We start from the raw sequence: 54,808 nt of genomic DNA on the forward strand, positions 1-54,808 counted from the left end.
GAAATAAGCCAGTTAAACGTTAATGAAAATGTAGCTGCGGGGACAGTAATTGGCACATTTACCACCACAGACCCAGATGCAAACGACACATTTACCTACAGCTTAATACCGGGGACTGGCGATACTGATAATGGTGCATTCACCGTTGATGGTAGTCAACTTAAAATCAATAGTTCCCCAGACTTTGAAACTAAATCTAGTTACAACATCCGGGTTCGGACAACTGACGCAACTGGAGCATTCTTTGATAAAGAGTTGGCGATCGCAGTTAATAACCTGGATGATTCCGGTGTTAACGATGTACCAACCCTTACGAGGAATAACGATATCTTTACTATCAAAGGTAGAGGTAACAGTGAAAAAGCAAGCCTCTCAGTCAAGCTCACAGAACAGAGTCCTAATCAAATTTATGAACTGGGAGTATTTGCCGTAGATGATGAACAAGGGAAGATTCAAGGTATTGCCTCTAATGATGCTGGCTACACTGAAGCCGCTTTGAAACGATCCAAGGTGATTATCTCCTCGCTTACCAATTATCCGACTGGATTTAATCCTGATTTAAGCACTTTAGGGGAATTTACTTCTGGTGAACAGCTAAGATTTTTCTTGGTACCCGGTAGCACTACTGATAGTATCTTGGCTGGACAAGCTCCTTTTCAAAACGTACTGGTTTCTGACCCAACCAATCTCAAAATTACAAGCTTGAGTGACAATAACTTCTCCTTGGCTTGGAAAGGTAGTAACAGTAACGAATTCCAGGATCTGGTGCTCAAAATTCAGGCAACAGATGAAGATTTGCTTTTGGGTGCAGCTTCCCAAGGAAAGCAACAAGGAGAACTCCTTGACTTACGTGGTGTGACACAAGCAGTAAAAGCTGATTTTGTCGTTAATAGAGAAGCTGCATACGACAATTTTGTAGGCTTTTATAAAGTTGCTGATGAAAATGGTGGTATTGACACCAACGGCGATGGTACAGCAGATATTCTCGTCGGGCAGGCTGGTTATACCGAAGCTGCTGTGCGTGGACGTGTTCCAGGCATTGACTTGACGGTGAATAACCAAGGCATCGCAACTTCCTCTGGCACTTTCGGGCCTGATTCTCTGTTTGCACCGTTCATTATTGCTAATGGGAAACCCGATGCCATTCTCGATGGCAATGCTAATAACGATCCGAACGCTTACTTCATATTTTTGGGAGCTAACTCAGATAAGACAGATCACATTCGTCTGTTAGGAAACAATACCTTTGGCTTTGAGGATTTAGCAAATGGGGGTGACAAAGATTTCAACGATGTGATTGTGCATGTCAATTTGAACGTTGTTTAGTGGGACTTAGGTAAAAAATACCCCAAAAAGGCGTTGCTGAATCATGGGATGATTTCGCTCAATTTGGAACGAATTATTAATGGTTTCAATTCCCGATTCATCCCGCATTTATGCAACGCCCCCAAAAATAGCCTCAAATCTATATAGAGAAAAACTTTGACATCGATTTGCTTAGTTTCTTGATATATCTGGGTTTGGGCTGTTTTTGATCATTTGGTGTATTTCCCCTACCCTACATAAGTTTGAGGCTTGTTCCTCCCTGACGAATGTATTAAATCCCGTTAATCAAGTCTTTACTTCAAGCGCCTAGACTTGAAGGATCTGAGCGCTTGAATATTAGGTTGCAGAGAAACTTCTGCTAGGTAGAGGAATTATGCAGGCATTATATGCATACTTTTGCAAGATTCTGCACACTTGCGGCAAGCAGCAGCACATTCCATCATTTTCGCGTCATCGCTCATCATCTCACAAGCCATTGCAGTGCGATCGCACATTTTTGTACACAGCATACAAGTGGGTCTCATAAACTCAGAACCCCTTATTTTAACGAACCGCAGAGGGCGCAGAGAGAAGAAATTAGTGTTAGGATGTAGGTTGTAGATTTGATTGGAGTTTGAGTAAGCGATCGCTCGCTGCTTGTAATGTCTCAGGTCTTTTGCTAAAGCAAAATCTGATCAATGAATGTCCTTTTTCTGGTTGACTAAAAAAGCTGGAACCTGGAACTACAGCAACACCGATATCTTTAATCAGATGGTAAGTGAATTTAACATCTGTTTTATAGCCAAATTTAGAAATATCTGCAAGAACGTAATAGGCTCCTTTGGGAACGAAATAGGGAATCCCAACTTGGTCTAGAATTTGTAAAATGCTGTCTCGCTTCTGGTGATAAAGTTTGCCTAGTTCTTCATAATAGGATGGTGGCAATTGCATAGCGGCAACTCCGGCTCGTTGCAATGGTGCAGGTGCGCCAACAGTGAGAAAATCATGGACTTTGCGAATCGCCCCTGTCAATTCGGGGTTTGCCAGAATGTAGCCGACTCGCCAGCCAGTGACGCTATAAGTTTTGGACAAACCGTTAATAGTAACGGTGCGTTCTGCCATTCCGGGAAGGGTCGCTAAGGCAATATGTTGAGTGCCATCATAGAGAATATGTTCATAGATTTCATCAGTGAACGCTAACACATCCCATTTTTGGCAAAGTTCAGCAATTAGGGTGAGTTCTTCACGGCTGAAGACTTTACCCGTAGGATTATGGGGTGTGTTGATAATAATTGCTTTGGTATTGGTATTGAAAGCTTGACGCAACTGTGCTTCATCAAATGTCCAATGGGGAGGATGCAGTGTCACATAGCGGGGTATAGCACCAGCTAAAATCGCATCGGGGCCGTAGTTTTCGTAATATGGCTCAAATACAATTACTTCGTCACCGGGATCGACTGTCGCCAGCATCACAGATGCCATTGCTTCTGTGGAACCGCAGGTAACGGTGATTTGGGTTTCAGGATCGATATCTAAGCCGAGATACCAACGCACTTTATTAGCGATCGCATGACGAAATAGGCGATCGCCCCAAGTAATGGCATACTGATTAACATCTGCTTCTATAGCCTGATATGCTGCCTGTTTCAACTCCAAGGGACAAGCAAAATCAGGGAACCCCTGCGCCAGATTCACTGCGTCATGTTGCAGTGCCACCCTGGTCATTTCTCGAATCACAGACTCTGTAAACTGTTCTGCCTTCGCTGATATCTTTTTTCGCCTAATCTTACTCACCTCTATACCTCCGTTGATCGTTATTGCCGAAATCCTGTGAATTTCTGTAAGTCAGACAAAAGCCATAAAATTGATAGATTTATCGTAGTATACTCAAATTTTAGATCCAGAGGGAATGCAACCTTATAATCTATATACTTAATTATTGAGATTAATAGTCAATTATTGAAGTACCGATCCAGAATCATCATGAAATCTTTGCACCGTCCCGATTTGTATAGCTGGTCTAATTTCAATCCGGCAAGAAATATTGATTTCAATGGGATTGCCTGGATTCGCCCAGATGGCAACATCTTGATTGACCCGGTAGCGCTATCAAACCATGATTGGAATCATCTGAGATCCCTCGGTGGTGTGGTTTGGATTGTGCTGACAAATTCTGAGCACGTCAGGGCAAGTAAAGAAATTGCCGATCAAACTTATGCTAAGATTGCAGGCCCCATAGCAGAAAAAGACACTTTTCCTATACCTTGCGATCGCTGGCTATCTGATGGTGAAGAATTTGTCCCAGGATTGGAGGTGATTGAACTCAATGGTTCTAAAACTCCGGGCGAATTGGCTTTGTTACTAGAAAAGACAACTTTAATTACAGGGGATTTAGTTCGGGCACGCAAAGCAGGTAGCTTAACGATTTTACCAGATGACAAGCTGCTGAATCGAAAGGATGCTGTTGCTTCTGTGCAAAGGTTGGCTCAACTGAGTCGGGTAGAAGCAGTGCTGGTGGGAGATGGTTGGCCCGTCTTCCGCGATGGACGCGATCGCTTAAAGGATCTTGTAGCGACATTGTAAATGGGTAGGGGCGATCGTCGGTTTGAATGTTGGGGGAGTTGAGGCAATACTTTCTGTTTAACACACTGTTACCCAAACTCCTCCAATTCTTTACAGAAGAGCTGCTTTGATTTTGCTACTAAACCGCGTCTACCTTGAAAACCGTAGTTTTTGGAATTAGAGTAAAGTTCATAACTCAAACCACAATTGAATAATATACTTTGCTTAAAAACTCCAGGTTTCAAAATCGACGAGGTTTAATACTGAAATCTGATGGCACTATCGATAATTTGTTACCAATATATTAACAGTTAATAAATTGACCGACTAGCTAAATCAAGAGGGGAAGAATGAACAGTCGCCGCGTTGTTATTGTTGGCGCTGGATTCGGTGGGTTGCAAGCTGCTCAATCTTTAGCTGATTCTGGTGCAGATGTATTGTTAATCGATCGCAACAACTATCACACCTTTGTACCGTTGTTGTATCAGGTTGCGACAGGTCAATTGGAACCTGAATACATTGCTTACCCTATCCGCACAATATTACGGCGATTTTATTTCCTGCGGAATAAGTCTAAGGTTCAGTTTTTGATGGCTGAGGTTGAGCAAATTGATTTTTCAAGGCAAACTGTTGAAACAGATAGTTGTTCAATTACCTATGACTTTCTTGTGCTTGCAACTGGAAGCCAGACCCAGTTTTTGGGAGTTCCTGGAGCTTTAGAATATGCGTTCTCAATGAGAACGCTAGAAGAAGCAATAGCAATCCGAAATCACATTTACTCTTGTTTTGAAAGAGCTATCCAGGAATCTGACTTATCACGACGCCAACAATTGCTGACGTTTACCATCGTTGGCGGCGGACCAACAGGTGTTGAGGTTGCAGGTGCTTTCGTTGAAATGCTTCGAGGTCACTTGCGTCGAGATTATCCAACACTTTTGCAGCAAGTGAAGTTGATTCTCGTGCAATCTGGCGATCGCTTATTAGTCGATCTGCCAAAAAAGTTGGGAGCCTACACCTACAAACGATTACATCAGCTAGGAGTAGAGGTTTATCTGCAAACAAAAGTGACTAGAGTGACTTTTGAATCTTTACATCTGCAAAACGATGAGGTAATTCCAACTGCAACCGTCATTTGGACTGCGGGGTTAGAAGCAAATTATCCCACAACATCACAGGAGGTATCTTCAGGAAATAAGGGAAAGTTACTTGTTCATCCCACCCTACAATTGCTAGAGCAACCCAATATTTACGTAATTGGGGATCTGGCATATATGGAACAAAACGGTAAACCATTAACTGGGGTTGCACCAGAGGCACTTCAGCAGGGTGTTGCTGTAGCCCGAAATATTCAGCGCCAATTCCGAGGTAAATCACCAAAGCATTTTAGCTATTTCAACAAGGGAAGATTAGCGATTATTGGCTGTTATTCAGGTGTGGGAAAAATTGGTGCATTTGCTTTTACAGGATGTTTGGCTTGGCTGATATGGCTAGGAGTTCATTTAGTGTATCTTCCTGGCTATCGTAGTCGTTTTTTAGTATTACTTACTTGGCTTCACACTTACTTATTTGGCGATCGCTCAGTTCGCTTAATTCTGTCTATGAAAGAACGTTAGCTCTCAAAACCGCTAAGAGCTTCCCAATTTCTGAAATTGAAATCAATTACAAAGAAAGGCAGGAGGCAGGAGGTTAGGAGTATCAATTAAAACTTTAGTTCTCGATTTAAAGCCCAGTTTAAACTAATAATTATACCGAGACTGCTTGCAGCGTTAGCGTAGCGGCACGAAGTGCGGTATAAAACGTCAAAGTTTTCAATACCACCTTTTTATGGATGGGTTCCTCCTGCCTTCTGCCTTCTGCCTGCTGAAAATCGGTGTACCATAGTTGGAGTTCAGGCAATGAATGAAAATAGAAACTATATCAGTCTCAAATCAAAGGATGTTGCGATCGCCTATTTGTTACTGCGAATTCTAATCGGTGTGAATTACTTTAATCACGGCTTCACTCGCATTTTCAACATCCCTGGATTCGCTGAAGATACTGTTAAAGAACTAGCAGATTCTTATTTTCCAGAATTTCTAGTGAGAATCAATTCTTACCTAGTGCCCCCTGTAGAGTTAATTGTGGGCATTTTAATCACACTTGGGTTAGCTACCAGAAGCGCTTTGATTGTCACCTTTGTCCTGATGATCATTCTGAAGTTGGGCGTGACATCGATACAAAACTGGAGTGCAGCTACTTCGATGCTTTCTTACGGGATTGTGCTGTTTATTTTACTTGCAGGTAACAGCTTTAATATTTACTCACTTGATCGCTGGAGAAAAAACAGACAAAACCTTGCAAACTCAGGAGCAGATCGCGAACAAGGTAGGGTCAACTTCTTTAAGTTTAAAAATAACTTTTTGGCAAAACGTTGGCTATAGCATCGTTTACCCAATCATAGTATTTTCCGGTGAAAAAGCTTGGTAAGCAAAAGTTGCTACCCAAGGGATGGTTGTTCTGTCTGCGATGGACGCGATCGCTTGCAGAATCTTGTAGAGGCATTGTAAATGATTTGGGTAGCATAGCTAACTGTGCTACCCTACAGGCGATTGTAGTTCAAATAGATCAAAAAGGCTTTCAGAAGAAAATCAAATAACACCGTATCATGGTAGTTAGTAGCATTTATGTCTGAAACTTTCTTTTTTGCCATAAAAAAATATCAGGTAAGTAATATCCTGATTTGCTGACGGCAGAATGCGAAAGCTTTTACTAATTCACCTAGTTGGAGAAGGCTGATGTCGAAAGAAAGAAAAAGTAATAAAGAAGCTAAAAAACCTAAAAAAGATCCCAAAGACAAAAAGGAGAAAAAAGACTCAAATAAATAGGACGATTTAGGTAAATAGTTCTAGCAAAGACCAAGAGTTGCATTTTTTCAAATTGACAATACTTCGTCCAGTAGCACTGAATAGGAAAAGTTATTGTCAAAAATTTATTCACCCTTGGTCAAGCTCCAAAATCTGATGATTTAGGTTGTGTGTACGATGTCACGACAGGCTACGCCTACGCAACTTATCAAGCAGGATCAAACTTCAGCGAAACACCGTTCATGCAGTAGCGCTTACCAGTGGGTGCAGGGCCATCATCAAAAACATGACCCAGATGACCACCACAGCGACTACAATGCACTTCAGTTCTGCTCATGAACAACGACTTGTCTACAGTCGTGGCGATCGCACCTTCAATTGGATTAAAGAAGCTAGGCCAGCCAGTACCACTATTAAATTTGGTATCAGATGTAAACAGTGGTAGTTCGCAGGCGGCACAATAATAAGTGCCTTGTTCGTATTCCTTATCCAATGAGCTGGTGTAAGGGCGTTCAGTTCCATGTTTACGCAAGACATTAAACTGTTCTGGCGTTAGAATCGTGCGCCATTCTGACTCTGGTTTAGTAACTTCAAATCCACTACTAGAAGTTGTCATTGCTTGTGACCCCCAATTAATATACCTTGATAACAACGCTGTGCCGACTATGACTGCACTAGCCTGTAAAAAATAGCGTTTGTTCATATATCTATTATTTTCTATTTTCCGGTTCACTGGCCAATCAATTCCAGTACGGAATTCCCTACATGAATAACTATCCCTCTTGTGTCACTTTCCATCTGCGAGCTTATCGTCCCACTGTATGCTTAAGTGCTTGCCCAAGTCGTCTGATAAAAATTCGCAAAATTAAAGATTGATAACCTGCGAAGGCAGATTTTGCCAATATAGCTGCGACTTCTAGTCACCAGGATCTTTATGAATTATCTTGTATATACACTTTTCTAGTCGGCAAAGGAATTTGAATTCCTGCTTGTTGATAGCGTTTGTGCAATTTTTTGACAAAAAGATGTTTACCCATACGCTGATCGAAGTATTCGCTTACCCGCATATAAAGCGTAAAATCTATACTAAAATCATTAAAAGTATGAAATCTGATATATGGTTCATTTTCTTTTAATTCCGGTGCAATTTCTTGCATGACTTCTTTGGCAACTTCTACAGTCACTTTTTCAACTTGTTCCAGATCGCTATTATAACTGACACCCACATCCATTGTTAAAGTAATTTCTTTGGCAGGTAAATGATAGTTTGTGAAAATTGCAGAAGACAACTTAGAGTTGGGAACAATAACCACATTATTGGAAATTTCTTTAATAGTCGTATTCCGCCAAGAAATATCTATAACATATCCTTCATGGCCAGCATCTAGTTTCACATAGTCTCCAGTTCTAACTTGCTTAGAAATAATTAAGTAAAAACCAGAAAATAAATTGGCTAGTGTGTCTTGAAGTGCCAAACCAACTGCTAAACCACCAATACCTAAAGTCGTGACTATCGGTGTAATTTGCACCCCTACCGTTTGTAAGATGATTAATGTTCCCAAAACTAAAACAGTAGCCTTAGCAAGGTTAGAAATTAGTGATGTAGGAACCCCTTCTGCTCTGCGAATATATAAATTAAGGAAACCAGAAGTCAATTTAGCCAAGACTAAAGTTATTGAATACAAAAATGCTATCGTCAGAATTTTTTGCAGTACGATGGAAACATTTGGCTTGAGGGGAGCGCTCAGAACTGCCCAAAAAAAACCGCCAATGACAAACCAAATAAAAGTCATCCGGTGCAGAGAGTGAAATATAATTTTACTCCCAACAACTCGTTTATTAGTAACGAATGTTTCTAATTTTTTGAAGATAACTTTTTCACCAATTATTCCAGCCACGAAGCCAGCTAAAATAAACACTATCGGCGTAATCCATTCCATCATATCCATATCAATTTTAAATTTGGAGTTTTAGATTTAGGATAATAGCACTGTTGCCGCAATTATGGCTAAATTTTATTTTGTTAGTTGCCGGATTACTTGCTTAAGATTTTCTGGATTATGAACTTGCCAATTATTTACCACCCAGATTACATTGCTCCCCTACCTGAAGGACATCGCTTTCCGATGTCTAAGTTTCGACAACTCTACGAATTGCTGTTAACTGATGGTGTAGCGAATCAAGAACAATTTCACACTCCCGAACGTCCGCCCTTAAAATTGATAGAGTTAGTCCATACTCCAAACTACGTTCAAGCTTACTGTGAAGGAACCTTAGATGCCAAAGCACAGCGACGTATTGGTTTGCCTTGGAGTCCGGCATTAGCAAATCGTACCTGTGTAGCTGTAGGTGGTACAATACTCACTGCAAAATTAGCACTAAGTCAGGGTTTAGCTTGTAATACAGCTGGTGGAACTCATCATGCTTTTCCTAGTTATGGATCTGGTTTTTGTATTTTCAACGATTTAGCGATCGCCTGTCGCGTTTTACAAAAATTCGGACTCGTTCAAAAAATCCTGATTGTCGATTTGGATGTTCATCAAGGAGACGGTACAGCTTTTATTTTCCAAGACGATGACAGCGTTTTTACTTTCTCCATGCACTGCGAAGTGAATTTCCCTGGTACTAAACAAAATAGCGATTTGGATGTTCCTTTACCAGTGGGAATGGAAGATGATGCTTATTTGCAAACCTTGGCGAATTTTCTACCAGATTTATTGTCTAAAGTCAAGCCAGACTTGGTATTTTATGATGCTGGTGTTGACCCTCATATAGGCGATCGCTTAGGTAAATTAGCCCTTACAGATGCTGGCATTTTCCGCCGGGAAATGCAGGTTTTAAGTACCTGTATGAGTAGCGGTTATCCTGTCGCCTGCGTTATTGGCGGCGGTTATGCTGATGATATGAAATCTTTAGTTTGGCGACACTCTCTGCTACATCGCGCCGCTAGTGAAGTTTACCAGCAGTACAAACTATAATTAGTTAATAGGAAATACTACCAAAATCGTAAAGTTTTTAAACGCAGAGGAACGCAAAGTCAACGCAAAGGTACGCAGAGTATTACCTTTAATTTGTAGCGAATGGGATTAAAATAAACTTTGCGCCCCTCTGCGTTTATTAAACCCTATTTTGTCGGCAAAGGTAGTACTGGATGAACAACGGTAAACTCAGAATTTACGAACTAGCAAAAGAATTGAATTTGGATAGCAAGAAGCTATTAGCAATTTGTGACAAACTCAACATTGCAGTCAAAGGTCATACCAGCACCATCTCAGAATCTGATGCAGAACGTATTCGTTCAGTGGCAAATAAACTAACAGCAAAATCCTCGAAAACTAAAATACACTCTGAAGATTGGGGCTATATGTTTATAGCTTCAGCAGTTGATAGCTTTATCCGCCATCTTGAAGGTGAAAGCGTCCTGAAATCATATCCCGAATTTAGAGAGCGGCGCGATCGCGCCAATCAGTTAATGTTGGAATGTGTTGGTAAAAAGCCCTCTCTATTTTATGTGCGTCGCAAAGGTACGGGGAAAGAAGTAAGAGAAGAAATTTGGGATTTAACAATAGCAACAGACTCCAATAATTTTCCATTACCCGCAAGACTTGAGAAGCTGAGAAAAACATTAGGATTTAGAGCGGCTGTACCAAAAGATGGACGCAACGGTATAAAAATACTATCGGCTCAGTTGTTACAACCCTCACGAGGACAGGCTGATAGCTATGCTGTACCTTGTTGCTTACGTTTGCTAGCTAATCATCAGCATCATCTCGACATTTCACCCGCAACATTGAAACGTATAGCAGCTGCACCAGTTTGTGGCGAAAATGTGCCTACAGAAGATCAGCTCAAAGCTTGGAAAGCATTTTTGCAGATTGAGGAAAAAATTGCGAAAGCACGTCAATTTTGCGTGCGTTATATAAGTCACAACTATAACTTCAAAAGACGAATCAGTTTTGAAATTGATGTAGCCTCAGCCACCCTTGATGGCTTTTATCAAAATTCCCTTGATGTAGAAAATTTCTGGGAACGAGCAAGACGCACAAAAAATGAAGATTTAAAGCTTTTTGAAACTGCTCCTGTCGGCAAAAATTGGATTAGCGGTCGTCAATTAGGGACTGTTGAAGAAGTTGACCCCAACCGTTGTATGATCAGCCTTAGATTAGACCGTGATTTAGCTGAATTCATGGCAGCAGAGCGTTATAAATTGCCAGATACAGGATTTTTGTGTTTTGAAGCAATTGGTGATATTCAGCAGATTCAACGCAAGAAAAAGGCTTTAGATGATTTGAATAACGGTTATACTCAAAATCCCTATCTGGGTAAATTTTTATTCGATGCTTCTCAGGCTAGACAAATTAAAACAACTATTGAACTTCAACCACAAGATTTATTATTATCTTCTGCGAATCCTGGTCAGAAAGCAGCAGTAGAAAAAGTACTTGCTGCAAAGGATCTTGTGCTTATCCAAGGTCCACCTGGTACTGGAAAAACTACCGTAATTGCGGAGATTTGCTATCAAATTGCCCTTCGCGGTGGACGCACCTTAATCGCATCTCAAGCCAATTTAGCAGTAGATAACGCCCTAAGTAGATTAGTTCACAACCCTGTTATTCGCGCTGTACGCAAGGGAAGATCCGAGAAAGTTGGGGAAGAAGGACAGCCATTTCTAGAAGACCAAGTGATTGGCAGATGGCTAGAAAATACAGCGAACGACTGTGAAAATAATTTGACTCAACGCCTGGAAAATATTAAAGTTTTCACTCAATTACTGGCATCATCGCAAAGATTCACAGCCTACTTTCAAGCAGAAGAAGAATTTAATCAGCAACAAACCATATTCAATAAAAATAAGTTAAAAATAGAGGTAAACTTTCAAAATAAAGAAAAATTTTACCACGTAACTGTAGAAAAACATAAAGAGGTTGAATCACTAATTACAAAACTAGAAAATATATTAAATACTGCACCAAATATCAACTGGGAAGCTTCAGAAGTTACAGATTTTTTGCCACTTCTTAAGCCCTATACAGAAGGTAACAGTATAGTAGAAGAGTTTTTAGCAAATGTTCGTCAAACCATCAAGTATAGTGATGAACTTGGCTTTGTGCGTCCGGCGCTTGGTGCTTTTGGTTTAGCGGCTTGGCTGCGTGAAACTATAGCAATAGAAATTTCTGGATTTAAAGCTGCTTTGACTTATGCTCAAGAGGCAAGTAAAGCTATCTTAAAAGTTGCAGCATCAGTGGAGGTTGTTAAACAAAATTTCGCCTCGTTAAATCAGTTACAACCAGATTATCAGCAGTACCTTACTAAACTGCAAAACTTACAGCAAACAATCCAGATATGGCAAAACCGCAAACGGGAAATAGATTACATTATTTCAGCAGTTAAAGAATGGAAATCTACAGCGCCCTCTCATCTCTATCAAACTTTAAAAGAATGTCATCAATCAGGTTTACCATTGACAGAAAACTTAGTTGACTTGCCGTTAGGTTTATTGATGTTTGCTAATACATTAAAACTAACAATAGTGCCAACAAATTACAAAATTAATTTACCTGAATGGGAAGTATTAGCAAAGGCGATCGCTTATGAAATAGAAGGAAATTTTAGCGACAGGCGAGGTAAACAGCATAATTTTAGTTATTTTTTACAACAAAATTTTAGTCAGATTCCAATTGTGCTATCAAACAGCGATCGCACTCAATGGCAAGAAACCTATCAACAGTTTAAAAATTATCAGCTACTCAACCCTAAACAGCGAAAATTACTAGTTGAAAATACTCAAGTTTTTTTAATTAGAATGCAACGGACTTATACCGCATCATGGGAATGGAATAACATTGACTCTACTCTTACCTTGATTACACAAGAATTGCTAGATACTATCCTTGCAAATGCGCGTCAATGTGTTTTAAAAGTTAAAACGGAAACAGATCAACAACTTCAATCGCTGCAACGACAACTAAATGAACTTCAGAAAAACGAAGTTAGCCAACAGCAAATATCTATTACTCAAGCTGAGGTAGAAAAAGTACAGCAGGATGCTAACTTCCAACTTGGACAGGTGATTAATATTTTACAAGAACTTAATCAACAAACAAATATGCCTGCTCAATTACGTATTCTAGTTGAAAACTATCTGGCAACACAATCAAATATTTGGGAGCAACCCCAAGAGTTTATAAATCAAGTTAATTATTGGGAAACTTGTATCACTCAGCTTGAAGTCTTAATTTTATCATTAGAACCTTTTGCTGTGCTAGATACAATTAAACATTCTCTAAATGAGCATTTGTTAAAGTTAAAAGAAGAAACAGAAACTTCTCTACGGGAAGTTCAAGCAATACAAATAAATCTATCTGAACTAGAGCAGAGTTCACAACCAAAACCATCAAAAAACTTAAGAGAAGAACGAAGCTGGTGGTTGAGAGAATGGCAAACAATTCCTGATAAATTTAAAATAGGAAATTCTCAAGCCGACTTGTTTAATATAGAGTTTTTACGCAAAATCAATACTCAGTTTGAATATTGGCAGCAACAACTTCAGCAAGACGAAAGTTATCTAAATAAATATCAGAGTTTTATACAAGATTGGATAGGCAAATTAAGACAGCCAACTGAGCGCGATCATGACGATTTAAGGCGCATTTATTTAGATAATGCTAATGTCGTTGGTATTACCTGTGTTCAGGCTGCAAATAGAGGTTTTTCTGAAGAATTCAAATCTTTTGATGTTGTTATTATTGATGAAGTTAGTAAGTGTACTCCACCAGAGTTACTAATCCCAGCTTTGAAAGGCAAAAAGTTAGTCATGGTAGGCGATCATCGGCAATTACCACCCATGCTTGATACTAGCACTTTAGAAGAAGTTGCTCAAACAATAGGCAATACACGAGACGAATTACAATTTTTAGAAGAATCATTATTTAAAAGTCAGTTTGAATCTGCTGATGAAAGCATCAAACAAATGCTAACTACACAGTATCGAATGCATCCATTTATTATGGGAGCAATCAATCAATTTTATGACGGTAAACTAGAATCTGGAATTTTAGAGCCAGACACAAAACGCGCACATCATTTAGCAGACGAAATTATCCAAGAATCTCAGCATCTTATCTGGATAAAAACGCCTATAGAAAATCAGTTTTTAGAGCAACGAAACGGAACTTCTTACTTTAATATTCCAGAAATTGATGCGATTGAACGTCTGTGTCATCAGTTTGAAAAGACTTGGGCTGATAAAGTTGCTAATGGTGAATCAAAAAAAGAAATTGCCGTCATTACATTTTATGGCGCTCAATTAAGAAAAATTGATGAACGTTTGCAATCTGAACTTTTTCCTTCGCTAGAAATTCGTACTGGTACAGTAGACAGATTTCAAGGTATGGAAAGACCTGTTGTAATTGTGAGTATGGTTCGCAACAATAGTAAGAAAGATGTCGGATTTGCTAAAAAGCCAGAACGAGTAAATGTTGCTTTTTCCCGCGCTCAAGAACTACTAATAATTGTGGGTTGTCATAATTTATTTACCCATCAATCAGGTAAAGTCGGAAGTATGTATTCTGAAGTTTCAAATATCGTAAACCTTCATGCAGGTTTCGTTGATGTATCTCGCTTCTTCAGCTAAATCTGTTGATGACAATCTCAAAAATTTAGTAAATGCATAGGCAATTTATTTTTTGGAAGTCTCTTAGCAGAATTTAAACATTTTTGAAGCAACCCATACAAGGCAAGAAAAATACACCAAATACTCAAAAATGCTTGAAATCCAGATACATCAATAAACTAGATAAAACTATATCAAAGTCATTCTGCATATAGATTTGAGGCTTTTTTAGCTACTTTTTGTCTAAGTCCTATTAATTGAGTTTTAAAGAATTTACCGGCACTTCATCCCAAGAATCGACTGTCCGCAATCGCGCTACCCAACCTGCTGCCTTTTGCCTCTCGGTCAAATTATTCTCAAAAGAATCATGACAATCTTTAGCTTGAGATTCATTACAAGTGGCAATGCAGGCATGAATCATCCCAGACGGATCAATTTGCTCATTTACCCAAATAGTCATGGAATATTTCCTCTAAAACTTTAGTGAAAAAAGCTATTTATTATTTTAGAACACTATTAGAGTCGAAAATTGTAGAGCAAAATCGGCAACAAGTAGTGAACTAATCCCAATTACCGATTACCAATTACAGCAATCATCTACGTTGTATAATAAGGTACGAATTCTTAAGGAAGAAATTTCGGCTTGTTCCTAGACGATAGGAGGGTAAATACACTACTTAATTAGCTGTCGTAAATAATCTTCCACAACTCGGAATGCTTCAGGACTTTTACCATTACTCGGATTACTTCTTAAAAATACTTTTTTCTCTTTATTGTCTATACATACTGAAATAGAATAAGGATAGTACCTTTGATTAGTCGCTGCACCATACTCTGCTGCTAAATTCATAAAGCCACTTGATTGAATCAGTTTTTTAAGTTGATTCAACTGATAGTTAGTAAGTTTTTTATTTTTTATATGAGTTGTGACTTGACTAGGTGTTGCAGATATGGGATTTTTGTATGATTCGATTCTCTCACTCCAAATTAGTGACAAATTTTTAACTGTAATTGAAACAGTAGGTGCAGAATATTTGACTACAAAACCTTCGGCTTGGTTCTCACACTCAGTCTCAGGTAAACTTTTGCTAATCATGAAAACAGTGAAAATAGAATCAAAACTTTGCACAACTAATGTCTGTGCTATATAGAAGTAAGAAATGATTGCTAGGGGAAATAAGAAGAATTTCATATCGATAATATAATAAGCAAAAAAGTCCTATATAGAGCGTATTCGCAGCAGTTATAAGCCACGAGATGGAGCAGTTTAACCCTGCATTGCAGTTACAGCAGCTTTTGGGCTATCCTCAGTTTTGCCGATCGCGATCGCGGATTCTGACTAATTTCCTCTTCTTGTGCAATAATTGGCTTTTTTGTCAAGACTTTTAACAAAGGTGAATTTCTTAAACCATGTTTCACCGGGCGGTCTTCCAGACTGTGGAAACTGATAATCGCAATTCTACCGCCAGGGACAAGGGCATTTGGTGCTTTATCCAAAAAGGTTTCTAGCGATTTTAACTCATCGTTGACGACAATTCGCAGAGCTTGAAAAACACGGGTAGCGGGGTGAATTCTGCCATAACGGTATTTCGGAGGTACTGAAGAAGCGATCGCATCAGCTAATTCTGTAGTTGTATGCAACGGTCGCCGTTCTACAATACGTCTAGCAATGCGCCGCGATAATCTTTCTTCACCGTACTTAAAGAAAATATCAGCTAATTCTGCTTCATCCCAATTATTAATCACATCAGCAGCAGTTAGCGATCGCCCCCGATCCATTCGCATATCTAAATTTGCAGGTTGGCGAAAGCTAAAACCCCTTTCTGCACGGTCTAAGTGGTAAGAACTTACCCCCAAATCAGCTAAAATACCATCGAAAGTGTTGGGGGGAAATTCGTAGTCAGCAAAATTGCTATAAATAAATTGTACGCGATCGCCAAACTCAGCTAATTCTTTCCTCGCTGCTGCTAAAGCATCCTCATCTTGGTCAATCGCCGTTACCCGCACATCCGCAGCAGCTTCTAAGATTAAACGACTGTGACCACCACCACCTACCGTTACATCTAAATAATGCCTGCCGGGATGCACCGCTAAACCCTCAATTACCTCCCGACCCAAAACGGGAATGTGAGAAAAATCTTGCACCTCAAGTCCCTGATATCGAGCTTCCATATAATAATTGAAGAAGTGCAACAAAATTAAACATCTAGTAAAATCCCTCTTCTGTCACTCCCTCTCCAACATATCCCTGTATGGGCAATACATTATAAACGTCTAAGGGCAGTTTTCCTAAAAGTATTGCTCCTGCAAGCTTAACTTTGGCTTGGCAGACTAGATAAACTGGTTGGCATCTTGGCGGTTCAATTCAAAATTTTGCCTTCGGCACGCTACACGAACACAACAGGAGAACACGAAATCTATGACCAGACTAGAAACCCGCACTGAACCGATGGTGCTAAATATGGGGCCACACCACCCCTCAATGCACGGGGTTCTGCGGTTAATCATGACTCTGGATGGCGAGGATGTCGTTGACTGTGAACCAGTCATCGGCTATTTACACCGAGGAATGGAAAAAATCGCTGAGAACCGCACTAATGTAATGTACGTTCCCTACGTTAGTCGCTGGGACTACGCTGCGGGAATGTTCAACGAAGCCGTCACTGTTAACGCCCCAGAAAAGCTTGCAGGTGTTGCTGTCCCCAAACGTGCTAGCTACATCCGCGTCATCATGCTGGAGTTGAACCGCATTGCTAACCACTTGCTATGGTTTGGCCCCTTTCTCGCTGACGTAGGCGCACAAACTCCCTTCTTCTACCAGTTCCGGGAACGGGAGATGATTTATGATTTGTGGGAAGCCGCCACAGGTTATCGGATGGTAAATAACAACTACTTCCGCGTTGGTGGAGTAGCAGCCGATTTACCTTACGGTTGGGTAGATAAGTGTCTGGAATTCTGCGACCACTTAATACCCAAAGTTGATGAGTACGAACGCTTAGTAACCGATAATCCCATCTTCCGACGACGTGTTGAGGGTCTTGGGACTATCACCCGTGAAGAAGCAATTAACTGGGGACTTTCTGGCCCAATGTTACGCGCATCTGGCGTGCAATGGGATTTGCGGAAAGTTGACCATTACGAATGTTACGACGATTTCGACTGGGATGTGCAGTGGGAAACTGCTGGTGATTGCTTTGCCCGTTACGTGGTGCGGATGCGGGAAATGCGGGAATCTGTAAAGATTATTCGCCAAGCAATTAAAGGACTTCCTGGCGGCCCTTACGAAAATCTGGAAGCCAAGCGTTTAGCCGCAGGTAAAAAATCCGAGTGGGATGGATTTGATTACCAATTTATCGGTAAAAAGGTGTCTCCCACTTTCAAGATGCCCAAGGGTGAAATCTACTCTCGTGTAGAAAGTGGCAAAGGTGAATTGGGAATTTATTTGGTCGGCGAGGATAATGTCTTCCCTGCACGTTGGAAGATTCGCGCAGCAGATTTTAACAACCTCCAGATTGTCCCCCATTTACTGCGGGGTATGAAGGTTGCAGATATCGTGGTCATTCTCGGTAGCGTTGACGTAATTATGGGATCTGTAGATAGGTAAATAATATCTATCTAAATACTTTTTTAGAGTAGTTGTATTATGCAACTGCTCTATTTTTTTATGATTTTTGAAGACGCGATAAATCGTCATCTCTACAAAAGACCGATTATTGTATAGACGGCGATTTATCGCGTCTCTTGTCTAACACCCTTCACAAATCTGGCTGGAAAAATTTTTTACTCATATAACAGATGTACGAAATATTTATAGAGTTTTAAATAATGCCTCGCATCTTTGACAACATTGATTTACAACTACTACCAGTTTTACGAGAAACTCTTAAAGTCTCTTATCGAGCAGATTTTTGCGTTGGCTACTTCAACCTCAGAGGTTGGCGAAGAATTGATGATTTAATCGAACAGTATGTTGGTAGTGAAAATGCTTGTTGTCGTTTATTAATTGGGATGCAAAGTTTGCCTAGTGATGAAGTTCATGCGGCATTTTCCCTTAGTAGTAGTGATGGACGGATTGACAATAGTAGCATCGTGCGGTTAAAAAAACGCATGGCGGCAGAATTTCGCCAGCAGTTGACTATCGGTGCGCCGACTAATCAAGATGAAGCGGGGTTACGGCGGTTAAGTCATCAGCTAAAAACTCAGAAACTAATTATTAAACTGTTTTTGCGCCATTCTCTTCACGCTAAGTTATATCTTGTGCATCGTCATGACCCTAATACTCCCACAGTGGGATTCTTGGGTAGTAGTAATTTAACCCTTCCCGGACTGGCGAAACAAGGGGAGTTGAATGTTGATATTTTAGACCACGATGCTTGTAATAAACTGCAAAAGTGGTTTAGCGATCGCTGGCAAGATTACGGTTGTGTAGATATTTCCCAGGAACTTGCGGAAATTATCGATCAAAGCTGGGCAAGAGTTGAATTAATCTCACCTTACTACATCTACCTGAAGATAGCTTACCACTTATCCCATGAAGCGATCGCTGGACTTTCAGAATTTCGCATCCCCCGCGAATTTAACAATTTGTTTGATTTCCAAAAAGCCGCCGTGCAGCTAGCAGCACGTCATGTAACAAGACGTGGCGGCGTATTAGTGGGCGATGTGGTCGGTTTGGGCAAAACTTTAGTTGGAACCGCCCTTGCCAAAATATTACAAGAAGATTGCTTTTTAGAAACACTAATTATTTGCCCAAAAAACTTAGTACCAATGTGGCAAGAATATGTAAATAACTATCGGCTACTTGCCGAAGTTATGCCAATTAGTCAAGTACAAAATAAATTACCAAAACTCCGCCGTTACCGAGTTGTATTGATTGATGAAAGTCACAATTTACGTAACCGCGAAGGTAAACGTTATCGAGCAATTACAGAATATATTGCTGCCAATGAAAGTAAATGTATTTTATTATCAGCTACTCCTTACAATAAAAGTTATCTTGACCTTTCTGCTCAACTGCGGCTATTTGTGCCAGAAGACGAAGATTTGGGATTAAGACCAGAAGCTTTAATTAATGAACTTGGTGGCAGTTCTGTAGGAGAATTAGAGTTTATTAGAAAGCATCAGTGTTCTGTCCGTTCTTTAGCGGCTTTTGAGAAAAGCGAACACCCTGATGACTGGCGAGAATTGATGAAGCGTTACATGGTGCGACGCACTCGCTCTTTTATTAAAGATAATTATGCCCAAACTGATGAAACAGGGCGGAAATATTTAGAATTTGCTGATGGGAGACGTTCTTATTTTCCTCAGCGTTTACCTCGTAGTCTCAAGTTTCCTTTAGAAGCTTCTAACACAGACTTTTATGCTCGTCTTTACTCTAAATCGGTAGTAGAAATTATTAATCGACTTAACTTACCTCGCTATGGGCTAGGAAATTACGTTATTACTAAACAAAAACAGCCGCCTACAGACACAGAGCAACGCTTTATTAATAGCTTATTTCGTGGTGGTAGGAGATTAATGGGTTTTTCTCGCACTAATTTATTTAAACGTTTGGAAAGTAGTGGTATTGCTTTTATTCAATCAATTGAGCGCCACATTTTACGTAACTTCATTTATTTATATGCTTTAGAACAGGGGCTTAATATTCCGATTGGAACTCAAGAAGCTGAGTTATTAGATACAAGTAATAATGATGAAGATGCCGATTCTGTCGCAGCAGCTTTGTTTGATACAGAAACAGAAGAAGATGATTCTACTACTACTTTACTGCAAGCTGAGACAGAGGAAGGAGAAGTAACTTATTTTGATAACGAGAATGAGAAGGCATCTCAAACAGAAAAATTTTTTCGTCAAAGAGCAGAATCAATTTACCAAGAATATACAACTCGATATCAACGACGATTTAAATGGCTGCGGTCTACACTTTTTGATGTTAAAAAACTGAAACGAGATTTGTTAGAAGATGCCAAAGCACTGATTATTGTGCTGCAATGTGGCGAGTGGAATCCTCAAAAAGATGAAAAACTTGCTGCTTTAATCAAACTGCTAACGAAAACTCACCCTAATGATAAAGTGCTAATTTTCACACAATTTGCTGATACAGTCCGCTACCTTGAAGATAATTTACAGTCCAGTCATATTACTAATGTAGCTGGAGTGACAGGTCAATCTAAAGACCCAACAGTAATGACGGGAAGATTTAGCCCTGTGAGTAATGGAAAACGACAGCAAATTTCATCATCAGATGAGTTGCGTATTTTAATCGCCACCGATGTTTTGAGTGAAGGTCATAATTTACAAGATTGTGCAATTATCGTCAATTGGGATTTACCTTGGGCAATTATTCGTTTAATTCAACGCGCCGGAAGAGTAGACCGCATTGGACAAAATGCTGATAAAATTCTCTGTTATTCTTTTTTACCAGCCGAAGGAGTAGAACGGATTATTAATTTGCGAGAACGACTCCGTAAACGATTGCAAGAAAATGCGGAAGTGGTGGGAACTGATGAAGCTTTTTTTGAAGATGATGATGCACGGGTAATTCTTGACCTCTACAATGAAAAATCTGGAATTTTAGATGGTGAAGAAGATACAGAAGTTGATTTGACATCAGAAGCATTTCAAATTTGGAAAAAAGCCACTGATGGTAATCCAGGTTTGAAAAAAACGATTGAGGAAATGGAAAATGTAGTTTATTCTACTCGCGCCCATACTCACCAACCTGTGCAACCGGAAGGAGTATTGCTTTATATGAAAACTACCGAGGGAAATGATTCTTTAATTTATGTTGACCGTAATGGAAATAGCGTTACTCAATCACAATTAGCAGTTCTGCGGGTGGCGGCGTGTGAAGAATCTACCGCAGCGATACCCAGAAATAAACAGCATCACGAGTTAGTAAACAAGGGTGCTGAATTGATTGCTGAAGATGAGAAAAATGCAGGGGGTCAATTAGGGCGACCATCAGGTGCAAGGTTCCGCACTTATGAACGACTGAAAAGTTATGTTCAAGAAATGAAGGGAACATTATTTGTTAGCGAAGAACTTTTAAAAGCAATTGATGAGATTTACCGTTATCCATTGCGACAGTCAGCCATTGATACTCTTAACCGTCAACTGAGAAGCGGTATTAATAATCAGCAGTTGGCTGAGTTGGTTGTAGCGTTACGCATGGATGACCGTTTGTGTATTGTGACAGAAGAACTGGAGAAGCGAGAACCTCAGATTATTTGTTCTTTAGGATTATTTGGTAAGAGACGCGATAAATCGCCGTCCTTACAATAATTAGTCCTTTGTAGAGACGGCGATTTATCGCGTCTTTAAAGCTTTGATAATCTTGAGTTCCCCTGCGGAAAGGAAGCTACGTTCCTCAACCTAACCTACGCCTTACGTAAAACACTTAAATGAGAAAGCAAACTGGGGTTTGAATAAGTAAAAGCTCATTTTGCTTGCGTAAAGTACTGAAATAAGAAAGCAAAAGCTGATTTGACTTGTGGAAAATACCAAAATGAGTAAGCAAACTGAAGTTTGAATAAGTAAAAGCTGCTTTGACTTGCGGAAAACACCAAAATGAGTAAGTCAAATAACCTTTTGAGTAAGTCAAATGACTTTTAGAGTAAGTCAAAGGTCATTTTAAGAAAGCATTTCAGTATTTTGAGAAAGTAAACGGGTATTTTTATAAAGCAATTAGGCATTTTGATAAAGTAATCACCAAATTTACCTGATAATTTAAAACTACGGCGGTACAAATCAAGCCAACATTTAGAGAACCTAATAATTTTTCCGTATAATTTCTCAGCCTAATTAAATGTAAGGGATTTATAAAGTATAAAAAGCATAGGTAAAAATTTAACTCGGATAAAGAGGGTTTATTAAAGTCTGTTAGCGCAGATTTAATTTTTATAGCCACAGATTTATTTTCTGAGTGGCAAATTTACCATGCTCTTTTTTTATTCTTCAAGCATGATAAATTATGTCGCTTAATTTTCAACGAACACGTGATTTACTCTCTAAGTTCAAGTTTAGTGATTTGTTTATAGAGGAATTAGGTTGGTCTAGACCCTCAAGACAAAAACCTGAAACCTTAAAGATTGAGAATAAGACATATCAATACCAGAAAATTGCTGAACTTTCAGGTGTTGCAATCTTTGAAGTCACCGCAGCAGATGGGAAAATACCAGAGGCTAAAGTTAGAAATGAGATTTATAAAGAAATTAATAAACTGATAGCTGAAAATCTCCTAATTTTTATTACTGAAGAACGCACGCGTAGTCTTTGGTATTGGGTGAAACGAGAAGGAACTAAAACTTCTGTTCGTGACCATTTATATGTGAAAGGTCAACCAGGAGACTTGTTTTTAAGCAAGCTTGGTTCTTTAGTCATTGATATTACTGAATTAGAACATGGGGAACCGACTGTTGTCGAAATTGCTTATAAGCTACAACGCGGGTTTGATGTTGAGCCAGTAACCAAGAAATTTTATAAGGAATTTCAAGAGCAACATCAGAAGTTTTTGCAGTTTGTGAAAGGAATTGACAATGAAACAGATAGACGTTGGTACACATCGGTAATTCTTAATCGCCTGATGTTTGTTTATTTTCTCCAACGCAAGGGTTTTATTGATAATGAAGATTTAAATTATCTGCAAAATAAACTTGAACAAAGCAAACAAAAAGCTGAAAATCATTTTTATGACGAATTTCTCAAGGCTTTGTTTTTTGAAAGTTTTGCTAAACCTGAGTTTGAACGCGATTCATCTGTACAGCAATTGGTAGGAAAGGTAAAATACCTAAATGGTGGTTTATTTCTCAAGCATCATATTGAAGATAAATATCATATTTCTATAGTTGATGAGGCGTTTGAGCAAGTTCTAAATTTATTTGGACGTTATTCTTGGAATCTCGATGATACGCCGGAAGGTAAAGATGATGAGATAAATCCTGATGTGTTGGGTTATATTTTTGAAAAATATATTAACCAAAAGGCTTTTGGAGCCTATTATACTAGACCGCAAATTACAGAATATCTTTGTGATAGAACTATTCACAAGTTAATTGTAGACCGCGTAAATAACGCGCTGTCTGATAAGTATAAGCCATTTGAGGATATCAACGAACTTCTGATAAAGCTGGATACAAATGTTTGTCGTTCACTAATGGAAGATATTCTTCCTAATTTATCAATCCTTGACCCAGCTTGCGGTTCTGGTGCTTTTCTCGTAGCAGCGATGAAGACGCTAATTCAAGTTTATAGTGCGGTGTTCGGGACGATTAAATTGATGGATGATAGCATTCTTAAAAAAAAGCTTGAAGATATAGAAAATTCCCATCCATCACTACCTTATTTTATCAAAAAGCGGATTGTTTCAGATAACCTCTATGGTATAGACATCATGGAGGAAGCAACAGAAATTGCTAAACTGCGTCTTTTTTTAGCGTTGGTTTCTTCTGCTAATGATGTGGAAGAGTTAGAGCCTTTGCCTAATATTGATTTTAATATTATGGCGGGTAATTCACTGATTGGATTAATTAAAGTAGATGATACTGCTTTTGATGCGGTGGGAAATTCACTACAAGGAAATCTATTACAGTCTTTAGCCGCAGATAATTATAAAAAGATTCTTGAAGCAAAGAATAAGTCTGTTGAATCGTATAAAGAACACGCTTTTATTCCTGGAAAAGAACAACTTCCTGGCGAAATAGAGGGAACTGAACAAAAATCTCGGTTGCAGATGTTACGTACTGACATTGACAAACTCAACAAGAAATCACAAGAAAAGTTAAATATTTTGCTGTTAGATGAATTTAGTAAGCGTTTAGGTATCAAGTATGAAGAGGTTCAGTTAACTGGAAAATCACAGAAGCGTGTTTTGAAGGTTGAGGATATTGCGGCTTTAAAGCCGTTTCACTGGGGTTATCATTTTGACAAGGTTTTAGAACGCGGTGGTTTTGATGCGATTATTACTAATCCACCTTGGGAAATATTTAAGCCACAAGCTAAAGAGTTCTTTGCACAGCATAATGAACTGGTGACGAAGAATAAGATGGATATCAAAGATTTTGAAAAAGAGCAAACTAAACTATTACAAAATCCAATAATTGCCACTACTTGGTTAGAATATCAAAGTCAATATCCTCATGTCAGCGCTTATTATCGTTCATCTGAACAGTATAAAAATCAGATTTCTATTGTGAATGGTAAAAAAGCAGGTACGGATATTAATCTTTATAAACTGTTTACAGAACAGTGTTTTAATCTTCTGCGTTCAGGCGGTGAGTGCGGAATTGTAATTCCTAGCGGGATTTACACAGATTTGGGAACTAAGCAATTGCGGGAGATGTTGTTTAGTCAAACTAAAGTGACTGGGTTATTCTGTCTTGAGAATCGTAAGATAATTTTTGAAGAAGTTGATAGCCGTTTTAAGTTTGTTGTCCTTACCTTTGTAAAAGGTAGTACAACAACAGAATTTCCATCTGCTTTTATGCGTCATGATGTGCAGGAACTTCAAAGGTTTCCTAGTGATGATAGCTTGCAGATTAACATTGAAATGGTTCGTAAAGTCTCACCTGATTCACTATCTGTCATGGAGTTTAAGAATGGGGTAGATATCCACATAGCTGAAAAAATGCTTAAGTTCCCCTTGCTGGGTGAAAAGATTGAGGGTAAGTGGAATTTAGTCTTTTGTAATGAGTTTCACATGACTAATGATAGCCATTTGTTTAAACAACAACCAGGACAAGGGAAGTTGCAATTATATGAAGGTAAAATGATCCATCAGTTTACTCACCTATATACTCAACCTAAATATTGGATTCATGAAAATGAAGCGCGTCAACAGTTACTATTTAAAAAAGAAGATATTAGACAAATATTAAGTTATCAAAAATATAGACTGTCATTTCGTGAAATAGCAGCTAGCACAAATGAACGAACTTTAATTACTGCAATTATTCCAAAAAATGTTTTTGCAAATCATAAATTAATACTCAGTAACTTGAACAAATCAACAATTAATAATCAAGAAATTTTGTACATTTGTGGATTATTTAACTCTTTTGTATTTGATTATATGATTCGCCAGAGAGTCACCACATCTATTTCAATGTTTATTGTCTACCAATTACCCGTCCCACGTTTAACAAAAAACGATCGCAACTTCGACGATATTGTACAACGCGCTGCTAAACTCATCTGCACCACACCAGAATTTGACGAACTCGCGCAAGAAGTCGGTTTAGGTTCCCATCAACAAGGCGTTACCGACGAAACAGAACGCGCCAAACTCCGCGCCGAACTCGATGGGATGGTAGCACACCTTTACGGTTTAACCGAAGATGAATTTAGCTACATCCTCACTACATTTCCGATTGTGAATGCAACCGTAAAAGAAGCAGCATTAGAAGCTTACCGTACCTTTGCCCCAATGTTTGGAGACTTACAAGTAGCATGAATACTAATAACGGAATCAGGAAGCTTTTTAATTATATTGATTGACAAATGTCTGTAACTATGAATGAAAACTGACTTATTACATTAGAGTTTTAAGTATATTTATTGCCTCAAACTCAATAAAAACTAAGAGGATGTCTGAAAAGTTTTTTGTATACACCTAACCCTTGGAGATCCCCCTAAATCCCCCTTAAAAAGGGGGACTTTAAGACTCTTATTTCCCCCCTTTTTAAGGGGGGTTAGGGGGGATCAACCAATATTTGATACTTCTCAGACATCCTCTAAGCATATTAGTAGCACATTATTGCCAAGGGCCTCATGATTGGTTGCCATCAGATATAGAAATGATCCAAACAGGGGCAAAATAGCAACAGATCGTAATATTCTAGAAAGTTAAGTAACTGTGTATTCAAATCGCATACAGTTAAGTAGCAGAGATACTCGCCAGCACTGATTTTTCTAGATAAGGAGAAAGAACTGTGAAATTTGGTTACACGGTCATCTGGGTAGACGATGTAGTTAAAACAGTTGAGTTTTACGAAAAAGCCTTTGGTTTAGTTCGTCGTACTCTCCAGGATAAAGGACAATCTATCTGGGCGGAAATCGAAACCGGAAACACCACACTAGCTTTCTCTTCTAGTAGCGAAGCACAAAAGTTATTTCCTGGAGGCTGCCATCCTAACGACGTTACACAACCACCGCCATTAATCCAGATATCATTTATTACTCCCGATGTTGGCAGCGCTTATATGAGAGCAATTGGAGCAGGTGCAAAAACATTAGATGCCCCTAAATCTCAGCCTGGAGGAAAAACTATTGCTCGTGTCCGCGATCTCAATGGTGTGCTAGTGTCGTTGGTGAATGGTTAGATAGCAAATTGCCTTGGACGCGATTAATTGGACAGTAGATTGCGATCGCACCAAACTGCAAACTTCCCCAGTTTTGTCTGTCAATAAATGCCAGCGCTTATGCCACTGTGGTCGATATCATGAGGTTTGTAGACCATTAGGGAAATAAGAAATTATGAGTTTTGTTTTGCATCATTCATAATTCATTTATTTCTATACTCCCCAATCTCAAATTTTATGGATTCAAATCCAGCATTGTGTGCAGCGATCGCTCATCACATCACCACCAGTCCCCAGCAACGAATTTCTTTCGCCGAATTCATGGACATGGTGTTATACCACCCTGAGTACGGCTACTATTCCAGCGATGCACTCAAAATTGGCTTTAAAGGTGGTGATTTTTTCACCTCTCCTAATCTCTGTTCTGACTTTGGCGAGTTACTAGCAGAACAATTTTTGCAAATGTGGGAGATTTTAGGAAAACCTGTACCCTTTTCTCTGGTAGAAATGGGAGCAGGCCAAGGATTGCTGGCATTGCATATCCTGAAATATCATCAACAGCACTACCCAGATTTTTTTACCGCGCTGGAGTACATCATTGTTGAAAAGTCCCCAACTTTAAGACAAGAACAGCAGCAACGCTTGCAAGATTTCCCGGTGCGTTGGTGCAATTTAGAGGAGATCCCACCAAATGCGATCGCTGGTTGCTTTTTCTCTAACGAGTTAGTTGATGCTTTCCCCGTTCATCAATTCATCCTCGAAACAGGAGAACTCCGAGAAATTTATGTAACCACAGATCAGAATGAAAAAGAAACCAATGCCCCATGTCCATCATTTATAGAAGTCACAGGAGAACCTTCAACGCCCCAACTGACTGAATATTTGGATTCACTAGGAATCGACTTCACCCAAAGTGTATATCCAGATCGCTACCGTAGTGAAATCAATTTAGCTGCTCTAGACTGGTTGAGTATAGTAGCTGACCGCTTGCAACGCGGCTATGTGTTAACAATTGATTATGGCTATCCCGCTAGTCGTTACTATAATCCCAGGCGATCGCAGGGAACGCTACAGTGTTATTACCATCATCGTTTCCATGATAATCCTTATATTAATATTGGGCGACAAGATATCACTGCCCATGTTGACTTTACAGCTTTAGAACGCTGGGGTGAGAAGTGTAACTTAAAGAATGTTGGTTTTATCCAGCAGGGATTATTTCTGATGGCGTTGGGGTTAGGCGATCGGATTGCAGCCCTTTCTGAGCAAAAGCGATCTCTCTCGCAGTTACTACAGTATCGGGACGCACTACACCAACTTATAGATCCCACAGGACTCGGCGGCTTTGGAGTCTTAATTCAGAGCAAAGGTCTGGACAATACAGAAATTTCTCAATCATTAAAAGGATTGACCCTGCCAGAGTAAGCGTAAAGAAAGAAAAGTTAAAACTCTATTTAAGAATGCAGTATCAGTCTTATTTAGACTAGCATAACAGTGATTACTGTAAAGTTAAACACATTACCAAAGTAATAATTATGTCCACTCATGACCTGTTAATGTTAGTAACACTACTTACCCCCGGTATTTTACTTTCAGTGATAATTATGTTGACTTTTGCTGCTGGTGGTTGATTGCCAGAGTTAGGGAATAGGAAAATTGGGATTTAGAATTGTATCTTAAATTTCAAATAACTACTTCCCAACTAAATTTGAATCAAACAATCCGATGTTCATGATGAACTATGACACTCGATAATTCACTCTAAACGTTACCGCAGCCTTTGGTAGAGAAGCTATGCTAAAAGCTTTACGCAACGCTTACGGTGACACTGTATTAAAGGAACGTAAAAAATGAAGGTGGCATTTCTGGGAACTGGACTGATGGGACTACCAATGGCTCAAAGGTTATTAGCCGCAGATATACAGCTAGTTGCCTACAATCGTACCCCAGAAAAATTAGCACCACTACAAGCAGCTGGGGCTGAAATTGCTACACATCCCCGCCACGCCATTAGTGCTGCTGAGTACGTAATTCTCATGTTGACTAATGCCCCAGCCATTTATAATGTCTTGCTTTCAGACACTGCTTCGCAAACTCTCAAGGGGCGCACTATCATCCAAATGGGAACAATTACGCCCACAGAAAGCCAGGAAATTAGAGATACAGTTGTTGCTGGTGGAGGTGAGTATTTAGAAGCACCTGTATTAGGGAGTATTCCAGAAGCAAAAGCTGGTAAGTTGAGTGTTATGGTAGGGGCCGAGCCAGAACAATACGAACGCCACTTGAAGTTACTCCAAAATTTTGGGACAGAACCTTTACTTATTGGGCCTGTGGGATCTGCGGCGGCACTTAAATTGGCACTAAATCAATTAATAGCTTCTTTAACAACTAGCTTTGCTTTGAGTTTAGCTTTTGTCCAGCGTCAAGGTGTCGATGTCGATGTGTTTATGCAAATCTTGCGTGACAGTCCACTTTACGCCTCTACCTTTGACAAAAAGCTACAACGAATGTTAGATGGTAATTATGCCGATCCCAATTTCCCCACAAAACACTTGCTTAAAGATACGGAATTATTTATCTCAGAAGCGAAATCTCGGAGTTTGGATGTCAGCAGTATTAAAGGAGTGCGGCAAATCTTGCAAACAGCCGTAAAAATGTCATTTGCTGATGATGATTACTCATCACTATTTTCTGTAATTAAGGAATGGGGAGAAGCGATCGGAGAATAAATTTTTATCGGGTGTACAAATATGCATTGGTGTCAATAGACCTCTTGCAAAAGTAATTTTTGCAAGAGGCCGGGAAAAGGGGAAAGGTTAAAGGGAAAAGGTTTTTTATTATTCCTTTCCCCTTTCCCCCTTACCCTTTTCCCTACTTTCGCAATAAGTCTATTGGTGTCAACTTAACGTTAAAAGGGCGGTTGATAACCGCCCTTCCTGTAAGTTGACACTTGAAAAATTTTGTAAATTCGGTTCTTCTTACACCCTGGCATTCCTGATATATTTTTGAAAATGCTCAATCAAAAGGTTTTTACTGAATCGTAATCGTTAAAAGGATATTACTGGCGATTAATAGGAGTTGATTGGGGAAATGGCGAAGATTCAGTCTGAGGCTGAGGCACAGACGAAGGCTGAGGTTCAGGTTGAGGATTGAGAAATTCCTGCCAAGCCTTTATTTGCTCTTGCGCTGCACTGTAAGCAGCACTACCGCGTGGAATCGATTTGGCAATGTCAATGCCTCTAGCAATATCAGACTGACCTTGAGTGCGTGCTATTTCTAACAATTGCTGACTCCATTGGTCAATAGCCTGATTAGCATCCATACGTAAGATGCTATTATCTGAAACTCGATTTGCCAGTCGTATTGCTTCAACTAAAGCTTCTGGAGTGCCAGCTGCCCCCACTTCCTGGGCTTTTTTCCAGTTTTCCCTGGTGCGAATTTGCCCTTCCCAGTCATTTATCGCAGCTTGTGCTTCCTGTGAAAGCGCCCTTCCCGATGAGGCAATTTGTTGAGCTGCGCTAATGGCGGCGGTGAGATTTCCACTTTGAGCCAGTTCTTGTGCTTGATCCAAGTAAGGTTGGTCTTGAATTCGCTCAATTTTTCCTACCCAAGTACGAATTTTTTTGCGTGCTTCTGGATATAAAGCACGACCTCTACGAATTTCGCTAGCTTGGGCGATCGCAGCTTGTAATGAGTTAATATCCTCGAACATTGCGATCTGGTCAGCGCGGTCTAAGTAAGGTTGGTCTTCAATTGTCTCCACTTGGGCGTTCCAGCGACTTATCTCTTGTCTAGCTTCTGCGCCTCTAGGGTTATTAGTAGGAATAAGCTGTACTTGGGCGATCGCTGCTGTTAAATTAGGGACTGTTCCCTGGCTAGCCAATATTCTTGCTTTTTCCAGATGGGCAACATCTTCAATTTCCAACTGCCAACGAGCAATTAGTTGCTGTGCCTCGTTATACACTGGTCTAGTAGGATCGATTTGTTGAGCTTGGGCGATCGCTGCCTCTAAACCAGAAACATCACCGATCCAAGCGCTCCTTTTCGCGTCAGCTATGGCTATAAAGTCATCAGTTTCGCCTTGCAGTTTCGCGCTTTCCGGTATTTCCCTAGCAATATTCAGCGCTTCATCCGCATCCTGCTTGTCTAGTTTCGCCTGTGCTAATTCCAGCATTTTGCGTCCAAATGCCGGAATTGCTTCCTGAGCTTTTTGATAAATATAGCTTTCTTGCCCAATGGACTCGGCTAACTTGATCGCTTCTAATATGTTATCGACTACTTTGCTATTTGCTAAACTTTCGGCTTTTCCTAACTTATCGCCATCTTCCCGGGCTGTGGCAATTAGACGATTCAATTGGTCGTATTTAGTACCCGCCCAGTACTGATTGTCTACACGCAGCATTTTAGCGGATAACATGAACGCTGATTGCCAGCGTCGTTCCTTTACTTCAGCGATCGCACCGTTGTATGTGGCTTCAGCCTTTGACCAAATTGACTGCCATTTGTCAACTTGTTTATCGACTAATTTATAAGCTGCTACATCTTCGGGTATCTTACGAGCAGTTGCGATCGCTTCTTCTAAATTCCCTGTTTGGAAACTTTGATCGGCTAGCTTTAAAATATCCCGCGACCATTCTTCGATGAAACGATCGATTTCTCCATGCAACGGGTGATTTTGTGGTAGTTGCTTCACCAGAGCGATCGCTTGTAATAGGTCGTTCACTGTTTGCTTAGAAGCCGCTAACTGAGCGCAATGTAGCCGCACAGAAGCACTAGCTAACGGCCAGAAAATCGAGGGACAATTAGGAGCAGCTGGCAACTTGAACAGCATTGCCATTGCCAAGAATCCTACACTGCCGGGAATTAACATTAGTAGTACTAGCCACAATGTCCAGCTTTTCATCCAGCGTGGCCATTTCCCAAAAGTACTACTGAGTTGAGCAGTTTCTTCTGAATGACTATTTATAGTTAATCCTTCCCTATGGTTTTTTTTTCGCCGCTTTACTGGCTTGGAGGTAGAACCAGTTGCTGGGACATCAAATGGCTGAGTTTCACCGAATTGTTCTGTTCGGGATAATCTTTGGTTTTGATCATCTGGCTTTCTTCCACTGGCTCTTGACCAACTGTCTGGAATATCCCGCTCTGTCATCTCTCACACCAAAATAATTGAATAGCGCTCTGTCTTAAGTTGATAATTCCATTGTTGACATAGTAACTTTCTCGTCATTAAAAAGCAAAGCTACTTTTTTGATTATCTCTCTCTACAGAGTACCATTATCAATCTCAAAAATCAGTGCTTTTTTATACTTTATCTTCAAACAGCAGATTCAGCTTGCAAATCGGCAATTAGTTGAGCTAACTGATCGCTACTTGCTTGGTAGACGTTGCCACAAAAGTCGCAAGTTGCTTCAGCACCATCATCCTTAATAATCATATCTTGCAGTTCAGCTTCTCCCAAAATCTTCAGTGCCCCCAAAACGCGATCAAAAGAGCAACCACAGTGGAAGCGCAACATTTGGCGTTCGGAAAAGATTTCCAACCCCATGTCTCCCAATAAGTCACTAAAGATTTCAGGTAACGTCTTCCCGGCTTGCAACAACGGCGTAAATCCTGCTAGACTGGCAACCCGTGATTCCAACGTTTCTACTAAAGCTTCGTCTCTGGCAGCTTTGGGCAATACTTGTACGAGTAAGCCTCCAGCAGCAGTTACTCCCGCTGGTTCCACGAACACACCTAAAACTAAAGCTGAAGGTGTTTGTTCGGAATTTACCAGATAATGAGCGACATCATCACCAATTTCGCCAGAAACTAGTTCTACCGTACTAGAGTAAGGATAACCACGACCGATATCTCGTACAACGTAGAGGTAGCCGCTACCTACAGCACCACCAACATCTAATTTACCTTTGGCGTTGGGAGGCAATTCTACAGATGGATTTCCAACATATCCGCGTACCGTACCATCTAAGCCTGCATCTACTAATATGCCACCCAAAGGACCATCGCCCTTAATACGGACATTCACCCTCGATCCAGTCCGCTTCATACTAGAAGCCATTAACAAGCCCGCCGTCATAGTCCGGCCCAGTGCTGCCGTTGCCACATAAGAAAGCTTGTGGCGCTGCCGTGCTTCTTCTGTTAAACGTGTGGCGATCGCACCTACGGCACGAATTCCACCTTCAGCTGCTATTGCACGAATTAACTGATCCGCCATGAATAACCTTACATTTCTTAACAAGTTGACTTTTTATATTCTAAGTTCTCTGCTGCGAGAAAAGTCACCTAGTCAAAATCAGTGATTGTATTTGCAATATTAGAAATAGTGATGTCTTATCTTTAGGTAATCCGAGAAAAATGCTGGGTAATTTTCAACAAAGCCAACTGCGCATTGAAATCGAAGCATCAACAGATGCAATTCGTGACAGTCTGCTGCATCCCGCGCAACTAAAAAAATGGCTTTTAGGGCAACGTTTTGCGCCAGGAATGCCAGAAGAACTACTTCCCGGATTCCAGTTTACAACCTGGACTGGGCCAGTCGCGATTCATCATCAAGTAAACTTTGTCAAATCCAACTGCCTTCGCTTAGTACTCAGCGGAGGCATTGACGGGTTCCACGAATGGTACTGGGGAGAAGGTTGGGTACAGTCCCGCTTAGAAGGAGTTTCACTTTTGCCCTTGAATTTGGGTCAAACACTCAGCTTGTTGAGCTTGCGTCAGTTTTTAGCAACTCAAGAACGTTGAATTGACTGAACGTAGAAAAGGGATTTTCCTTGTCTCTATAGCTAACCCTTTTAACGTAACTTGAAAAATCCTTTTTTCTTTATGCGCCACGGACACTTTGTTCAAGTAGGGAAACCCACTCATGCAAGTGTCCTTCTCTGTGGCAGTGCAGTTTAAAAGTAATTTAGCTAACGACTATAAACGCAGACAACACGGAATTGCATAGGTAAAAATTATTAAACCCTTGTGCACCATGTTGTCTACTACTTTCTAGACTATGGGAATTAGTTTTCCTTTGACTAATTTATAGCAGCTATCAGTGCCATGATCGTATTTTAGGTATTCTTCAAAGGCTAGTTTTGGTATTGCTTCCCCTTGTAAATCTTTACCTTGGTTTTACGACCAACACTGAACAATTAGCCTCTTCTACAACTTGACTGCTAACAGAACCCTGAACAATTCGTTTCATCCCCATCAAACCTCTACTGCCAATTACGATCAAGTCAGTTTTGTAAATATTGGCAAGACGAATAATCTCTTCAGCAGGATCGCCAGTTACTAGCTCTAACTCACTTCTGACTGATAAATTTTCCTGATATAATTGCAGTTGCTTTTCAATATGAAAATAAGAAAACGTTGGAGACTCTGGCTGAGGGCGATCGGCAGGTAGTTCCATTTCTGACTCTGGTGTGAGAAACACATGACAGAGAATAACCTTGGCATTTTTTGAAAACACCAAATTATCTAAAGCTTGAATTACTCGTTCTGAAATATCCGAACCGTCCAGAGCTACCAAAACATTATTTAGCACTGCTCTCGTCTCCTAAAGAGTAGACTCCTTACATACATAAGTATCTAGCAAAATTAGTCGGCAGCGTCACTAAACTAATTTTTTATTTGACAACTTAGTTTATATATAGAACTTTGATTTTATTTGTGAAAATATACTGAGACTGAAAAGCCAGTTTAATCAGGGTTTTATCTGAAATCTTGTTCATAAATCAGATATAACACCATTGGTCAGCTAGTTTTACGCCACTTTCACGCGAACAGGTTGCAGTGACTTTTCTAAAGAAACTTCTCACAAGTTTCTGGAAAAGGAAAACCCTCTCCCAAAAACTACCGTCGGCAATGCTCAACTTGTGGACGCTTAAAGGGTGGCTGAAGGCAGGATAGCAAATAGTGTGCGTTAGAGTCACTTACCGTAGGTATCGCTATCCAAACTTTAATTTATAAGAAAAAATTAAGCTTTCCAAATCACTCTTCTTGCTGAACTCGGCGTCGGACTGAATCAGCATGGGAAGGTAAACCTTCTGCTGTTGCTAGCACATCAATAGCACCAGCCACATTTTGTAATGCGGTTTGGGAGTATTGAATAATACTAGAGTGTTTAAGGAAAGTTTCAACACCCAATGCCGAAGCATAGCGGGCAGCACCAGAAGTTGGCAAGGTATGATTAGGGCCTGCCAGATAGTCTCCTACAGCTTCTGGTGTTGAGTAACCCAAAAAGATTGCCCCAGCGTGGCGAATCAGTGGTAAGAGTGCCCAAGGATCTTTAACTTCTAATTCCAAGTGTTCGGGAGCAAATTCATTTGAGAGTTCTGCTGCTGCTTCGAGCGATTCTACAAGAATAATCAAGCCATAATGAGCGATCGCTTTTTCTGTGTCTATTCGGCGTGGATGATCTACTAGCTGTCTTTCCAAAGCTAATTGGACGTTTTTCGCTAAAGCAGCATCTGTAGTCAGTAAAATCGCTGCCGCCATTGGATCGTGTTCGGCTTGGGCCAGCAAGTCAGCAGCTACATGTACTGGATTTGCGGTTTCATCGGCAATCACCAGCACTTCGCTGGGACCTGCCAAAGAATCAATACCGACGGTGCCATAGACAAGTTTTTTCGCTAGGGTGACATAAATATTACCAGGCCCAGTAATTACATTTACTTTCGGAATCGTTTCTGTACCATAAGCTAAAGCGGCGATCGCTTGTGCGCCCCCAATGCGATAAATTTCTTGCACCCCTGCTTCTTGGGCAGCTACCAAGACTGCTGGGTTAATAACACCTCCTGGGCCTGGTGGTGTTACCATCACTACGTGGGGTACAGCAGCAACATGAGCTGGAATTGCATTCATTAGCACTGTACTGGGATAGGCGGCACGGCCACCAGGCACATACAACCCAGCTCGGTCTACAGGAGTGTAGCGTTTGCCCAGTACTACTTCATCGTCACCAAAGTGTACCCAGCTTTTTGGTACTCGCTGACGATGAAACGCTTCAATTTGACGGCAAGCTAGCCGAACTGCGCCCAGTAACTCCTTTGATACCTGCTGATAGGCTGCATCCAGTTCTGAGCCTGTAACTCGGAGTTCTCCTGCTTTGAGCGCTTGTTTGTCAAATTCGTCTGTGTAATGCAATACAGCTTTGTCGCCTTGGCGCTTCACTGCTTGCAAAATTTCCCGCACCGTTGCTTCTTTGTGAAGTACCTGTTCGTCATGGGTGCGATCGCAGATCCGTTGTAGTTCTGCTCTAACGTCTGCCTGCTGAGTAATAATTCGCAGCATGGAGTAAGGACAATGCCAAAATTATAATATTGCCACCTGAGATTTAGTATTGCTCTTGACCCACTGGGGTGTGCAAGCTGACTCTAATTCTCTTCTCTAGCTTAACCTGGATTTTTTTGATACTCTCAAGGCTACCAGCGTATAGTTTGCTCAAGAAGGCGACTTAATTGCTCGAGCCGACATGCCTTGACTGGCTAGCGGCAGGAAGCAGGTGTGCCATTTCCCACTTCCCTTACACCCTTTTTCTCAATTCTTGTGGGATGTAGATGGTATGTTTACACATCCAATACCCTGAATTTACAGTGGTTAGAGTCTGAGTATAATTTTTACTGATTTCCCTAACTTTTACTAGTTAATGTGTGTACAGGCACGATATTTCGATTCTATACTTGAAAATCCCTGAGATTTAGCTCTTTACAGTTTTTGCCTTTAAATAATACATCTGGTTTACGGGCAAATTTATATTTATGGGCAATCACATTGCTTAATCAGGTTGTGATGAGTTAGGGTGACACTTATTTAGATGTATTCTATTTTAACGCATTTCCTCAATTGACGAAATACTGAATCGGCGAGTTAAAGAGTATGCAACTAATACTAATATTGATCTTCATTCATGCCCAATACGTAATCCGATAATTTTTTTTAGGAAATTATAACATTGGTAATTTGGATGCTATATTAGTAAGTCTAGTAGTGTGTGTACATGATTAATAATCAATCTTTTTGGAATTGACTGTGGCGAATACAAAGTCTTCTCTCAAACGTGCCCAAATCGCAGAACGTAATCGACTGCGTAATAAATCTTACAAATCAGCAGTCAAGACGCTGATGAAGAAATATTTGAATACTGTAGCTGCTTATACAGCTAATCCTACCCCAGAATTAAAACAAGAAGTGCAGGCTAGGTTATCTGAGGCTTACGGCAAAATTGATAAGGCGATCAAACGAGGTGTTCTTCATCCAAACAATGGGGCAAGGAAAAAGTCAAGATTGGCTCACAGATTAAAACCCCTCGCACAAACAGCTGAGTAGTCATTGGTCATTTGTCCTTAGTCATTGGTAACAAAACAAACGACAAATGATCAAGGACAAAAAATAAAGGACAAAAGATGCAACTGATAGACACTCATGTACATCTTAACTTTGATAGCTTCCAACCAGATTTAGCAACAGTGCGATCGCGGTGGCAAGAAGCAGGCGTAGTGCGTTTAGTGCATTCCTGTGTTCATCCGGAAGAGTTTTCCAGTATTCAATCCATAGCCCAAGAGTTTCCCGAAATTAGTTTTGCTGTAGGATTACATCCTTTAGATACTGATAAATGGAATAGCGAGACAGCCGAGAAAATCAAAACTTTAGCGAGTTCTGACTCAAATGTGGTAGCAATCGGGGAAATGGGACTGGATTTTTACAAAGCTGATAACTATGAACAACAGTATATGGTGTTCGAGTCCCAGTTAGCGATCGCATCTGAACTAAACTTACCAGTGATTATCCACTGCCGTGATGCTGCCGTGGCAACCAGAGAAGTGTTACAAAAATGGCGGCAAGTCAAAGGAGAAAGAGTGCGGGGTGTGATGCATTGCTGGGGAGGAACACCTGAAGAAACTCAATGGTTTCTCGATTTAGGCTTCTATATAAGCTTTAGCGGTACGGTAACGTTCAAAAATGCCAAAGCGATCCAATCTTCTGCGGCGATGGTGAGTAGCGATCGCCTACTTATTGAGACAGATTGCCCATTTCTCGCTCCAGTTCCCAAACGGGGCGAGAGGCGCAACGAGCCTGCCTACGTACTTTATGTAGCCGAGCAAGTAGCTAAACTGCGTCATCAAACAGTAGAAGCGATCGCCCATCAAACCACCCAAAATGCTTGTGAATTATTCGGTTTGTCAATATCAAGTGTTTCTTAGTCTCTTTTGTTAAGTTGTGTTAAAAAAATAAACCTATAGGGGGGACAAAAATATGCTAGTATTATTCCCTCAAAAACATTTTGCTTGCGCCATAATAATAAAGGAAGGAGCATAAAACTTCTCATCTTAATTTTCTATACTGTTATGGCTTGCCCATCCTCAAAATCTCTACAAGCGGATGCTCTCCACACATGACTAACTGTGCCAACCTAAATTGAGTTAGACTTTTGCACAACATCGGTTTAGTTTATATTGAACTTATTCAAAATCGTTAAACAAAAATTGCCTTGTGAGTACAATCCAGCAAAATCAAGTGATTCTGATTCAAAATGACAAGGTGCGGATCATTCCCTCAGTCTTAGGATATCTAAGATATCACTGAGAGTATAAACAGCAGAGTGGATTTAAAACACACTGGGTGGAGCTGCGTCAGCGAATTAACGCGCTTTTTGGAGGGGAAGTGAAAAAAGTAAATCAAATTCAAGAATATTTTAACTGGATATTCTATTTGAAATGGGCATTGGGGAGCCAGTGCGTTGAGCAGCTTTGCCAACTTGTACCTCTGCGAGGAAGTAAGCTAGGCATAGCGTCTACCACAAAAGAAGCAACTGGTGTCATTGGGCATGAGATGCACGGGGGAAAGACTTTCAGCAAGTTTTTCCCTGCTCTTATAGTACCGAGTACCCATCACTTAGTTCCGATTAGGGGTGATCACTCCCTTGTCAAAATTACTCATTCCAGCCAGATTTAATCACTGCGTTTACCCACAGATGTAAATCACAAGTGTGTAAGAAAAAGTTCCCAAACAGCTAAGGGCACTGTCTAGCAATGGGAAGCGTAAAACAACGGTGTCCAAGGGAAAATTGTACCAAGTTGACAAAGGAAGAGGCATGACTAAAGAAACATATATGGAACCCGCCTTTCTGTTGCCCGACTTGATTGAAATCCAGCGGTCAAGCTTTCGCTGGTTTTTAGAAGAAGGGCTGATAGAAGAACTGAACTCCTTTAGTCCTATTACAGATTATACGGGTAAATTAGAACTGCACTTTTTGGGCCATAACTACAAACTCAAGGAGCCAAAGTACAGCGTCGAAGAAGCTAAACGGCGGGATAGTACTTATGCTGTCCAAATGTATGTTCCCACACGTCTAATTAATAAAGAAACCGGGGAAATCAAAGAGCAAGAGGTATTTATTGGTGATTTGCCTTTGATGACCGATCGCGGCACGTTCATTATTAACGGAGCCGAGCGGGTAATTGTCAACCAAATAGTGCGATCGCCAGGTGTCTATTACAAATCAGAAATAGACAAAAACGGTCGGCGTACTTATTCAGCTAGCTTAATTCCCAACCGGGGAGCATGGCTGAAATTTGAAACAGACCGTAACGATTTGGTGTGGGTACGCATTGACAAAACCCGCAAACTCTCAGCGCAAGTACTTCTAAAAGCTTTAGGTTTGTCAGACAACGAAATCTTTGACGCCTTACGTCATCCAGAATATTTCCAAAAAACCATTGAAAAAGAAGGGCAATTTTCTGAAGAAGAAGCCCTAATGGAGTTATATCGCAAACTCCGTCCTGGGGAACCACCTACAGTCTTAGGTGGACAACAACTTTTAGACTCCCGTTTCTTTGACCCGAAACGTTATGATCTTGGTCGCGTCGGACGATACAAACTGAACAAAAAATTGCGCCTTTCTGTCCCAGATACTATACGTGTGCTGACTCCTGGCGATATTTTGGCAGCAGTAGATTATCTGATCAACCTAGAATACGACATTGGTAATATTGACGACATTGACCACTTAGGCAACCGCCGGGTGAGAAGTGTTGGTGAATTGCTGCAAAACCAAGTGCGAGTGGGCTTAAATCGGCTAGAAAGAATAATTCGGGAACGGATGACAGTATCTGATGCCGAAGTACTCACTCCTGCTTCCTTGGTAAACCCCAAACCACTGGTAGCAGCAATTAAAGAATTTTTTGGTTCCAGCCAGTTAAGTCAGTTCATGGATCAAACCAATCCTCTGGCGGAACTGACCCACAAACGCCGTCTGAGTGCCCTTGGTCCTGGTGGTTTAACCCGCGAACGCGCTGGATTTGCAGTGCGAGATATACATCCTAGTCACTATGGACGTATTTGTCCCATTGAAACACCAGAAGGTCCCAACGCCGGATTAATTGGCTCCTTGGCAACCCATGCGCGGGTTAACCTGTACGGCTTCTTAGAAACACCATTTAGACCTGTAGAAAATGGGCGAGTCAGATTTGATCTGCCTCCAGCCTACATGACAGCCGATGAAGAAGACGACCTACGGGTTGCCCCTGGAGATATTCCTGTAGATGAAACTGGGCACATTATTGGACCGCAAGTGCCAGTCCGGTATCGTCAAGAATTTTCTACCACAACACCAGAACAGGTGGATTACGTAGCAGTATCTCCCGTACAAATTGTCTCAGTAGCTACTAGCATGATTCCTTTCTTGGAGCATGATGACGCTAACCGAGCACTGATGGGATCGAACATGCAACGGCAAGCAGTCCCCCTGCTCAAACCAGAACGTCCTTTGGTGGGCACTGGTTTGGAAGCGCAAGGAGCAAGAGACTCTGGGATGGTGATTGTATCGCGTACCGATGGTGATGTCACTTATGTGGATGCTACAGAAATTCGCGTCCGTCCTAAAGCTAATACCCCCGAAATTAAATACATCCTTTCCAAGTACCAACGTTCCAACCAAGACACCTGTTTAAATCAGAAACCTCTCGTCCGCATTGGTGAGCGGGTTGTTGCTGGTCAGGTGCTAGCTGATGGCTCCTCCACCGAAGGCGGTGAATTGGCGCTAGGACAAAATATCGTTGTTGCCTATATGCCTTGGGAAGGCTACAACTACGAAGACGCAATTTTAATTTCTGAAAGACTGGTGCAGGATGATGTCTACACCTCAATTCACATTGAAAAATATGAAATTGAAGCTAGACAGACGAAACTAGGACCAGAAGAAATCACTAGAGAAATTCCCAACGTCGGGGAAGATGCCTTGCGTCAGTTAGATGAACAGGGAATTATTCGGATTGGAGCGTGGGTAGAAGCTGGTGATATCTTGGTAGGAAAAGTTACACCAAAAGGTGAATCTGACCAACCGCCAGAAGAAAAACTGTTGCGGGCAATTTTCGGTGAAAAAGCACGGGATGTGCGAGACAATTCCCTGCGAGTACCAAATGGTGAAAAAGGTCGCGTAGTTGATGTGCGCTTGTTTACTCGTGAACAAGGCGATGAACTGCCACCGGGAGCCAATATGGTAGTCCGGGTCTACGTTGCCCAAAAACGCAAAATCCAAGTTGGTGACAAAATGGCAGGACGCCACGGTAATAAAGGGATTATTTCTCGGATATTACCAGCAGAAGACATGCCTTATTTGCCCGATGGTTCACCAGTGGACATTGTACTCAACCCCTTAGGTGTACCTAGTCGGATGAACGTTGGACAAGTATTTGAATGCCTCTTGGGTTGGGCTGGTCAGACCTTGGGAGTACGATTTAAGATTACTCCGTTTGATGAAATGTACGGTGAAGAGTCATCGCGGCGAATCGTGCATGGCAAATTGCAAGAAGCACGTGATGAAACAGGCAAAGACTGGGTATATAACCCAGATAACCCTGGCAAAATCATGGTGTATGACGGTCGTACAGGCGAACCCTTTGACCGAGCAATCACCATCGGTGTGGCTTACATGCTGAAGCTGGTGCATTTGGTGGATGATAAGATCCACGCCCGTTCTACAGGTCCATACTCACTGGTGACTCAGCAACCCTTGGGTGGTAAAGCACAACAAGGTGGTCAACGGTTTGGAGAAATGGAAGTGTGGGCATTGGAAGCCTTTGGTGCAGCTTACACCTTACAGGAATTGCTCACAGTTAAATCTGACGATATGCAAGGACGGAATGAAGCATTAAATGCGATCGTTAAAGGTAAGGCAATTCCTCGCCCTGGAACTCCAGAATCCTTTAAGGTGCTAATGCGCGAGTTGCAATCATTGGGGTTAGACATTGCTGTACATAAGGTAGAAACTCAAGCAGACGGCAGTTCCCTAGATGTGGAAGTTGATTTGATGGCAGATCAATCAGCCCGTCGTACACCTCCTCGACCTACATACGAATCTCTTTCTCGCGAATCGCTGGAAGATGATGAATAAGGATTAGGGATTGGTGACTGGGGACTGGTGACTGGGGAAGAAATATAAAACAGATATTTCTAGTCTTAGTCAGCAATCCCTAATCTCTAATCCCTAATCTCTAATCCCTAATCTCTAATCCCCAGTCCCTAATCCCTAGTTATGAGACCTGCCCAAACTAATCAGTTTGACTACGTAAAAATCGGTTTGGCTTCCCCTGAACGCATTCGTCAGTGGGGCGAAAGAACATTGCCCAATGGTCAGGTAGTCGGTGAAGTTACCAAGCCAGAGACGATTAACTACCGAACTCTCAAGCCAGAGATGGATGGCTTATTTTGTGAGCGGATCTTTGGTCCTGCAAAAGATTGGGAATGCCATTGTGGCAAGTATAAAAGAGTTCGTCATAGAGGTATTGTCTGTGAGCGTTGTGGAGTAGAAGTCACAGAGTCACGGGTGCGTCGCCACCGCATGGGCTACATTAAACTCGCAGCACCAGTAGCTCACGTCTGGTATCTCAAAGGCATTCCTAGCTATATTTCCATTCTGTTAGATATGCCCTTGCGGGATGTAGAGCAGATAGTTTATTTCAACTCTTATGTTGTCCTGAGTCCAGGGAATGCCGAAACCTTAACTTACAAACAACTACTGACTGAAGACCAGTGGTTGGAAATAGAAGACCAAATTTATAGCGAAGATTCTGTGCTGCAAGGCGTAGAAGTAGGTATTGGTGCTGAAGCACTTTTGCGTTTGCTTGCCGATATTAATTTAGAGCAAGAAGCGGAAAGCCTACGGGAAGAAATTGGCAACGCCAAGGGACAAAAGAGAGCCAAACTAATTAAGCGACTGCGGGTAATTGACAACTTTATCGCTACTGGTTCCAAACCAGAGTGGATGGTAATGGCAGTTATTCCTGTGATTCCCCCCGACTTGCGTCCAATGGTGCAGCTAGATGGTGGACGGTTTGCCACCAGCGATTTGAATGATTTGTATCGGCGGGTAATTAACCGCAACAATCGTTTGGCACGTTTACAAGAAATTTTGGCACCAGAGATTATTGTGCGGAATGAAAAGCGGATGCTGCAAGAAGCAGTCGACGCTTTGATTGACAATGGTCGCCGGGGACGCACTGTGGTGGGGGCAAATAATCGACCCCTGAAATCTTTGTCCGACATTATTGAAGGTAAACAAGGACGTTTCCGACAAAACTTATTAGGTAAACGGGTTGACTACTCTGGACGTTCGGTAATTGTTGTCGGACCAAAACTGAAAATTCACCAGTGCGGTTTGCCTAGAGAAATGGCAATTGAGCTATTTCAGCCATTTGTGATTAACCGCCTGATTCGTAGCGGTATGGTAAATAACATCAAAGCTGCGAAAAAGCTCATATCCCGCAATGACCCTAGTGTTTGGGATGTGCTGGAAGAGGTAATTGAAGGACACCCTGTAATGCTAAATCGGGCACCAACGTTGCACCGCTTGGGTATTCAATCTTTTGAACCGATTTTAGTAGAAGGTAGAGCGATTCAACTGCATCCTCTGGTGTGTCCAGCGTTTAACGCCGACTTTGACGGCGACCAAATGGCGGTACACGTCCCGTTGTCGTTAGAAAGTCAGGCTGAAGCACGGTTGTTGATGTTGGCTTCTAACAATATTTTGTCACCAGCCACAGGTAAACCCATCATCACACCCAGCCAAGACATGGTATTAGGGGCGTATTACTTAACAGCAGAAAATCCTGATGCGACAAAAGGCGCAGGAAAGTACTTTTATTCGCTAAATGACGTAATTATGGCTTTTCAGCAAGAGCAAATTGACTTGCACGCCTATATTTACGTGCGGTTTGACGGTGAAATAGAATCAGACCAACCGGATATGGAACCCCTGAAAGTGACGGAAAATGAGGATGGTACTCGCACATTACTCTATAAGTTCCGCCGAGTCAGACAAGACGCTAAGGGCAATGTAATTTCTCAGTATATTTACACAACTCCTGGTCGTGTTATTTATAATAATGCTATTCAGGAAGCACTAGCAAGTTAATTCGTAATTTCTAATTCGTAATTCGTAATTGAAGAACTATTTACGAATTACGAACTACGAATTACGAATTATTAATTATTGATGACTCAGGACTAATGACTAATGACTGAAAAAATGATTTTTCGCAATCGCGTAGTTAACAAAGGTCAACTACAAAAATTAATTTCTTGGGCCTTTACGTACTATGGTACGGCGCGAACCGCAGTAATGGCTGACAAATTGAAAGATTTGGGGTTTCGCTATGCTACTAAAGCAGGGGTTTCTATCAGTGTAGATGACTTGATGGTGCCTCCAACTAAACGATTGCTCTTAGAAGCGGCCGAAGAAGAAATTCGCGCCACTGAAACCCGTTACCAACGGGGAGAAATCACGGAAGTAGAACGCTTCCAAAAGGTAATCGATACCTGGAACGGTACTAGTGAAGCTTTGAAAGATGAAGTAGTCGTCCACTTCAAGAAGACTAATCCCCTAAACTCCGTATATATGATGGCATTCTCTGGGGCACGGGGTAATATCTCTCAAGTGCGGCAATTGGTGGGAATGCGAGGACTGATGGCAGATCCTCAAGGGGAAATTATTGATTTGCCCATCAAAACCAACTTTCGTGAAGGACTCACTGTGACGGAATACATTATTTCGTCTTACGGTGCCAGAAAAGGATTGGTGGATACTGCTTTGCGGACGGCTGACTCTGGTTATCTCACCCGCCGATTGGTGGATGTATCCCAAGATGTAATTATTAGGGAATTTGACTGCGGTACCACTAGAGGTCTTACTATTGGACCAATGACAGAAGGAGCCAAAACCTTGATTCCTCTAGGAACCCGCTTGATGGGACGGGTAATTGGCGAAGATGTAGTGCATCCGGTGACAAAAGAAGTGATTGCACCACGCAATACCCCAATTCCTGAGGATTTGGCGAAGGAAATTGAAAAATCTGGGGTGGGAGAAGTTGTGGTGCGATCGCCACTAACTTGTGAAGCTGCACGTTCTGTCTGTCAACACTGCTATGGCTGGAGTTTGGCCCACGCCAAGATGGTAGATTTGGGCGAAGCTGTAGGGATTATTGCCGCCCAAAGTATCGGTGAACCTGGTACTCAGTTAACCATGCGGACATTCCACACAGGTGGAGTGTTTACTGGAGAAGTGGCGCAACAAGTTCGTTCTAAAATCGATGGAACTGTTAAGCTTCCCCGCAAACTGAAGACTAGAACGTATCGCACCCGCCACGGGGAAGATGCCCTCTATGTTGAGGCTAATGGTATCTTACTTTTGGAGCCAAAAAAAGTAGGTGATGTTACCCCAGAAAATCAAGAAGTTCATCTAACTCAAGGTTCAACACTATATGTATTTGATGGAAATCAGGTAAAACAAGGTCAGTTGTTGGCAGAGGTTGCCCTCGGTGGACGTACAACTCGGACTAATACAGAAAAAGCCGTTAAAGATGTTGCTTCTGACTTGGCAGGGGAAGTCCAATTTGCCGAAGTAGTTCCAGAACAAAAAACCGACCGTCAGGGTAATACTACAACCACAGCCGCACGCGGTGGTTTGATTTGGATTTTATCTGGAGAAGTTTACAACTTGCCACCGGGTGCAGAATTGGTGGTGAAAAATGGTGATGCGATCGCTTCTAATGGAGTTTTAGCAGAAACCAAGTTAACCAGTTTACACGGTGGTGTAGTGCGCTTACCCGAAGCTACCCCAGGTAAAAGTACCAGAGAAATTGAGATTATCACCGCTTCTGTAGTCTTAGATCAGGCAACGGTGACAGTCCAAAGTTCTCAGGGTCGCAATAACTACTTAGTTTCTACAGGTAACAATCAGGTATTTAACCTCAGGGCAACACCAGGCACAAAAGTGCAAAATGGTCAAGTGGTCGCTGAGTTAATTGATGACCGCTATCGCACAACCACTGGTGGATTTTTGAAATTTGCAGGTGTCGAAGTCCAGAAAAAAGGCAAAGCTAAGCTGGGTTATGAAGTCGTGCAGGGCGGTACATTGTTGTGGATTCCCGAAGAAAGCCACGAAGTTAATAAAGATATCTCCTTACTATTGGTGGAAGACGGTCAGTTTGTCGAAGCTGGCACCGAAGTTGTGAAGGATATCTTCTGCCAAAACAGTGGTGTGGTAGAAGTGACCCAGAAAAACGACATCCTGCGGGAAGTGGTGGTGAAGCCAGGGGAACTGCTGATGGTGGACGATCCCGAATCAGTTATCGGGCGAGATAACACCTTTATCCAACCAGGTGAAGAATTCCAAGGCAATACCGCCACGGAATTGCGTTATATCCAGTATGTAGAGACACCAGAAGGACCCGCTCTGTTGAGCCGTCCAGTAGTTGAGTTTGCCGTCCCTGATAATCCAGATGTGCCATCAACTACATCGGTAAGTCAACAAACTGGGCGATCGATTCAATTAAGAGCGGTGCAGCGACTACCTTATAAAGATTCAGAACGCGTCAAATCTGTTGAAGGTGTGGAACTGCTACGAACCCAGTTAGTGCTGGAAATTGAGCAAGAAGGAGAACAAGACCATAATGCTTCACCATTGGCAGCAGATATTGAATTGGTAGAGGATACCGAAGACCTAGAAGTTCAACGTTTACAACTAGTAATTTTGGAATCCTTGGTAATTCGTCGAGACATTACCGCCGATGCCACCCAAGGTAGTACCCAGACGACACTTGAGGTTCATGATGGGCTAACTATCGCCCCAGGTTCTGTAGTCGCACGTACCCAAATCTTGTGTAAAGAAGGCGGAGAAGTGCGGGGTGTCCAAAAAGGAACTGAAAACGTGCGTCGTTGTTTGGTGTTGCGCGATGCTGACAGGCTTCCCATTAATACTAGTACTCAGCCAAAGGTAAAAGTAGGTGACTTGCTAGTAGAAGGTACAGAAGTTGCTCCTGGAGTTTTTACCCCAGAATCAGGGCAAGTAGTGGATATTAAAAGTGTCGCTGCTGCATCTGGTGAGGAATCAGCATTAAGTACTAAAAATTACGTTATTACTACCCGTATCGGTCGCCCTTATCGAGTCAGCCCTGGTGCTGTATTGCAGATAGAAGACGGCGATTTGGTACAACGGGGTGATAACTTGGTGTTACTGGTGTTTGAACGCGCCAAAACCGGAGATATCATTCAAGGTTTGCCTCGGATTGAGGAACTACTTGAAGCTCGTAAACCGAAAGAAGCGTGCATCTTATGTCGGCGGGGCGGAGAAGTTAAAGTAGTTTACGGTGATGGTGATGAAGCGATCGCCATCAAAGTCGTAGAATCAAATGGTGTGGTGACAGATTATCCTCTGGGGCCAGGACAAAATTTGATTGTGCCAGATGGATCAACAGTATTAGTAGGACAACCATTGACCGATGGCCCATCCAATCCCCATGAAATTTTGGAAATCTTTTTTAGCTTGGGTTCTGAAGACGGAATCTATGCTTGTGCTAGCCTTGCCTTGCAAAAGGTACAGACTTTCTTAGTGAATGAAGTGCAAATGGTGTACCAATCTCAAGGGATTGATATTTCCGATAAGCATATTGAAGTGATTGTTCGCCAGATGACCAACAAAGTCAGGATTGATGATGGTGGTGACACCACAATGCTTCCTGGCGAATTAGTGGAACTGCGCCAAGTCGAGCAGGTGAACGAAGCTATGGCAATTACAGGCGGTGCTAGGGCACAGTATACCCCAGTATTGTTGGGGATTACTAAAGCATCGCTGAACACCGACAGCTTTATTTCTGCGGCGTCTTTCCAAGAGACAACACGAGTACTCACCGAAGCCGCTATCGAAGGCAAATCTGACTGGCTGCGCGGATTAAAAGAAAACGTGATTATCGGGCGATTGATTCCGGCTGGTACTGGATACAATACCTATGAAGAACCAGGAGCGATCGATGATTATGCTGCTGAAATTACCAGTAGTGTGTTAGATGAAGTTGATGATCCCTTAGATATGGTCTTAGATGATCGCACAGCTCGCACCTATAATTTAGATTCTCCTACTCTTGGAGAATCTGGCTTTGGTAGCAGACGTGCAGAAAGGTCAATTCTAGATGAAGAAGATGAATTAATTGCTGACGAAATAGTAGACGACGACGATTACGAGGAAGAAGAGGAAGACGACGAAGATGATTTTGACGACGAATAGAGACTTGAAATTTCGCGTCTAAAAGGTAAAAGGTAATATCGAGTCTGCTCGATTACCAATAACCAAAGTACCTCACCCGTGCTAGCTAGCGTGCCCCTTGTCAAGAGGCGCGCTAGCTTTAGTTTTACCCCTCCCTAACTTTCCCTAATGCCTTGGGAGAAAATTAAGTTTTATATAATAAGTGCCTTTTCAGGAGGTAAATCTCTATAAGCGCTCTGATGCCAGCAAGGGAGGCGCAGCCTCTAGGACGAAGGTATTCCCAGTCTCTAACTGGGAATCAGACAATTAAGCATTAACTGTTATGTTGAATTTCGTCTAACTTAGCACGCACTGCCTGGATATCCTGCCACATCAACCATTTTGGCCCACCTCTTTCTTTAGAAGGGTTACGCAGCAAGTAAGAAGGATGAAAAATTGGCATACATAAACGTCCTTCCCACTCCAGCCATTGTCCACGAATTTTCGTAATCCCCCGCTTATCGCCAGTGATCCCTTTGACAGCAGTTGCGCCCGTTAACAAAATTATTTTAGGGTCAACTAAGCGAATTTGTTCTAGTAGATAGGGTAGACAAGCCGCTACTTCTACAGGAGTGGGAACTCTATTATCTGGTGGACGACATTTATTTATATTGGCTATATATACATCATGCTCAGTAGTCAGATTCACTGATGCCAAAATTTTCTCCAGCAATTGTCCCGATCTGCCTACAAATGGTAAGCCGGTTTCGTCTTCATTTTGACCTGGCGCTTCTCCCACAACCATAATTGGTGCTTTGAGATTGCCACGTCCGACAACAGCATGAGTACGAGTGTCTCCCAACGCACAACGGTGACAGCGATCGCAATCCTGTGTCAACTCCGTTATGGCAGAATAAGTTCCGGGAGCGATCGGAATTTTACCGTCTGTAGGAATCAGTTCTCGTTGATTAAAAGTTGAGTCGCCAAAGAGGCTGAGTTGGGTTTCGCTGCTCATGAAAGTCACAATTTTGGCATCAGCGCCAGCTATTATATCTGATTTAAATAGCCCTCTGGCTGGATATTGATCGGAACAATAAACTTTTGCTGAATACTTAATTATTTATACAAATCTTATTGTATCAGTTAATTTGAGACAAAATTCAGTCATGATAAAAGCAGTGCCGTCCTAAGATGCTGGGGAGAAACCATGTCACATACCCCACTTGTCGCCGATCATACCAATGCAGGTAAATGCAGAGAATGCATTGATCTATGTGAGTAATTTTGAATTGTTTTGCAATCTTACTTTTTAACTATTTGAAGATGTTTCCTGCTGATATTGCATAGCTTTGGCATAATCACCCAGGGCGTAGCAAGCGATTTTCAGACTGGCAAGAGCTTGTTCTTCACTGCGACGATCTTTAATATTTCTAGCTAACAGCAAACGCTCTTCATAATATGTAATTGCTTTGTTATAGTCACCTAAAGCTTCACAAGCAACTCCTAAACTACTTAAAGACTGTTCTTCACTACGCTTGTCTTGAATTTCTTTGGCTAATTGCAAGCGATCTTCATAATACTTGATCGCTTTAGTATAATCACCTAAAGCATAACAAGCATTGCCCAGATTCTTTAGTACCTGAGAAGCACTGCGAACATTTTTTAAGGAGCGTGATAGTACTACACATTGCTCATAATAAGCGATCGCTTTTGGGTAATTGTTCAAAGCATACCAAGCATTACCCAAATTCTTGAGTACCTGTTCTTCGCCCCAATTATCTTTGAGTTCCCGCACAATCTCTAAACTTTGCTGCTGATACTCAATAGCCTGGCTAAAGTTGCCTAAAGCTTTATACACCAATCCCAAATTATTGAGTGCCGCAACTTGACTTCGTTTGTCTTGCAACTGTTGTGTTATTTTCAAACATTTTTCTAGAAACTCAATAGCCTTTTTATGGTCATTCAGATGACGGTATGCATTGCCTAAATGGGAAAGTGCTTGCATTTGCAATCCTAGATCTGAAGTGTTATTGAGCAAAGACAAACACTGTTGGGAGTAAGATATAGCATTTTTGTAGTCTCCAGCGCTGTAAGTTACCAATCCTAAAAAAGAAAGTACCTGTGCCTGTTTTTCTAAATTGCCAACTGCCTGAAACAACCCCAAGGATTGTTGTAAAGACTTCATAGCCGTTATTAATTCGCCACCTTGCTGCTGTTGAATTCCTTGCCTTAGTAGCTTAGACGCTTCTGACAAATGGTCATCACTTTCTTGTGGAGGTATTATTTCTGCTTGTGAACCAGAGTCAAATTCATGGGTAATTGTATTACGCTTCACTGGTTTTAGGTATTTTTTGGGTAATTCCAAGGGAACTGTATTTTTCGATCTGTTATTCCATTCGCCTTTAGACATCAACTCCTTTCTGTGAAGTTTGGTGCTAAATCTAGTATTCCCAAAACTGAGATACATCTTTCATCACTCTGGTTTACCACACAAAAAGTTAAAGAAACAGCTATATTCTTCACGAATACTGTAAAAATAGATTGTTATATAATTTGATACAACTTTTTTTATTCACTAAATTTATGAGTTTTTTATAAAACAGATGACTTATTTTCTGTTGATTCAATAAATGCCTCAAATTGACCATTAGGAGTCCATTGAATTGCCCCATCTCGTCCTGTAAAGAACAGTTTAGTTTGGCTTTGATTCAGTTCAGATAAAGTTTTTGAATCAAAGTTGGCAGAAGAAGCGATCGCTACTTGTGGTTGCAAAGCAATAACTAAATCTTTCAATGATTCAGGCGCACACCAAAGCACTTGTGGGCGAGTCAGACCTCCATTTTTAACTAATTGCTGTACCTCTTTTGATTTAACATTACCTACTAATAACCAATTTTGGTCTAATATTTGCAATTGTAAAATGGGTAATTGGTCATTGATTAATTGCGCTACTATCGAACCAGCTTTCACAGCTTGACCAACTGCCAAAGGTTGATAAATTCCTTGATTTTTTTGCAATTCCTGTTGAATTGCCTGAGTTGTAATGGAATTATCTATTTGGGGTGAATATTCATAAAAATTATTGATTTGTAAACGTTGCATTAATTCAAACCAAGCATTACTTTCATTACCTTGGAAATCAGTTGCGATCGCCCAATTTATTTGATTTATACCTTGCTGTTGTAAAAACGGTAGAATTGTAAAACGTCCTGTACCTTCATCACCACTATTAATTACAGTTACAGTACCTCGATCTTGAACAACTACAATTGGTTCTGTACCAGATTCTAAAACAGTTATTCTAAACAATGTATTTTTAAAATGCCAAAGCGGGATGAATACTAAACCAATCGCAATTATATTAGCAAACCACCACCGTCTTTGCCACCAACGTACTAGCCAGACCAATATAATTAGTACATAAATTGCCAAAAGCTGCCAAGTAGATATGCTGCCCACCGCAACAGAGCTTCCAGGCAATTTGCTAAAAAAGTCCACTAGTTTAATTAGCCAATCAGTAGGGTAATGTAAGACCCCGGCTAAAAAGCTTCCTGCGTCAGTCCAAACTAAACCTACTAACGCACTGATAATTCCACCTATACTAATGATCGAAATTAATGGCGTACTAACCACATTTAATAACAGACTATAAGATGGTACAACTCCAAAGACAAAAAGTTGCACAGGTAAAGTCCAAATAGTGGCAGCTAGGGGAACAGCAATCAAAGCAGCGATCGCAGGTGGTAGCCATGCTAGGCGATTGACTAATGCGGGTACTGTTACAACTAATCCTAGTGTTGCTAAAAAACTCAATTGAAAACCTAAATCCCAAATCCATAGAGGATTAAACACTAATAACAGAGTTGCTGCTAATAGTAACGATCCGAACTGTTTTACCTTCCTTTTTAATAGCAGACCAACTAATGCCGCAAAACCCATAATTACGGCTCTGAGAACCGCAGGTTGAAACCCTGTTAGACTCAAAAAAATGATTAAAGCTAAAAAACCAAGAGTAAATTGTGTTCCTTTTGTTGCTCGTCTTGTTAACTGTAAAATCACACTCAAAATTAAAGAAGTTTGGAACCCAGAAGCTGCTAAAGCATGAGCTAATCCGGCTTGTACAAATAAATCACGGATATCATAAGGTAAATCAACAGCTTTGCTACCTAAAACCATTGCACTCACAAGAGGCCCTTCAGGAATACCCAACCAACGAACTTGCGATCGCACAATCCGCTCCCGAATTTGCCACCATCCCCATTTACGTTCCCGATCCAAAACATTTATTTGTCGCCCAATCAAACCAGCAAACGTTCCTTCCTGCTTGAGAAACTTCTGAAAATCGAAACCACCAGGATTAAAAGCCGCTTTCGGTTTGTATAAAATCCCAGTCACAGCAATTTGTTGACTAGGGTATAAACCAGTAGCCTGAAGTATAGGCACTGTCACATATAATTTGCCTGTAACCCCTTGTGGAACACCCGCTGAACCTTTATCATTTTTGACTTCATCTAGCTGAGTCGCTTCCAGCCAAAATTGTCCTCGCTGACTGCGAGTTAAACGCGGATTACTCGCCACTTCGCCGCGTACAATCACAAGTTGTTCTTGATTGCTGCTATTTCCAGGTGGGACAAATTGACTAATATCTTTTGCACCCGGTTGTGGCACTCGCCATTGAAAATATAGAGTTGCCAAAAATCCCATCAAGCCAGCAGCTAGCCATATTCGAGGATGGGGAATAGTTTGCCAATTATTAGACACTGACTTTGTTTTGGTTCCAGCATTTTCTGATTTCTGAGCTAGTTGCTGTAAGATAGTGCGTCTTCTAAAAATAATTGCTCCTACTATCCCCAACCCCAAAATCCATACACCACCCCATGGAACTGCTGAAAACAGCAACCCAAAAATGTAGCCAACACAAATAATTACACCACTGGTTTGAATCATAAGATTTTTGTAAAAGCACTTGATAACCCGAATTTGCAGCTGACTTAAAAATAGCTAGGGCAGCAATAAAGAAAAATCGGCATTGCTGAATTTGATTATGAAATTCAAAAATAAAATATTCCAAACTCTTATTATCTGCGCTTAAAGTGCTGATGCGTAAGTTTTTTATCTCTAATAATCACCAACATCGAAAAATTTTTATCCTTGTGGTGAAATATAATCCATCAAGTTTATACAAACAAAGCCCGCACAGGCGGGCCTCATCGTTGTAGCTTTAATGTTCTAGACTCAAGGTTTAACGGTATTTCTGACCTTCAATAATAGCCACATCATCAAGATATACCTAGCTTAGAGAATGTAAAATCAAGGGTTTGCTAACTTGCAAAGGCAGGTTTTGTTTGTGTAGCCGCGACTTGTACTCGCGCAGGTAAATTACAAACATCCTCTTACTAAAGCTAGGTAACAAGTACTTGGATGGTTGTATTGTTTGATACATACACTTTTCTACCGAAACAATGAAAGTATAAGCCAAAAGACATAAGAGATAATTGGAATCAAAAACAGCCAATCAATAATATATTGGTAACGAGATTTAACTGTAGACTCTGAAACAGCTTGTGATAAGACTGGCTGTGAAACAAGTTGCTGCACAACTGGCTGTAAAACAGGTGGCTGTATGACTGGTTTTAAATCTTTGAGTAACGGAAAACCTAACTTCTCTCTTTGCTCAACATATAAATGAGCTACTTTCTTAGCCAAATGCCGAATCCTGGCAATATAGCGAGTTCTCTCTGTCACTGAAATTACACCTCTAGCATCCAGCAGATTAAATGTGTGCGAACACTTCATTACATAATCTAAGCTAGGCAAGACCAATGCTCGCTCCGTCAATTGGGTAGCTTCCTGCTCATACAAATTAAATAGTGTCAGTAGCGACTCAGGATTCGACGCTTCAAAGTTATAAATACACTGCTCAATCTCTCCCTGAAGGTAAATATCACCATAGGTGATGTTGTCTGTCCACTGAATCTTTGTAAATGCTTCTACTTGCTGGAGATACATTGTCAGCCGCTCTAACCCGTATGTAATCTCAATCGACACCGGACGGCAATCAATTCCTCCACACTGTTGGAAGTAGGTAAATTGAGTAACTTCCATCCCATCCAACCATACTTCCCACCCAGTACCCCAAGCTCCCACAGTTGCATCTTCCCAGTTATCTTCTACAAACCGAATATCGTGGTCTTCAGGACGGATACCTAAAGCCCTCAAAGAATCAAGATAAATCTCCTGAATATTATCTGGTGACGGCTTAATGAGAACTTGATACTGATAATAGTGTTGGAAACGGTTGGGGTTATCGCCGTAGCGTCCATCGGTAGGACGACGACAAGGTTCAACATAGGCAACAGCCCAAGGTTCTGGTCCCAAAGCTCTTAAAAAGGTCTGTGGGTTTTTAGTACCAGCCCCCTTTTCAATATCGTAAGGCTGGGCGATAAGACAACCGCGATCGCCCCAGAAATGATGCAATAAACTTATTACCGACTGAAAATTCACGCTTGTTCCATCCTTACGTCAACACAGTGCATAAACTATTGTTGCCTAGAATCCAGCACTGTAGATAGTTTCAGGGGATAGAAAAACGTTCCCAAAATATTTTGGGAAAAATAGTTGACACAATGAATGGGGTTCGCTATATTGAATAAGTGCTGGAAGCGGAGCGCGAAAAAGCGACGTTTCC

General features: G+C 41.2%; 33 protein-coding genes and 2 pseudogenes. 20 read left to right on the forward strand and 15 right to left on the reverse strand.

The window, feature by feature from the left end:
- Window positions 1–1,326: DUF4114 domain-containing protein (locus V7K79_RS11510; protein ID WP_335047688.1), on the forward strand; the 1,326-nt coding region annotated here is incomplete at its 5' end.
- A 371-nt stretch (window positions 1,327–1,697) separates the two neighbouring features.
- Here V7K79_RS11510 and V7K79_RS11515 read toward each other — a convergent pair.
- A pseudogene (locus tag V7K79_RS11515) lies at window positions 1,698–1,865 on the reverse strand (four-helix bundle copper-binding protein); the annotation flags it as partial.
- Between the two features lie 43 nt (window positions 1,866–1,908).
- Window positions 1,909–3,099: a pyridoxal phosphate-dependent aminotransferase gene (locus V7K79_RS11520; RefSeq protein WP_335047692.1), complete on the reverse strand. Its 1,191-nt coding sequence runs from the start codon at window positions 3,097–3,099 to the stop codon at window positions 1,909–1,911.
- Window positions 3,100–3,288: 189 nt separating this feature from the next.
- On the opposite strand from V7K79_RS11520, the gene V7K79_RS11525 reads away from it, so the two are divergent.
- The 4 genes from V7K79_RS11525 to V7K79_RS11540 all read left to right on the forward strand — a co-directional run bounded on the left by V7K79_RS11525 (window position 3,289) and on the right by V7K79_RS11540 (window position 6,502).
- Window positions 3,289–3,888, forward strand: a complete 600-nt coding sequence (locus tag V7K79_RS11525; RefSeq protein WP_335047695.1) for an MBL fold metallo-hydrolase — start codon at window positions 3,289–3,291, stop codon at window positions 3,886–3,888.
- A gap of 329 nt (window positions 3,889–4,217) precedes the next feature.
- Window positions 4,218–5,480: an NAD(P)/FAD-dependent oxidoreductase gene (locus V7K79_RS11530; protein WP_335047698.1), complete on the forward strand. Its 1,263-nt coding sequence runs from the start codon at window positions 4,218–4,220 to the stop codon at window positions 5,478–5,480.
- A 282-nt stretch (window positions 5,481–5,762) separates the two neighbouring features.
- Window positions 5,763–6,287: a DoxX family protein gene (locus tag V7K79_RS11535; protein WP_335047700.1), complete on the forward strand. Its 525-nt coding sequence runs from the start codon at window positions 5,763–5,765 to the stop codon at window positions 6,285–6,287.
- A gap of 29 nt (window positions 6,288–6,316) precedes the next feature.
- Complete coding sequence (locus V7K79_RS11540; RefSeq protein WP_335047703.1) at window positions 6,317–6,502, forward strand: hypothetical protein; 186 nt, start codon at window positions 6,317–6,319, stop codon at window positions 6,500–6,502.
- A gap of 416 nt (window positions 6,503–6,918) precedes the next feature.
- Here the strand turns inward: V7K79_RS11540 and msrB are convergent, their stop codons facing one another.
- Together msrB and V7K79_RS11550 are read right to left on the reverse strand one after the other, a co-directional pair.
- Window positions 6,919–7,413, reverse strand: a complete 495-nt coding sequence (msrB, locus tag V7K79_RS11545) for a peptide-methionine (R)-S-oxide reductase MsrB (protein ID WP_335047705.1) — start codon at window positions 7,411–7,413, stop codon at window positions 6,919–6,921.
- Window positions 7,414–7,642: 229 nt separating this feature from the next.
- A complete protein-coding gene (locus V7K79_RS11550) occupies window positions 7,643–8,653 on the reverse strand; it encodes a mechanosensitive ion channel family protein (RefSeq protein WP_335047755.1) in 1,011 nt (336 codons plus the stop codon).
- Window positions 8,654–8,770: 117 nt separating this feature from the next.
- On the opposite strand from V7K79_RS11550, the gene V7K79_RS11555 reads away from it, so the two are divergent.
- Both V7K79_RS11555 and V7K79_RS11560 read left to right on the forward strand, forming a co-directional pair.
- Window positions 8,771–9,688: a histone deacetylase family protein gene (locus tag V7K79_RS11555; RefSeq protein WP_335047706.1), complete on the forward strand. Its 918-nt coding sequence runs from the start codon at window positions 8,771–8,773 to the stop codon at window positions 9,686–9,688.
- Window positions 9,689–9,861: 173 nt separating this feature from the next.
- The gene (locus tag V7K79_RS11560; protein ID WP_335047709.1) at window positions 9,862–14,343 is read left to right on the forward strand and encodes a translation initiation factor IF-2 N-terminal domain-containing protein; all 4,482 of its coding nucleotides are present in this window, start codon (window positions 9,862–9,864) and stop codon (window positions 14,341–14,343) included.
- A gap of 232 nt (window positions 14,344–14,575) precedes the next feature.
- Here the strand turns inward: V7K79_RS11560 and V7K79_RS11565 are convergent, their stop codons facing one another.
- The 3 genes from V7K79_RS11565 to rsmH all read right to left on the reverse strand — a co-directional run bounded on the left by V7K79_RS11565 (window position 14,576) and on the right by rsmH (window position 16,494).
- Window positions 14,576–14,782: a glycogen debranching protein gene (locus V7K79_RS11565; protein WP_104909440.1), complete on the reverse strand. Its 207-nt coding sequence runs from the start codon at window positions 14,780–14,782 to the stop codon at window positions 14,576–14,578.
- A gap of 213 nt (window positions 14,783–14,995) precedes the next feature.
- A complete protein-coding gene (locus V7K79_RS11570) occupies window positions 14,996–15,514 on the reverse strand; it encodes a hypothetical protein (RefSeq protein ID WP_335047711.1) in 519 nt (172 codons plus the stop codon).
- Window positions 15,515–15,606: 92 nt separating this feature from the next.
- Entirely contained in the window at window positions 15,607–16,494 is an 888-nt protein-coding gene (gene rsmH, locus V7K79_RS11575) for a 16S rRNA (cytosine(1402)-N(4))-methyltransferase RsmH (RefSeq protein WP_335047712.1), read from the reverse strand.
- 247 nt (window positions 16,495–16,741) lie between these two features.
- Between rsmH and V7K79_RS11580 the strand changes: the two genes are divergently transcribed.
- The 6 genes from V7K79_RS11580 to V7K79_RS11605 all read left to right on the forward strand — a co-directional run bounded on the left by V7K79_RS11580 (window position 16,742) and on the right by V7K79_RS11605 (window position 29,347).
- Entirely contained in the window at window positions 16,742–17,926 is a 1,185-nt protein-coding gene (locus V7K79_RS11580) for an NAD(P)H-quinone oxidoreductase subunit H (protein WP_335047714.1), read from the forward strand.
- A gap of 221 nt (window positions 17,927–18,147) precedes the next feature.
- Window positions 18,148–21,606, forward strand: coding sequence for a helicase-related protein (locus V7K79_RS11585; protein WP_335047717.1), 3,459 nt, complete (start codon window positions 18,148–18,150; stop codon window positions 21,604–21,606).
- A 688-nt stretch (window positions 21,607–22,294) separates the two neighbouring features.
- Window positions 22,295–25,771, forward strand: coding sequence for an Eco57I restriction-modification methylase domain-containing protein (locus V7K79_RS11590; protein WP_335047718.1), 3,477 nt, complete (start codon window positions 22,295–22,297; stop codon window positions 25,769–25,771).
- A 478-nt stretch (window positions 25,772–26,249) separates the two neighbouring features.
- Window positions 26,250–26,639 carry a VOC family protein gene (locus V7K79_RS11595; RefSeq protein ID WP_335047720.1) on the forward strand — a complete coding sequence of 130 codons (390 nt, stop codon included), beginning with the start codon at window positions 26,250–26,252 and terminating at the stop codon, window positions 26,637–26,639.
- A gap of 216 nt (window positions 26,640–26,855) precedes the next feature.
- Entirely contained in the window at window positions 26,856–28,043 is a 1,188-nt protein-coding gene (locus V7K79_RS11600; RefSeq protein WP_335047722.1) for a class I SAM-dependent methyltransferase, read from the forward strand.
- A gap of 425 nt (window positions 28,044–28,468) precedes the next feature.
- On the forward strand, window positions 28,469–29,347 hold the full coding sequence (locus V7K79_RS11605; RefSeq protein ID WP_335047725.1) for an NAD(P)-dependent oxidoreductase: 879 nt from the start codon (window positions 28,469–28,471) through the stop codon (window positions 29,345–29,347).
- Window positions 29,348–29,676: 329 nt separating this feature from the next.
- Here V7K79_RS11605 and V7K79_RS11610 read toward each other — a convergent pair whose 3' ends face one another.
- Both V7K79_RS11610 and hslO read right to left on the reverse strand, forming a co-directional pair.
- Window positions 29,677–31,767 (reverse strand): chromosome segregation ATPase, encoded by a 2,091-nt coding sequence (locus tag V7K79_RS11610; RefSeq protein ID WP_335047727.1) that lies wholly within the window; start codon window positions 31,765–31,767, stop codon window positions 29,677–29,679.
- A 165-nt stretch (window positions 31,768–31,932) separates the two neighbouring features.
- Window positions 31,933–32,832 carry an Hsp33 family molecular chaperone HslO gene (gene hslO, locus V7K79_RS11615; RefSeq protein WP_335047728.1) on the reverse strand — a complete coding sequence of 300 codons (900 nt, stop codon included), beginning with the start codon at window positions 32,830–32,832 and terminating at the stop codon, window positions 31,933–31,935.
- 140 nt (window positions 32,833–32,972) lie between these two features.
- On the opposite strand from hslO, the gene V7K79_RS11620 reads away from it, so the two are divergent.
- A complete protein-coding gene (locus V7K79_RS11620; protein WP_335047730.1) occupies window positions 32,973–33,359 on the forward strand; it encodes a hypothetical protein in 387 nt (128 codons plus the stop codon).
- 364 nt (window positions 33,360–33,723) lie between these two features.
- On the opposite strand, the gene V7K79_RS11625 is transcribed toward V7K79_RS11620, so the two are convergent.
- Together V7K79_RS11625 and hisD are read right to left on the reverse strand one after the other, a co-directional pair.
- Window positions 33,724–34,149 carry a universal stress protein gene (locus V7K79_RS11625; RefSeq protein ID WP_335047732.1) on the reverse strand — a complete coding sequence of 142 codons (426 nt, stop codon included), beginning with the start codon at window positions 34,147–34,149 and terminating at the stop codon, window positions 33,724–33,726.
- 446 nt (window positions 34,150–34,595) lie between these two features.
- The gene (gene hisD / locus V7K79_RS11630; protein WP_335047733.1) at window positions 34,596–35,897 is read right to left on the reverse strand and encodes a histidinol dehydrogenase; all 1,302 of its coding nucleotides are present in this window, start codon (window positions 35,895–35,897) and stop codon (window positions 34,596–34,598) included.
- Between the two features lie 738 nt (window positions 35,898–36,635).
- Between hisD and rpsT the strand changes: the two genes are divergently transcribed.
- The 6 genes from rpsT (at window position 36,636) to V7K79_RS11660 (ending at window position 48,162) form a co-directional block, all read left to right on the forward strand.
- Window positions 36,636–36,932 carry a 30S ribosomal protein S20 gene (rpsT, locus tag V7K79_RS11635; protein WP_335047735.1) on the forward strand — a complete coding sequence of 99 codons (297 nt, stop codon included), beginning with the start codon at window positions 36,636–36,638 and terminating at the stop codon, window positions 36,930–36,932.
- A 77-nt stretch (window positions 36,933–37,009) separates the two neighbouring features.
- On the forward strand, window positions 37,010–37,807 hold the full coding sequence (locus V7K79_RS11640; protein WP_335047737.1) for a TatD family hydrolase: 798 nt from the start codon (window positions 37,010–37,012) through the stop codon (window positions 37,805–37,807).
- 460 nt (window positions 37,808–38,267) lie between these two features.
- Window positions 38,268–38,558 (forward strand): hypothetical protein, encoded by a 291-nt coding sequence (locus V7K79_RS11645; protein ID WP_335047739.1) that lies wholly within the window; start codon window positions 38,268–38,270, stop codon window positions 38,556–38,558.
- A gap of 139 nt (window positions 38,559–38,697) precedes the next feature.
- Window positions 38,698–41,997, forward strand: coding sequence for a DNA-directed RNA polymerase subunit beta (rpoB, locus tag V7K79_RS11650; protein ID WP_335047742.1), 3,300 nt, complete (start codon window positions 38,698–38,700; stop codon window positions 41,995–41,997).
- A gap of 141 nt (window positions 41,998–42,138) precedes the next feature.
- Window positions 42,139–44,016, forward strand: a complete 1,878-nt coding sequence (locus V7K79_RS11655) for a DNA-directed RNA polymerase subunit gamma (RefSeq protein ID WP_335047744.1) — start codon at window positions 42,139–42,141, stop codon at window positions 44,014–44,016.
- A 102-nt stretch (window positions 44,017–44,118) separates the two neighbouring features.
- Complete coding sequence (locus V7K79_RS11660; protein ID WP_335047746.1) at window positions 44,119–48,162, forward strand: DNA-directed RNA polymerase subunit beta''; 4,044 nt, start codon at window positions 44,119–44,121, stop codon at window positions 48,160–48,162.
- 292 nt (window positions 48,163–48,454) lie between these two features.
- Here V7K79_RS11660 and V7K79_RS11665 read toward each other — a convergent pair whose 3' ends face one another.
- The 4 genes and pseudogenes from V7K79_RS11665 to glyQ form a co-directional block, all read right to left on the reverse strand.
- The gene (locus V7K79_RS11665) at window positions 48,455–49,135 is read right to left on the reverse strand and encodes a uracil-DNA glycosylase (protein ID WP_335047748.1); all 681 of its coding nucleotides are present in this window, start codon (window positions 49,133–49,135) and stop codon (window positions 48,455–48,457) included.
- Between the two features lie 294 nt (window positions 49,136–49,429).
- Entirely contained in the window at window positions 49,430–50,530 is a 1,101-nt protein-coding gene (locus V7K79_RS11670) for a tetratricopeptide repeat protein (protein ID WP_335047750.1), read from the reverse strand.
- Window positions 50,531–50,712: 182 nt separating this feature from the next.
- A complete protein-coding gene (locus tag V7K79_RS11675; RefSeq protein WP_335047753.1) occupies window positions 50,713–53,067 on the reverse strand; it encodes a ComEC/Rec2 family competence protein in 2,355 nt (784 codons plus the stop codon).
- Between the two features lie 690 nt (window positions 53,068–53,757).
- A pseudogene (gene glyQ, locus V7K79_RS11680) lies at window positions 53,758–54,624 on the reverse strand (glycine--tRNA ligase subunit alpha); the annotation flags it as partial.
- Between the last annotated feature and the right edge of the window lie 184 nt (window positions 54,625–54,808).

This window comes from Nostoc sp. (assembly GCF_036917575.1).
Taxonomy (GTDB): domain Bacteria; phylum Cyanobacteriota; class Cyanobacteriia; order Cyanobacteriales; family Nostocaceae; genus Nostoc.

Coding starts and splice junctions, on each gene's coding strand:
- V7K79_RS11570 (WP_335047711.1), bottom strand. CDS start 15,514: ATGAAATTCTTCTTATTTCCCCTAGCAATCATTTCTTACTTCTATATA.
- V7K79_RS11590 (WP_335047718.1), top strand. CDS start 22,295: ATGTCGCTTAATTTTCAACGAACACGTGATTTACTCTCTAAGTTCAAG.
- V7K79_RS11555 (WP_335047706.1), top strand. CDS start 8,771: ATGAACTTGCCAATTATTTACCACCCAGATTACATTGCTCCCCTACCT.
- rpoB (WP_335047742.1), top strand. CDS start 38,698: ATGACTAAAGAAACATATATGGAACCCGCCTTTCTGTTGCCCGACTTG.
- hslO (WP_335047728.1), bottom strand. CDS start 32,832: ATGGCGGATCAGTTAATTCGTGCAATAGCAGCTGAAGGTGGAATTCGT.
- V7K79_RS11610 (WP_335047727.1), bottom strand. CDS start 31,767: ATGACAGAGCGGGATATTCCAGACAGTTGGTCAAGAGCCAGTGGAAGA.
- V7K79_RS11605 (WP_335047725.1), top strand. CDS start 28,469: ATGAAGGTGGCATTTCTGGGAACTGGACTGATGGGACTACCAATGGCT.
- V7K79_RS11535 (WP_335047700.1), top strand. CDS start 5,763: ATGAATGAAAATAGAAACTATATCAGTCTCAAATCAAAGGATGTTGCG.
- V7K79_RS11675 (WP_335047753.1), bottom strand. CDS start 53,067: ATGATTCAAACCAGTGGTGTAATTATTTGTGTTGGCTACATTTTTGGG.
- rsmH (WP_335047712.1), bottom strand. CDS start 16,494: ATGGAAGCTCGATATCAGGGACTTGAGGTGCAAGATTTTTCTCACATT.
- V7K79_RS11665 (WP_335047748.1), bottom strand. CDS start 49,135: ATGAGCAGCGAAACCCAACTCAGCCTCTTTGGCGACTCAACTTTTAAT.
- V7K79_RS11550 (WP_335047755.1), bottom strand. CDS start 8,653: ATGATGGAATGGATTACGCCGATAGTGTTTATTTTAGCTGGCTTCGTG.
- V7K79_RS11525 (WP_335047695.1), top strand. CDS start 3,289: ATGAAATCTTTGCACCGTCCCGATTTGTATAGCTGGTCTAATTTCAAT.
- V7K79_RS11620 (WP_335047730.1), top strand. CDS start 32,973: ATGCTGGGTAATTTTCAACAAAGCCAACTGCGCATTGAAATCGAAGCA.
- V7K79_RS11530 (WP_335047698.1), top strand. CDS start 4,218: ATGAACAGTCGCCGCGTTGTTATTGTTGGCGCTGGATTCGGTGGGTTG.
- V7K79_RS11585 (WP_335047717.1), top strand. CDS start 18,148: ATGCCTCGCATCTTTGACAACATTGATTTACAACTACTACCAGTTTTA.
- V7K79_RS11660 (WP_335047746.1), top strand. CDS start 44,119: ATGACTGAAAAAATGATTTTTCGCAATCGCGTAGTTAACAAAGGTCAA.
- V7K79_RS11655 (WP_335047744.1), top strand. CDS start 42,139: ATGAGACCTGCCCAAACTAATCAGTTTGACTACGTAAAAATCGGTTTG.
- V7K79_RS11600 (WP_335047722.1), top strand. CDS start 26,856: ATGGATTCAAATCCAGCATTGTGTGCAGCGATCGCTCATCACATCACC.
- hisD (WP_335047733.1), bottom strand. CDS start 35,897: ATGCTGCGAATTATTACTCAGCAGGCAGACGTTAGAGCAGAACTACAA.
- V7K79_RS11670 (WP_335047750.1), bottom strand. CDS start 50,530: ATGTCTAAAGGCGAATGGAATAACAGATCGAAAAATACAGTTCCCTTG.
- V7K79_RS11580 (WP_335047714.1), top strand. CDS start 16,742: ATGACCAGACTAGAAACCCGCACTGAACCGATGGTGCTAAATATGGGG.
- V7K79_RS11565 (WP_104909440.1), bottom strand. CDS start 14,782: ATGACTATTTGGGTAAATGAGCAAATTGATCCGTCTGGGATGATTCAT.
- V7K79_RS11640 (WP_335047737.1), top strand. CDS start 37,010: ATGCAACTGATAGACACTCATGTACATCTTAACTTTGATAGCTTCCAA.
- msrB (WP_335047705.1), bottom strand. CDS start 7,413: ATGAACAAACGCTATTTTTTACAGGCTAGTGCAGTCATAGTCGGCACA.
- V7K79_RS11560 (WP_335047709.1), top strand. CDS start 9,862: ATGAACAACGGTAAACTCAGAATTTACGAACTAGCAAAAGAATTGAAT.